The following is a 57,671-nucleotide window of genomic DNA, read 5'->3' as shown; positions in this document are numbered from 1 at the left end:
GCCTACGACCATTGGCTTTAAATTAAAGTAACGTTCACACATTTTCTCTAATGCAAACATAATTGGTGGTACGACAGATGAAATAATAGCAGCATGAAAATCATTAAACGATAACCCGTGATGTTGTAACAATGCTTTCACTTCCATTGCATATTCATCTTCTGTTTTATACCGATCAGTTGCTACGCGCCACTGATAAGTTAATTCACCCTCATCAAAAACGCCCATAACAGTATTTGTATTCCCCACATCAAGTACAAAGATCATAAGTTCACACCATTTCTTTAACCTTTATATTATTTTAAATTTAAACGTAAAATTTACTCACCGTAAATCATATCATAAAAAATATTAAAAATGTCGCCAAACCTACTACACTTAGACATAAAAAACTACCCCCTAATGTTAGGAGGTAGTTCTTGGTGATATTAATTACTCTTTACGACGGTCTTCATCGTCTTTATTTTCTTCAGATGTTTCGTCGTTATGCGTTTCTTGCTCTTCTTGTGATTGAATATTAACTTTTACATCAGAATCAGATTGTTCCTGGTCTGTTTCTGTTGCGTCTTCCTTTTCCTCATCTGAAGTAGGCTGACTTGGACTTTCATCCACATCCTCTTCTATAGGCTCAGGAAGTACACCATCTTCAAACAGACCTTTAATTTGACGTGCGTCTAACGTTTCTACTTCTAGTAACGTCTTCGCGATTAACTCTAACTGCTCCTGATTTTCTGTTAAGATCTCTTTCGCACGTGCATAACAAGATTTAATAATACTTTGAACTTCTTGGTCAATTACATAAGCAATTTGATCACTATAGTTTGGCTCGTTTTGAATATCCTTACCTAAGAATACTTGACCTCCTGTGCTGCCAAACTGTATCGGTCCAAGTTTATCACTCATTCCAAACTCAGTTACCATCTTACGCGCAATACCTGTGGCACGTTGGAAGTCGTTGTGTGCACCTGTACTTGCTTCACCGAAGATAATCTCTTCTGCCACACGTCCACCTAAGAGGCCTGTAATTTTATCAAGCAACTCTGGTTTCGTCTGGAAGTAACGATCTTCTTTAGGTAACATCACGGCATAACCGCCTGCTTGACCTCTTGGTACGATGGTTACTTTGTGAACCATATCAGCTTCGTCTAACACCATGCCAATAACAGTGTGTCCACTCTCGTGGTAAGCCACAATGTTTTTCTCCTTCTCGGAAATGACACGACTCTTCTTAGCCGGACCAGCAATGACACGATCAATTGCTTCATCGACGTGTTCCATTTCAATCTTCTTAACATTGGAACGCGCAGCGACTAATGCTGCTTCGTTTAGTAAGTTTTCTAAGTCTGCACCAGAGAAACCAGGCGTTCTTAAAGCAATCGCTTTAAGGTCTACTGATTCACCTAGTGGCTTGTTTCTAGCATGTACTTGTAATACTTCTTGTCGACCCTTAACATCTGGTGTGTTAACCGGAATTTGACGGTCAAAACGACCAGGACGTAGTAAGGCTGGGTCTAAGATGTCAGGACGGTTCGTTGCTGCCATCATAATGATTCCTTCGTTAACGCCGAAGCCATCCATTTCAACTAGCAGCTGGTTTAACGTTTGTTCACGTTCATCGTGACCGCCACCTACACCAGCACCACGTTGACGACCGACTGCATCGATTTCATCAATGAATATGATACAAGGCGCGTTTTTCTTCGCATTTTCGAATAAGTCACGTACACGTGAAGCACCAACACCAACAAACATTTCTACGAAGTCAGAACCACTAATAGAGAAGAATGGCACTCCCGCTTCACCAGCTACCGCTTTAGCTAGTAATGTCTTACCAGTACCCGGAGGTCCAACTAGTAAAACACCTTTCGGAATACGCGCACCTAATTCAGAGAACTTCCTTGGGTCTTTTAAGAATTCTACAACCTCTACTAACTCTTGTTTCTCTTCATCAGCACCTGCTACTTCATCAAACTTCGTCTTCTTCTTATCTTCTGTATACATCTTCGCCTTACTCTTACCAAAGTTCATCATACGGCCACCGCCGCCTTGCATTTGGCTAAGTAAGAAGAAGAAAAGAATGAAAATAATTAAAAATGGAATTAATGTTGTAAAGAAACGAGCCCAAGCACTTGGCTCTTCCGCTGCTTCTACACTAACTAATCCTTGCTCAGTAGCAAGGTCCATCACATTATTCACTGTATCTTCAGTTGATGGAATTTCTGCTCTAAACTCTTCTAATTGATTCGTTTCAGGCGATCTATACTCACCACGAACATCATACGCAAAATTCGTGTACTGTAATGTCATCTCTTCTATTTGACCAGTTTCTAGAGCTTCTTGAAACTCATTATAATTGAGCTCTTCTGTTTCTGGACTCGGATCATTTAACATACCGATAATTGCGATGACAACTAGAAAAATAATTAAGTAAAATATGGTATTTCGGAAAACCCGATTCATCTCTTACCTCCTCCTAAGCGACAAAACTAAACTAATACTATCACAATTTTTTTTCATGACTCAAACAATAGCTATGTAAATCCTACTAGCTATTTATATTAAAGACTTACGAATATATTTCTTCTTTTAAAACTCCAATATATGGCAAGTTACGATACTTCTCTTCATAATCCAAACCATAACCGACAACAAAAGCATCAGGTACTTCAAAACCTACAATATCAGCAAAAATATCGCCTTTGCGACCTGAAGGCTTGTCTAAAAGTGTAACGATCGTAATTGACCTCGCTTGACGGTACTTAAATAAATCAACTAAGTAACTTAACGTCAAACCACTGTCGATAATATCTTCAATAATTAACAAATCGCGCCCTTTAACTTGAGTGTCAAGGTCTTTTACAATTCTTACTTCACCTGATGACTCCATACCGCCACCATAGCTAGAGACATCCATAAAATCAATCTCAACATGTGTTTCAACTCGCTTTAGCAAATCGTTCATAAATGGCATAGCACCTTTAAGAACACCGACAGCAAGCGGGAACTTTCCATTAAACTCTCTCGTAATCTGAGCCCCAAGTTCTTCAGCTTTTTTCTGAATTTCTTCTTCAGAAATTAGAACTTCTTTAATTTCGTTATGCACTATGAATCCCCCTAATCCTGTTCACCTTCTATGGTCAGTTTTAATTTCAAAGCGCCAGATCGACTGACAAATTCACTCTTCACTATAAAAGGAACCCAAATGATTTCCCCTTGTTTACTTTCGACTATAGGCCAAGAATCCCTTTTCATTTTCGGGATTTTTTCATCAATAAATATATCTTTTACCTTTTTACTTCCTTTTAACCCTAAAGGTTTCACTCGATCTCCAGGATTCCGAGTCCTAACAGTTAGTGGTAAGTCTGATTCTTCTACATTAATCAACAGTTGATGGTTTAAATCATCTAGCTGTTCATAACGATCGTGTAATCTTACAGATAAAGTCCATCCATTAGGTAATGTAGCCTTTTCATCTAAATTTAGTACGATGTTATACGGCTTTAAAACTTCAAAACTCTCCACTGTAATCGTGCATTCATCATATGACTTTATTGCACGCCACTCTTCGTTAGGAGACCATGTACTGTTTGGTTGGTTAGATGATAGCCAATCTAAAAAGGAAGGGTAAAAATCTTGATACCTATTCGTGTTTACACTAAGATAGTTTAATATTAGATGAAAGCCTCTCCTTTGTAAAGGTTGAGGCAAGCTCACAAAAGATTTAATTGAAAAGGTCACTTTTTGTTCACAAAATTGGCTGAACAATCCCAATTCATTTTCAGCTAACTTAGTTAACAATTCCTCGTCCTCACTTAACTGTTCATGTACACGTCTAACACTTCTATGTATATTATTATTTTCTTGTTTTATAAATGGTAATAAATGATGTCTGAATCGGTTACGGGTGTATTGATCCTCTTTATTTGTAGGATCTTCTCTATGAGATAACCCTCGTTCAGCCATATACGTTGTTATATCTTTTTTCGCGATAGATAAAAAAGGCCTAATAACGTTCATCGAATACAAAGAACGTGAAGCTTTCATCCCAGTCGGTACTAACCCTTTAGTCAATTGCATATACATCGTTTCAACTTGGTCATCACCATGATGAGCTAATACTAGTTTCCCTCTAGGATCTACGTACTTTCTGAAAGCATCATACCGTAACACTCTAGCCGCTTCTTGAACACCAACTTGATACTTCTTTTGATAACCTTTTACATCAACGGAAATAACTTCACACGGAATCCCTAACGCTTCAGATTGTTCTTTCACAAACCGAGTGTCCGCTTCTGACTCACTTTGGCGTAGCTGGTGGTCAATTGTTAATGTTGTTAAGTTCAAATCCCAATGTTGCTTAATTTCAGCAAAAAAATGTAGCATCGCCATTGAGTCGATACCACCTGAGACAGCTAAAAACAAATGGTCCCCTTGATTGAATAAATTATATTGTTCACTAAAGCTTAGAACATCTTCTTTCATGTAACTAAAGCCGCCTTTTACCTACAATTTGATTACTTGTTTATCGTACCATTATGACAACACACTATTCAATCAACAGAACTATAATGCTTGCAAAATTAAATAAAGAACAGATAAGTGTATACCGACAAGCGATGAAATGCTAATAACTTCAGCACGGTCTATATCGCCTTTTCCTTTCCTAAGCAAAGTCTTTACGTTGTTTTGTGCTTGAGTAGCTACTGGTAACCGTTTAGTTACATAGTCGATTTCTCTTTTCATCGCTAGTGCGTTTGCATGTTTCCCCAACAAAGCTTTCTTTATAACAGATTGGAATGGTGTGACCATTTGACTAGCTGCTAACACTTTTAGCACATCTCGATTCTGACTCGCTACTTTTAAACGGTTTGAAGGGTCTGCTTGAATCATACAAATTGCTAAGGAGAACAAATCGTATTTAGGATCTGCTTTACGGCTCCCTAAACGCCAATAGCCTCGATCATAAAAGGTCGTATATTCTCTAATTCCTCTTCCTATTTGAGTTACACCACCGACATCGACTAATCTCACTTGCTTTGTTTGTTGCTCAATTATAATGTTATCGGGTTTCAAATCTCCAAATACAAACCCAAGTAGATGAAGCTGATGCAATGCTTTTAGTAACTCTGAAGTAATTTGACCTAACCATTTTAACCCTATAGAGGAGAAATGTTCACTCAGTGTACGTCCTTGAACATATTCCATGACGTAAAAACTATACTTCTCACCTTGTCTTATATAACTGTCATCTACATCTAACAAAGAAGGCCCAAGCTTCACGCCCTGGGCCTTCCTAAATTTCCTTAGTACATTGGATTCTGCTGTAATAACAGCTGGGTCTTTACTAATTTTTAAAGCCACTAAGCTTTGATTAATAGAAGCTAGATAAGTCGACCCTCTAGCTCCCTCACCTAGCAAGCGTTCTATTCGATATTGCTTGTGGTTCCAAACACCTTGAATGCGATCACCTTTATAAAGACTGACGGTAGGATGAATCGACGACATCGTATGCCGCTCCTCTCATAACTTCATCGCCCATACTGATATGGAAGGCTTTAGCTGCTTCTTTCAAAGCCGTTCCTGTTGGCGTAATACCTCCAACTGCGAACTTAGGAAACACTTTAGCCAAACGGTCCCCATCATTTGTCCAATCTAGCAATTCTTTTACGACTTTCTTTCTCGTCGGGAATTGGTAGATCGAGAAGTAATGTGAGCCAGCACGAGCATCCAAGCTTAAAATTAAATCATCTAACGATTCTTTAACAGAAGACATTTTATTTTGCATACTGGCACTCGTATCGACTAATACGAGTACTTTTAAGTCACATGTTTCACCTAGTTCTTCCATCACCTCTTGTACTTCGCCTCTCGTTTCTGGAGGTAAAGACTCTTCATCGGTTTCCTTACCGAAGATCTGTTGTAGTTCTTTATTTACATATCCTTGAATCGTTTGGTTCATCGCTTGCTTCGTTACCATTTGTACTGTTTCAGATAAATCATCAGCATAAACAATTCGGCTAATGCCACCACCTGCTTCTGCAATATCATTAACTTCTTGTAAACCAGTTGGATCTTCTGTTTGATCATCTTCTAGTACACCTATGACATTGACGGTAATTCCCTCTTGTGCAATTTGCTGACTAACAGATACCGGGTCTTCACCTTGGTTTGAACACCCGTCTGTAATTAATAGAATTTGACTAACCGTACCTTTATTCATACAAACGCCTCCTCTTTTTTGCTATAACCATTGTTGACATGAAATGAGGAGAATATACGTCAGCTAGACAGATGCGACAGAAGAGAAAGAAGCCCATTTCGGTCTGCTTTTCTCGACCTTCGTAACTAGTACTGTCATATCATCAATGATATGACCATGATTATTTCGAATCGTCTCTTCTAATACTAAATCTGCTACTGCTTGTGGGTCGTCCGTTTCAAGTTCTCGGATTTTACGCTTTAACCACGCTTCCCGATTTTCGCTAAAGTTCATCGATTCTAATATGCCGTCACTGACCATAATTAATAGGTCACCATCTTTTAACTCTTCACGGACGGGTTCTACATCAAACTCTTCTAAAATACCGATTGGTAAGTTACCGGACTCTACAGGGTACACTGAACTTCCTCGTTTTATATAACTAACCATCGCGCCAATCTTTAAAAAGTTGGCGTGCGGTTCTTGTAAATCAATGAATGCTAAATCTAATGTCGCGTAAATCTCATCTGAAGTTCTTAACGATAAGATAGAATTAATGGATTGTAGCGCGACTTGCTCATTTATACCTGATTGTAAAATTTGTTTAAGTAACTTCAATGTCTCAGAGCTTTCTAAATAAGCACGTTCACCATTACCCATTCCATCACTGATCGCTAAAGCGAAACGACTTTTTCCTAGCTCTAGCATTAAATAACTATCACCTGATAAAAAGTTCCCTTTTTTCGCTGCATGTGCTACACCTGAGCTAAGCTGATAATTTTTCACCGAACTAAATGTAAAGGTACGATCTCCATTCCGTTCATTTACTGATTGTTCATCTTCTACGACAACTGTTTCCTCTAACAAATCCGATAAGAGAGGCGCAATTAACTTCTCGCCTTCACCTCGGTAATCGTTAAAATAAACCGTCATCTCAATATCAACATTTCCTTTCTCAATAGAAAACAACTCTAAATGTTCCAGAGAAAAATGGTGAGCTTCTAGTATTCTACGAATTTCTTGCTCATGCCAAAAATACTCTTCTCGTTCTTTCACCATTTCTTTCGCAAAATTGTTCATCACTTCTGACACACCATTTAATTGTTCAGAAACAAACTTCCTACTTTCTTTCACTTGTTGCTTTAATCGTTTATTCGCTTTGTAGTAAGACAACTCATAACGCATTTGATCGACAACTTGATCACTTTTAACGCAGAAGTTTTTAAGCTTGCCGACATTAAAGTTAACATTGGACGTATCATTATCTTCAATCGACATAATCGTTTGTTGTAAGACAGGGTAAGTTCGGTCGAAGTTATTCACCCAACATGAGTGCTTTTTTAAACATGTTTGACACGTTTTCTCTGTTACTCGGCTTAAGTATTCGTCCACATCACTATTCGGATCACTCGGCTTACCGTCTGTATCAATATAAGCAAAACTATGGGATAACGCTTCAAACATTTCTGAAAAACGTTCTACACGACTAGCAGTTGCATCACGAACTTTTTGTAAATACTGTTCGTTCTCCTCTTTCTCTTCTTCAGTTCCTGGAACGTATTTCGCAACTTTACTAATTAAACTTTTCGGCGTTAACATAAATAAACCTGCTGCGACAGCCGCTTGTAATAATAGTTGCTCAAATGGAATAACTTCGATGTTGTACATACCGATTAAAAAGGCTGAAACGAAAAGCCCTATTGTAACAGCATACCGATTAACATCTTTCATTAAGCCACCAAGTAAACCTGCGAGGGCTAGCAAACTGACTTGGTATAAATGAAAAGCGCTTACTAGACTTAGCATTAAACCGATCATAACACCAACAGCAGAACCAACAGTCGCTCCGGCAATAAAAGCAGCCATAACAACTAAGTACATCGCTCCTATTTGTTCTAACGACAATTCATATATTGAGAGGCCGACAAACCCTGTTAAGACAGCCGTTGATAAAATAACAATACACACCATTTCTTCGACCTTTAGTTTAAGGCGAGGCGCTTTAAGTTTTAAAAAAGGATAAGACTGAATAAAGACCATAACAAGAAAACCAGCTAAAGCTGCCTCTAACACAAAGGTTGCAACATCGTATATAACCACTGTTCCTGCAACAGCTTGTACAATTAAACGACCAACTACAACACTAACGAACGTAGACACTGCCATCCATTTAATTCGCTTCTCTACTTTGTGGACCCATTTCTTATAAAGTATCATTAAAATTAACCCTGAAAGTAAAATATAAGAAGCGTGTGAAAAGCTAACAGTAATCGCCCCGGCTACCGCAAAAAGAAATGTCGGAAAAGCAAATTGCCTTTTTGCAATGATTGCAGTTGCTAAAAATGCTAAAGCAAATGGAGAGATCGATGTTAATACAATAGCTCGTCCTAAAAAGAAGCTTAATATATAAAGTAAAACCCCACGGGCAAAAAGTAGTTGGCTAACAGAGCTTTTTAATGATGCGATCCACTGACTAATTTTCTGGATCTTTGAACCATCAGCTAAGACTGCCATTTTAAGTAATCGTTCCATTTTGTCACCACCCCTTTATATGAAAATTCAAACATATTTATGACTAAAACTTTGTCAAAATAAAGGATAGTGGTAAAAAAAGTATTCGACTTATAAGCTTCATGAAATAACTTTATTCTACACTTTTCATGCTGAAGGATCGCGCGGTTTAAAACAGTTTTTAGCTTCTGTTAGCTTTTTTCGTATAACTCAATCGAATTTTTATTAAAGAAAAGATGAAAATATTGTTGACATGTGAAATAACGTGTTGTACTATAATTTTTGTGCTCAACAAGAGAAATAACACATGGCGGTGTAGCTCAGCTGGCGAGAGCGTACGGTTCATACCCGTGAGGTCGGGGGTTCGATCCCCTCCGCCGCTACCATTTTAATATGAAGGCCCATTGGTCAAGTGGTTAAGACACCGCCCTTTCACGGCGGTAACAGGGGTTCGAATCCCCTATGGGTCACTACTTAAAACACGTCATAGATTTATGACGTGTTTTTTATTTTGATAACCTCGGAACTGCAACACCTTTTTTGTATCGTTTGAAAGGTTGCGTCAAAAGATTCTATTAGTATTAATAACAGAATAATAAGGGGGCTTGATAATGCAGTTAAAACATGAACATATAGCAAGTTGTGCTTTAGGTGAGCTGTGCTACACGGAATCCACACTCCCAACGGGAACAGCAACAATGGGTGTTGCTTTTTTGTTATCCTGTTAAAGCATAGAGTTGGTTTCAGGTGAGGAGCGAAGGTGGCGACGCCTGCGGGAACAGCACGTGTCTCGAGACCCCACAGGCCCCGCTTTTGGACCGAGGAGGCTCGAGCCGTGCCCGCGGCAAGCGTCCACCGAAAGCGGATCACCTGATACCAACGGTTCAGGTAAGAGGTAACGACCTTTTCGGTAGTAAAAAAATTATACAGCTACCTAAAAAATATATTAGAACCAAAAAACACGTAACCCTAAAAAGAGTTACGTGCTATATTATCAACATTAACTATATATACTGCTACTTTCATAGACAGCAAGATTATCCTCTTTTAGCACCTCGACCTCCACGACGAGATTCTGTGTGCTTCTTAAGTGAGGCCAACCTATCTTCACTTTCTTTTAGAAACTGATTCATTTTTGATTCAAAGTTTTCAGTTCGCTTTTTCTGCTCTTGCTTTTCGAACTTTTCATCCGCCTTTTTAATTGAAAGGCCGATCTTTCCGTTGTCCTCTACATTTAAAACTCTAACATCAACTTCATCCCCTACTGCTAAATGCTCATTGATGTCTTTTACGTACTTATTAGCTACCTCACTAATGTGAACCAGGCCTGTTGAGCCCCCTGGTAATTCCACAAATGCTCCAAAGTTAGTAATGCGGGTAACTTTACCGCGCACCTTGCTGCCTACTTCAACTGACATAAAGAAAATGCTCCTCCTTAGATTTATTAAAAGATCTATTCCTTACTATTATATATAAGCTTTTTTAAAAGTGTCAATAAGAAGGCTCTTCCTCTTCCTCTGGTAAAGTGAAAATAATTTCTCCTTCTTTAGAAAAAAAGTAATCTTTTCTTGCTATTTGCAATAAATAATCAACATCATTTAACAACTCGACTTCTCGCTCTAACTCCTCTTGTTCCTCTAATTGAGCTTGAAGTTCGCTTTGAAGTTGCTCGTACTCACTTTCCTTCTCACTATGAATAGTCTGCTGTTGAAAAAAATATAGTGAAAGGGTTCCAACTATAATTGAAAAGAGAACGCCAAAAGCTACAAGGCGACGAATCAGCAGTTTTTTTTCGCGCTGCTTGCGCTCTAAATGTTGTTCTTGTTGTTTAACATAGGCTGAATTTATTTTTTTTACGTTATTCGTCTTCGTTCCCTTTCTTTTCAACACTTGTCTTCCTCCTATTTCCCCACCAAGACCTTAACATTTTCCACCATCTTCTAATTTCATTATCGCAAGTATGGGCAAGACTATTAAGGTGCTTTTTTACTATTCTCGGAATGAAAGGTGAGATTAATGCGAACAAGACCTTAATGATTAATTGTAGCAATTTTAGTAAAAACCTTCCAATTGCCACAATTATACTAAAAACCAGAAGTAAAATCCATACTATTGGCTGAACAAGTAATAGATTTATTAAGTTTGTTATAGTATTGTACAAGTGCACAACGATTCGAATGGTTACGTCTAACACTTTTAAAAATACATTTTGAAATAAAGCATAATAAGCTGAGATCCCTAGCAAAAATGCAATGACTAAGTAGAATCGTAAAATGCCACCATTAGCTAAGAACAACAAGTAGTAAACGAAAGACCCCATTGTTAGAAAAAATAATAGATCTATTGCGTACTGTTGCCAATAAACATGTGGTCTTAACAATCTTTTATAAGTATCAAATGATCCGACAGAGAGGACGCCTGCAAAGACCATTGTTAACATAGTAATAAATTGCGTACTTAGCGTCATTTAAACAACTTGCTAAAGATTCCTTTAGCTTGGTTTTGTTTATTTTCATCAATGTAGTCAAAAGAATGAATTTTACCTTGAATGGTTAAGAAACCTTCATCAACGTTTAAGTTTTTCATATGCAAATTTTGACCACGAATTAACAAATAGCCCATCGATGTTTTTAATAGAAACTCTTCTGTATCAAAACTATCTACATCTAATACACCAGTCACTTCTAACTTGCGACGATCCTTCAACTTCAGGTCATGTTCACGTTTTGTTTCACGTTCCCCTTGATATAACTGTTTTTCGTATGGCATGTCCTTCCCTCCTATTTACTACTACCGTATGATAGAGGGATTAGAAACATGCTATTAAATTGAGTTGGACTCTATTTTTTCTTCATTAATAACAGAATATAGTCGAGACGTTTGATCTTTTTTCACATGTTCTTGTAACGCCTCTACTTTAATCGTTAGTTTTTTATGTCCATATTGAATCATCACTTCATCACCGACTTTTAAGTCAGTCGAAGCTTTGGCTGACTGTCCATTGACTTGAATTCTACCTTGGCTTGCTACGTCTTTTGCGACAGTTCTTCTTTTAATTAACCTCGATAGTTTCAAAAATTTATCTAAACGCATGTTAACACCTCTTTCATGCTTGTGATGATTTTACTTGTTCCCAATACTGATCCAACTGGTCTAAAGATAAGTCAGTTAAGTTCTCATTATTTTCTTGCACCAATATTTCCACTTCTTTAAATCGACTGATAAACTTCTCACACGTTCTATTTAAAGCTATTTCAGGATCAATTTTATAAAAGCGACCTAAATTGACAATGGAGAATAAAACATCACCTAACTCCATTTCTGCTTCATCTATTGACTTATTCGCGATAGCGTCTTGGAATTCCTCTATTTCTTCTTTAACTTTATGAATTACCGGGCTTTCTTCTTGCCAATCAAATCCTACTTTAGCCACCTTCTTTTGGATCTCTTTTGCATACAATAGACGCGGCAGAGCAATATTTAAACCATCAAGTACTGATTGTGGCTTTGGCTTGTCTTTCTGTTTAATTGCTTCCCAGTTGTTCGTTACTTCTTCAACTGAGTTGACTGAAACATCACTAAAAACATGTGGGTGACGTTCAACCATTTTATCTGTAATTCCTTTTATAACATCATCGACGGTAAAAAATCCATTCTCCTCACCAATCTGGCTATGTAACATAATTTGCAGCAAGACATCACCTAATTCTTCAGCAAGGTGGTCATCATCTTGGGCATCAATCGCTTCGATTACTTCATAAGCTTCCTCAATTAAGTATGGTCGTAACGATTCATGCGTTTGTTTTTGATCCCACGGGCAACCATTTGGTCCTCTAAGTGTTGCAATGACATCCCTTAATGCTGTAAATGTATGGTGTAACTCACTTCGCTCTTGCGGTCTTACATACAACGTAATTAAATTACTCACTTGAAAGTCACGATCTAACTCATGTAAAGAGACAGTTTTAACGGACTGATTATGATTTCCCGCTTCTTCAACAATTGTAATTGGGTAGTCGTACGGTAAATCTTCCATCAGCGTCAGTTTTACTTCTGATGCTGTTAAGGAATCGTACACTTGGCTAATGAGTAAGTGATTTTCATATTGTATCTTACTTCTGTCTAGATGCGTCCCATCTAACAGTTGAAAGCCTTCGATTGGGTCAATTTGGACAGCAGTAAATAGAGGATCAAGGAAGCTTTGTCCGCCTTCTATTTCTACTTTTACGTTAGTTTCATTTGTATTTAGTAGAAGTTGAACCGTTCTTTCAGCAACCATTGGATGTCCTGGAACCGTGTAAATAATGTCTTCTTTCTTCGCTTGATTAATTAAATCATTGGCGATGACGTCGTACACACTTTCAAATTGATCATTATTTTCATAGATTTCATCATAACTTTGAAATTGAACCCCTTCAGCAATTAACGCGTCTATTACTGGGTGATCTATAGTTCTCGTTAAAACTTGGCTACTGTTAATCAATTCACGATATACACCTAACGGTAGCTGTTCAATAGTACCAGCCCCTAAACCAATTACTTTAATTCGCCCCATTCTTACCCAACTTTCTTAGCTTTTTTATCAGTGGTATTGTATTTAAAGCTTCTTGTTCTTCTTTTGTAAATAATTTTATTCGGTCAATACAATATAAAACGATTAAAGCACCTACAAAACAAAGCACAATTACTATTAATAGTAATTGTAATCTTTCATCTAGTGCAACAAAGTTTGTCGCTAACAAGTTCAAGATATACACCATCATAGTCATAATAAATACAATGGCAGAAGATTTAAGCATAAATCGATTAATACCTTTATTTTCCACTCTTGATGACCATAAACGGTAAAATACGACTACGATCAATCCAGTCGCTATAACTGAAGCAAGACTTGCTCCAATTATGCCATATTGTTGTATTAATAAAACGTTTAAAGCCCATTTCACAACTAGAAGTAAAGCGAGCCATTTTACTTGTGCTATACGAATGCCATGTCCTTGTAAAAGTACTGACAACGTCATAATCATCGAAAATAAGAAAACTAAAACCATCATAATTTGAATGGCTACTGTGCCATCACTAGACAAGTAAAATAGTGGATTTAATACAGGCATAATTGCCACTAAACCAAAGGAAGCACTTAGAGAAAATAAAAAGGTTAATTTAAAAGCAAAAACTTGATTCCACACTGTAACCCTTTGTTTACTCGGTTCATTCATTTGGATTGCCGGAACGATCGATAAGGCTAAAGCTGAACCAAAAACAAGCCCTAGCTGCACTAATGGATTACCTCGATCGTAAACACCTTTTGAGACTATCGCTTCTGTAAAAGTAGCACCTAATTCCTTTAAGCTGTTAACCATCGTCAAAACATCAACTAACTGAACAATGAGATGTAAGACGTGAGTTATACTATAGACAACCATACCTGTTATTAACGGAATTAAAACTTTTTTAAGCTTTAACGAAACTGCTTCCTCCGTCGTCTTTCTATATTTAAAATAACATAATACTAAAATTAAAATAGCAAAGGCAACACCTATTAATGTTGCAACTGTGGCAAGCCAACCAATGTTATAAACCGATAGTCCATAATTCACGATGACAACTGTTGAGACAACGATTAATAACACACGTATTAATTGTTCAGTCACTTGTGATAAAGCAATGATCGATTCTTGTTGTTTAAACTGAAAATACCCTCTAAAAAAAGCCGTGATCGGGATGAGCAAAAATAGAAGGCTTGTCATTTTAAACGGCCACAATAATTGGTCATCGCCCATTAAATAAACGAAAAAAGGAGCCGTAAAGTATAACGTTAAAGCGACAACAAAACCTAGAGTCGTTAATAAATAAAACACCGCAGATACGTTTTTAAAACGAATCTGGGCGTTTTGTCGTGTGTAATATGTTAAAACATGCGAAAAAGCGCTCGGCAAACTATAAATGGACAACATAAGAGCTAATGAAATGACAGGGTAAACCTGCTGATAAACATAGAGCCCTTCATCCCCTGCTAAATTTTGCAGCGGGATGCGATAAACCATACCTAGCACTTTTCCAATTAATGCTGCAATCGTTAATATAACCGTACCTTTAATCCATACACTTGAGTTCGACATGTCTTTCCTCACTTGTCTAATAAAGTATTGGTTATATTATATCACATACATTTATAAAGATATTATTTTAATTATTCCATCTGTCTAGCTAAGAAGTTAGCCGCCGTTTCACACACTTTAGTTTCAACATCAGTAAGAGAACCTTTATCTGCATACATGATAATACTACCTACTGGATCACCATTTGTAACAATCGGTTGAATAAGAAACGATGCGACCGTCTCTTCTTGCCCTTGAACCAGTTCTAACGTATATTCATTTCGTTCAACAATTGTTTCTCGCTTTTCCATTGCCTTTTCAATAGCTTCGCCAATACTTTTATTCAAGTATTCTTTCTTCGATGCACCCGCGCAAGATATGAACTCATCCCGATCCGAAATTAATACTTTATGTCCCGTGGCATCGAAAAGTGAATGAGCGTACTCTTGCGCAAATTCACTTAATTCGTTAATAGGTGAGTACTTTTTTAAAATGACTTCACCTTCACGATCAACAAAGATCTCTAATGGGTCTCCTTCTCGAATGCGTAGCGTGCGTCTTATTTCTTTAGGGACAACAACTCTTCCTAGGTCATCAATACGACGTACTATTCCTGTTGCTTTCATACTCTGCAATCCCCGCTTTCTGTGATGTACTCATATAGATGAGTGTTTAATGATTTACTCGTGTTTGTAGTATGAAGCAACAGGAGAAAACTATTCATGATTTGGTTGTTTTTTCACGTTTTCTAATTTTGATAGCAAATCTTCCAATACATCGTAACGCTCTTGTTTGTTTTTATGGTTGTATTGAATCATGATTTTTAATTTTTGACCTTCAGTACCTAGCTGGACCATTCGACCATATTCATTAGCTAGCATAAATAACTCTGAACCATCGATTTTCAAGCTTTCTTCCTCTTGCATAAGCATTTCAATTTTATTGTTTTTCTCATGCACTGTCTCCACTTTTTCTTTTTGAGCTAGCAACCTAATGCGCGCTACCTGCATAAGCTCTTCAACTTCTTGTGGATATGACCCAAAGCGATCGATGAGTTCATCTTTAATCTCAAATATTTCACTAACTTCTTTAACCGCATGAATTCGTTTATACATATGAATCTTCTGTGTTTCATCTTCAATGTATTCACTTGGAATATACGCATCTAATGATAACGTCATTTCGACTTCGAACGGTTTCGTTTCTTCATAAGTTTTGCCTTCTTGTTTCGCTTGAATCGCTTCATTAAGCATTTGTGAGTATAAATCAAAACCGACTGAATCAATGAATCCATGTTGTTCAGTACCTAATAAATTACCAGCACCTCTAATCGATAAATCCCGCATTGCAATTTTAAAACCAGAGCCTAACTCAGTAAATTCTTTAATCGCTTCTAACCTTTTTTCAGCTACTTCAGTTAACACCTTATCTTTTTGATGTGTGAAATAAGCGTAAGCTAAACGGTTAGAACGTCCAACTCGACCTCGCAATTGATAGAGCTGACTTAATCCCATCTTATCAGCATCATTAACAATTAATGTATTAACATTAGGTATGTCAACACCGGTCTCAATAATCGTTGTACTAACTAAAACATCATAATTGCCTTCAAGGAAATCCAAAATAATATTCTCTAGCTGTCTTTCGTTCATTTGTCCATGAGCATGCGCAACCCGTGCATCTTCCACTAGCTCATCAATTTCAGCTGCAACACGATCAATCATATCGACTCGATTATATAAGAAGAAAACTTGCCCATCGCGCGACATCTCCCTTTCAATCGCTTCCTTAATAAATGGTGGATTGTACTCCACTACGTATGTTTGAATTGGGAAACGATTTTCAGGTGGTGTTTCTATGACTGAAAGGTCTCTTACACCAACCATTGACATGTGCAGTGTTCTAGGAATTGGAGTGGCTGTTAACGTTAGTACATCAACATTCGACCTTAACTGCTTAATCTTCTCTTTATGTTTAACACCGAACCGTTGCTCTTCATCAATAATTAATAACCCTAAATCTTTAAATTTAATATCTTTTGAAAGAAGTCGATGGGTTCCGATTACAACATCAACTAAGCCCTTTTCTAGTTGATCTAACGTCTCCTTTTGTTGTTTAGCTGTTTGGAAACGACTGAGTACACCTACGTTTAATCCAAAATCTTGAAACCTCTCTTGAAACGTTTCAAAATGTTGTTGTGCTAAAATAGTCGTTGGCACTAATAAAGCAACTTGTTTATTGTCGATCACAGCTTTAAAAGCTGCACGAATGGCGACTTCTGTTTTACCATAACCAACGTCACCACAAAGAAGGCGGTCCATTGGGCGCTCTCTTTCCATGTCACCTTTAACTTCTTCAATACAACGCAACTGATCTTCTGTCTCTTCATAAGGAAAAGACGCTTCAAAGTCTTTTTGCATTTCACTATCTTTTGAGAAAGCATATCCTTTTGAAGCTTCCCGTTCTGCATAAAGTTGTATTAAATCATCGGCGATATCCTCAACTGAAGATTGTACACGCGATTTAACTTTCTTCCACTCAGTGCCACCTAAGCGATAAAGTTTAGGTTCTTTACCTTCTGAGCCAACGTACTTTTGTACTTGATCAATTTGTTCGACAGGGACAAACAGTTTATCATTACCTGAATATCGTAACACCATATAATCTTTGTGCACGTCATTAACTTGTAATGTTTCAATTCCTAAATACTTACCAATACCATGGTTCGTATGTACAACATAGTCTCCTGTTTCAAGCTCCTGGTAACTTTTAATGCGTTCGGCGTTTGAAATCTTTTGCTTCTTCCGCTTCTTCGGCATTTTCTTTCTGAACAATTCTTCCTCGGTTAGTACCGCCAGTTTGTAACTTGGCATTTCAAACCCTTCACTAATATTACCTTGGATAATAATTGGCTCATTGACTGGTAGGTCGGTTAACTGATGCGGTTGATGAGCAACCATGTCATAATCGTCTAATACACGTTCGACCCTTTTAGCCCTTTCATCATCTGCAGCGATTATGACAACAGAATATTGCGCTTGCATCCACCGGTCCATTTCATTTTTTAATAAGTTCATTTGACCATGGAATTGCTGCATTTGACGACTTGATATGTTAACGATATTTTCCGGCTTCGTGTTAGGGATATGTCTTAAAAATAATGACATATAGACTTTAGGGAATACCATCTGATCCCAAACTTGATACCAATCAAATGACAATTTTAAGCCATTTACAATATCTTGTTGCTCAAGCATTTCGGTATACCAATTAGCTTCTTCACGGTCCAATTGTTCTGCTGTCTCCGAAATACGGCTCATCTCATCTAGTAATACAACACTATTTTTAGGTAAATAATCTAGTAAACTACTCGTTTCTTCATAAAGCAACGTTAAATACTGATATATCCCAGTAAAAATCTCTCCTTGTTCAAGGCGCTCTATGTCGTAGTTTGCTTTTTCATACAAACGTTCCTTTTGCTGATCTTCCTTTAACTGGTCGACCGATGACTTCAATAATATTTTAAGTTTCTCAGCAGCTTGTTCCATTTGTTCATGTGTTAGTACGAATTCCTCTGCTGGCGAGATATCAAATTGTTCCATCTCACCTTGTGAGCGCTGAGTTTCGGCATCAAAATATCGAATTGATTCAACTTCATCATCAAACCATTCGATTCGAACAGGATAGGCTTCAGTTAAAGGATAAACATCAACTATTCCACCACGACGACTCATTTCACCAGGTGCGTTAACTAAATCAACCATCTTATAACCTAATCGTTGTATATCTTTAATCGCTTCTTCAAGTGGTTTTTCTTCACCAACTTTAAAAGAGACTTGAAACTGCTCGACTAACTCTTTAGGAGGTAGTAAACGTTTCAATGCTGATACAGGTACGACCATAATCCCTTTTTCATGTTTTTTCCAGTTCTTTAATGCTTCAAGTCTTTGAGCTTTTAATTCAGGTGATGATGACACAATCTCAGCTGCTAACAATTCATTTGCAGGATATAAGTGGATCTTACTTTCATCTTCTGCAATTGATAATAACTCTTCGTACACTTTTTGTGCTTGTGATAATTGATGGGTCACATACAAGATTGGTTGTTTAGCTGATTCATGAATAAGTGAAGCTAATACAGCTCTTGTTGAGTTCGTTAACCCAGATACGAGTTGTTCATTCATGCCAGTTTCTATTCCATCAATTATATGAGAAAAATCATCTTGAGTTACTAAATAGTCTTTTATGTTCTTCATTTTATGCTCCCCCTTCAAATCACAAGACGGGTATTTCTCAACAGAAAAATGCTTTGGCTTTCACCAAAGCGGGTTAGTGGATAAAGTTTTCTAGCTCAAATAAACTTGGATTTTGCGAAAGTATTTCCTCACATTCTTCGCATACGAGAAGAACATTTAACTCACCCTGTTCTCCTTCTTGTAATATATCATTTAATTCTTCTTGCGTTAGCGACTGTTGTTGAACCAATTGTTGCACCTGTTTTGTGTCATCAATCTCACCGAGGTTTCGACTACAATGACGACATTTCACTTTTGCTGACACAAAGGAACCTCCTTAAACTTCCACATATCAACTAATTCATGTTATGCAAAATGACACAAATTAGTTTATGTGAAGTGAAAACTAGTTATAGGTTTTCCAATTAAAAGGTTCCTTATTCAACTAATAAGATTGATTGAAATCGTTCATCACTTGTAAAAAAGGTTTCTCACACCAAGCTTCACAAGCTTCTTTCGACTTTTCAATAGACGGTGTAATATCAGCCTGTTCTGCTTTTGAGAATTTGTCTAATACATAATCTGTTACACTTTCATCACCTTCAGGTCGGCCAATCCCAAAGCGAATTCGATTAAATTCTTTAGTGTCTAAATGAGCAATTATATCTCTAATTCCGTTATGCCCACCATGTCCACCCTTTTGTCGCAGTCTTATTTTCCCTGTTGGTAAGTCTAAATCATCATAGATCACTAATACATCATCTGCATCGATATTAAAGTAATCAGTTGCTTCTTTTACTGATTGACCTGAACGATTCATATAGGTTTGCGGCTTTAATAACAATACTTTCTCTCCATTGACTACTTCTTGAATGTAATGGGCATTAAACTTATCTTTCTTAAACTTCCAACCATTCTCTTTCGCTATATGGTCGATCACTTGAAAACCAATATTATGTCGTGTTTTTTTGTATCTTAAGCCTGGATTGCCTAACCCAACAATGCACTTCATTATATGTAACTCCTTTAGTTCGATATGCTGTTAAAATTAGATTCTACAAAATCATCACTTTTATCACTAAAATTAGAAAACAGACCGAAGCTCACAACTGAGTATGACTTCGATCTGTTCACTTCAAGTAAATATCAAATTATTCTTCGTTTTCGCCTTCGCCTTCAGATTTATCATTAATTAATTCAGGCTCAGCTTGTTCATCTGCAGCTGCTCCTTCTTCGCCTACTTCAGGAACATCTGCTTGTTGTGGTGGTAAAACCGTCACAATCGTCGACTCATCATCATCTAGGATTTCATAGTCTTGAGTTGTCTTCAGGTCGCCAACTGTAACACTGTCACCAATATCTAATTCAGCTGAAGCTATAGTAATTTCATCTGGGATCTTATTAGGTGTTGTTCTAATATTTAATGTATGCAACGTTTGCTGCAGTACGCCACCTTCTTTTTCACCCTTAGACTCACCATCAATATTAATTGTCACTTCAACATCTACTTCAGTAGACATATCCACTAGGTAGAAATCAATATGAGTTAAGTCTTGTTTAATTGAATCTTTTTGGTAATCATATAGCATAGCGTCTAAAGACTTACCGCCTTCAATTTGTAATGAGAATACCGCATTACGGCCTTCATCTCTTACTTTCTTAACTAAATCCATGCTTTCTACTGAAATGGTTACTGGTTCTTTACCTTTGCCGTATACGACTGCAGGTACAAAACCTTCTGCACGAATTGTTTTAGTGACAGAATTTCTTGTGTCTGGTCTTTCCTTCGCTTGAATTACTGCTGCCATGTGTTACAACCTCCATTTTAAGAAATCTCTGATATTTACTCTTACCCTTTATTATACCTTTTTAAACGCAAAAGTAAAATTTAAAAGAAGAAAATCTTAACAAGATTAAGCAGTGAAATAAACTTGAATAACTAACTCTTAGTCAAATAGACTACTGATTGAACGATGCTCATGAACACGTTTGATTGACTCACCAACCATCTTACCAACTGATAGCGTAACAATTTTATCCGTATCTAAGTCATCCGATAGTTTGATTGTATTTGTTACAACACATTCTTTAATGGCTGAGTTTTCAATTCGTTCAATGGCTGGACCTGATAACACTGGATGTGTACAACAAGCATATACTTCTTTTGCACCATTTTCGATCATCGCATTGGCAGCTAATGAAATGGTACCCGCAGTATCGATAATATCATCAACTAAAATTGCTGTTTTACCTTCGATATTACCAACAATATTCATCACCTCTGCCACATTTGGCTGAGGACGACGTTTATCAATAATCGCAATTGGAGCCTTTAATCGGTCCGCCATATGTCTAGCACGCGTTACACCACCATGATCAGGGGAAACAATAACAACATCTTCTAACCCTTTGTCTAAGAAGTAGTCAGATAGTGTCGGAACCCCAATTAAGTGGTCGATTGGAATGTTAAAGAAACCTTGAATTTGAGCTGCGTGTAAGTCTACTGTAACGACACGATCAGCGCCCGCTGTTTCTAATAGGTCCGCCACAAGCTTCGACGTAATTGGCTCTCTTGAGCGAGCTTTACGGTCCTGTCTTGCATAACCATAGTAAGGCATTACAATATTTATTGTCCGAGCTGAAGCTCTCTTTAAAGCATCAATCATAATGAGCAATTCCATTAAATGCTCGTTTACCGGATTACTTGTTGATTGAACAACGAATACGTCACAACCACGAATGCTTTCTTCAATATTAATTTGTACTTCTCCATCTTTAAAGCGTTTAACAGAACATTTCCCTAATTCAACACCAACAGAATCTGCAATTTCTTGCGCTAATTCAGGGTTAGAGTTTAATGTAAACACTTTAAAATAAGGGTCTTTGTAATGATTAGCCATAGAACAGGAACCTCCACAGTAAAATTATGTTATATTTTCAGGCTAGTTTCAGCCTTAAATTATGAACGTTTATTTAATCGTTCCACATATCCTTCTTTGTTTTCTTGACGAGATCGAGCAATAGATAATGCTTTTTCGGGCACATTTTTTGTAATAGTTGAGCCTGCTGCAACATATGCACCCTTCTCTACTTTAACCGGGGCTACTAAATTAGAATTACAGCCAATAAAAGCGCCATCTTCAATAACGGTCTTATGCTTTGAACGACCATCGTAGTTCACTGTAATACTACCACAACCAACATTAACATCTGATCCAATCTCTGCATCACCTAAGTAAGATAAGTGAGAAGCTTTACTACCCGCTTGCATGCTCGTCTTCTTCACTTCTACAAAGTTGCCTATTTTCACGTCGTCTTCTAAATGACTTTCTGGTCTAATATGGGCAAATGGACCAATTTGTACATTGGCCCCGACATAACTGTCTGTTACAACGCTATGTTTAATCGTTGTACCTTCACCGATTTCACAGTTTTCAACTTCTGTGTTTGGACCGATTGTCGTATTGTTACCAATTTGAGTCTGACCTTTAATGTGTGTACCAGGCTCTATTGTAACGTCTGTACCAATTATAACATCCGCTCCAATATACGTGTTGTCAGGGTCTACGATTGAGACACCGTTTCGCATATGGTGTTCGTTAATGCGATCTTTCAACAATTTTTCTGCTTTAGAAAGGGCTATACGATCATTTACACCTACTGTTTCATTCACATTATTCGTTTGAAAAGCAGCCACTTTTTCTCCACGATTGTTAGCAATTTCTAAAACATCCGGTAAATAATATTCACCTTGTGCATTGTTATTAGACACTTGTTTTAGTGCATCAAACAACAACTCATTGTCAAAACAATACGTTCCTGTATTAATTTCTCGTACGGCTTGTTCCGTTTCATTTGCATCTTTTTCTTCAACGATTTTTTCGACATGGCCTTGTTCATTACGAATAATTCGACCATATCCAGTTGGATTCTCGACCGTAGTTGTAAGAACCGTTACTTTAGCTTGTTCTTGTTCATGTTGATTCATTAACTGACTAATTGTTTCAGAAGTTAAAAGTGGTGTGTCTCCACAAACAACAACTGTTGTCCCTTGCTTTCCTTCTAACTGGCTACTTGCCATTTGTACAGCATGGCCTGTACCTAACTGTTCCCCCTGAACGGCATAAGCTGTTTGATCACCTAGCTGCTCTTGTACAGATTCAGCTCCATGACCAACAATTGTTACAATTTCATCTAATTGAGATTTATGTAGTTGGTCGACAACATGTTGAACCATTGGCTTACCACATACAGGATGTAACACTTTATAGAGGCTTGATTTCATTCTCGAGCCTACTCCTGCAGCCAATACGACCGCAAAACGTTTTGACATCATTTTCCCTCCAACTAATCATGCGAAATTTATCAAAAAAGGTTATCTTAATCCTTATAATCATCCATTATGAATATATCTTAAATAGATAGCACATGCAACTTAATCCTACTTAATAGTTGTGGTATTTTTTACTTTAATTAATAAAAGGTATTAAACCTTTTTATTTCGGCTAATTGGAGGTTTAGTTCTCTTAAAAATAGGTAAAACATAAAAAAGAAGTTCAATCATGGGCGATTGAACTTCTCTCAAAATTTTAAGAAGCACCTGCTTCTTCATATTCAACTTCTTCACCGACACGGTGGTATTCTTCTAAAACGGCATCTTGAATTTTACCACGTGTACCCGAATTAATTGGATGAGCAATGTCTCTAAACTCTCCATCTGGAGTTCGTTTACTTGGCATCGCTACAAATAATCCATTGTTACCATCAATGACACGAATATCATGCACTACGAATTCATCATCCAATGTAATCGAAGCGATTGCTCGCATACGACCATCCGTATTCACGCGACGAAGCCTTACGTCAGTTACTTGCATTATGTCTCACCACCTTTTAGATAAATAACTGCAAAACATGTCGTAAATCTCAAAAGCTCATAACTAAGCTTTTAAGACCCTCTCTATTACCTTTCAACAATGGAATCAAAAATCCTTCTAAAAAATTCATTTTTTTATAATTTTGTGACAAAAATTATTTATAAAAAAAGAGAGGTTTCCCCCTTCTTTTATTAACTATTAAAATAATTACCTGTTACAACTTTTATAGCACCAGATCTTTCATTTACTTCTTGAATTTTTAATAGCGACACGTAATCTTCTACACGCCGTTCTTCGTCTTCATCTTCAGCTTCAGCTAAAACAGCAATGCCTTTAACAGTAGCATTAAACTCTTGCATTAAATTTTCCATCCCTTTAATGGTGCCACCAGCTTTCATAAAGTCATCAATTAAAAGTACGTTAGAGTCTTCTTGAATACTTCTCTTGGCTAAAGCCATTGTTTGGATCTTTCTAGAAGAACCTGAGACGTAATTAATACTCACTGTTGAGCCTTCCGTCACTTTAGGGTCTCTTCTAATAATGACGACTGGTACATTTAACACCTCAGCAACCGCATAAGCTAAGGGTATTCCTTTAGTCGCTACTGTAACAATATAATCAAGGTCTACGTCTTTAAAAGCAGCTCCAAACACTTTACCTATTTCTCTAATATAGTTGTAATCGCCTAATACATCACTCATGTAAACATAACCGCCGGGTAAAATGCGCTTCGAATCTTCTAATACATGAATTAACCGGTCAATAAACTGACGACTTTGGTTATGGTTAAAATCAGGAATATAGCGAACACCACCAGAAGCCCCTGCTGTCGTTTCAATTCTACCGATACCTAATGATTGGAACATTTCATCAATAATATCTATATCCTCACTTACCGATGACTTTGCCGCTTGAAAAGAATCAACAAAATAAGGAAGCGAGATTAATTTCCTCGGATTTTCTTTAAAGTGATGCGTCATCGCTACTATTCTCTCACTACGTTTCATTCACTACACCTCAAAACACGAATATTGAACTATAATATACCATGTATTATTTGTAATTTCCAACTTACCGTAAAGAATGGACGACATAAACTTCTTCACAAAACCCTTTTAAGCTGTTATAAATTCTTTCAGCCTTAGATTGTTGCTTTACTAATGCATATACAGTTGGCCCGCTTCCACTCATCAAAACCCCGTCAGCATCTGCGTTCTCCATTTGCTCTTTAATTGGACTAATTTCTTTATGCATGTTCATTGTTATAGGCTCCAAAACATTTCCCATTTGCTCACACACTGCTTGAAAGTCTTGATTTTCCAATGCTTTAATAGCTTGTTCATTGTTAGGGTGAATCATATTATTTAAATCAACTCGTCCGTAAACCTCTTTCGTTGATACTCCGATTTTCGGCTTAGCTAATACGACGTAACAAGCAGGTAACGGTGAAAGTGGTGTCAACACTTCACCACGTCCTTTTGCCAGTTGAGTACCACCTTGAATACAATACGGCACATCAGAGCCAATTTGCTCAGCCATCTTTTCCATCTGTGCGTTTGAAAGGCCAGTTGCAAACAAACGGTTTAACCCTCTAATAGTTGCTGCTGCATCACTACTGCCCCCGGCTAAACCTGCAGCTACAGGAATGTTTTTATCAATATCAACTTTAACTCCTGATCGAATTCCACATTGTTTCTTAAAAACTTTAGCAGCTTGATACGCTAAGTTTCGATGATCATTAGGAACGTACCGATTTTCTGAATCAATAACAATTTCATCTCTAGTCAATTCTTCAAAGAATAATCGGTCTGACAAATCAATCGACGTCATAATCATTTCAACTTCATGGAATCCATCTTCTCGTTTATGTAATATATCTAAAGTTAAATTAATTTTTGCTGGCGCTTTTTCATAAATCATATTTTCACCTACTGTAATTGTTATCACCGTGATTGTATCATAATCATCATGTGTCCGCTCAACTAAATTAATGTAATGTAACTCTTTAAAGTGTAAAAAAAGTAGGCCTTTAAAAAAAGACCTACTTTTTACTATGTCCAACGTTAACGTTGGCCCTTTTCCATTTGTTCTTGTGCCATCTCAACTGCTCTTTTTACCATGTTACCTGCATCGCGAGATTTAATCCCGCCCCAACCTTCTCTTTGTACCGTGTCGTAAATTCCTAACTCCTTTGCGATCTCCTCTTTAAAACGATCAGACATAATGCCTTTACGTCTACTCAACGGACCACAACTCCTTTTGTCGTTTTTTACGACACACTTATTATATGTACTTTTGAGAAACTAAAACATGGAAAGTGTTGAGGATGTTAGCAAAAAGAAGTAATGCAGTAGATACTACAGGATTATGCCATCTTGGTGATTTCATCTGTGAAGGTAATTTTGACCGTTTCAGTCAATACGTCCGCGTAACTATAAGATACGCGCTCAAACGAATGCTCGTCTTGGTCGAGTTCAACAACAAAAACTGATGGATATGTTTCCGCTAAGACTCCGCAACGCTCAATGGTTTTACGACGTCCGCCATTAGCTTCTAGCGTTAAACGTTGACCAATCTTTACATCTAATGCTTGTTTAATTTCACCCAATGTCTTGCCCACTAGACTCCACCTCACTGTCAATAATATACCATATTTAAGCCGTAAAGTCAAAAATTTTTCATTATAACAATTTAACAGTTACAATGTCAATAAAATATCCATTCCTTTTCTTAACATTACCTAAAAAGACGTTATCATACATAAATATACAATTTTCAACAATGTTATTTTGACAAATAAAAAACACCGCATGTATACGGTGTTTAATTTTAATCACTTTCTTTTGATTTCTCATTTGTAACTGGTAGACCTTTCATGTATGGCAAACCAATTCTAAATAAGCCTCGAGTTTCAATTCCGCCTATTCCCTTCTCTCTTGTAATGGTTTTATTAATGACATCATGCAAGTTAACCTTTTCCATAAAAGATGTATAACCAATTTTAGCAATTACATAAACTGGATCTAACGCATGAATATTAATTCTCGTTGGAGAACTCGCAAAATTGGCTCCAGCTTTAATAAGTGACTCAAAGTGAGACTGGCATGCACCTGCGAAGATCACTAATTGATCAAGACTTGGTTCGACCCTTCTAGCTTCTCTAACAGACTCAACGAAATACTTACTATTACGATAAGCTCTAATATCATGTTCTTCACCTTTTTGCTTAGAGTATGAGTCATGACCTGTAATAACCAAAATATCTGGTTGTACTTTTTCCATCAGTTCTCTAACTTTTAAAGGCATTTCTGACTCTTCCACATGAATTCCATGCACCTGTAAACCAAGTCTTTTATAAAGCATGACACATTTTTTCAAAAACAAAGCATCTCCATCAATATGAAGCACTTTTGGACATAACTGAAATTGCGCTACGTCCTCTTCTTTGACAGAAGTTGGTTGCGCATAATCACGGAATGAACGTAAATAATAATCCTGTCTAAACATACGATAGGACGTTGCTTCTTTTTGGCGTACTTGTCGTTCAATTTCGTGTCTCTCATCATTTTGTACACGTTTTAGATCATCTAACGGAGCATCTGCTTCTAAGCGAAAATTCTCCCCATAGATGATTGCTTGGTTGTTATGGACTTTTTGTATTCGAAATAACAAGTCATGACCATAAGAGTGTCTTGTCACAATTTCTCCTCTATGCCAATTCATCTCGTTCTCCCTTTCACTAATAACCTTCTCTTATAACGTATTGTGAAAGTGAACAAATTGTGCATAAGCCTTAATAAAAGAAAACTCACCGAATAAAGGCGAGTTAAGAACGAGTTACATAATGATTAAACACATTAGCCAGCTCTGCAAACTCTTCTAAGCTTAACGACTCTCCTCGACGTGATGGATCAATACTCGCCTCTTTAAATAATCCATCTAACGTTTCACCATCTATTTCATCGCTAAAAGCTCTCTTTAAGTTGTTCTTTAACGTTTTACGTCTTTGACCAAAACTAGCTTGAACAATCTCAAAATAAAGGCCCTCATGCTCAACATGAACTTTAGGTTGTGAACGAACATTTAACTGCAAAATGGCCGAATCAACATTGGGCTGAGGCATAAAACACGTTTTAGGAACATTCATTACAACTTTTGAAGTTGTATAATATTGAACAGCAATCGATAATGAACCGTAATCTTTACTATTTGGATCTGCTGACATCCTTGCTGCTACTTCTTTTTGCATCATGACAGTAATTGAGTCAACTGGTAAATGGCTTGTTAACAACTTCATCAAAATAGGTGTTGTAATATAATAAGGCAAGTTGGCTACAACTTTAACTTTCTCACCTTGCTTCACATGTTCTTCAATGAAGCTTTGTAAATCCACTTCTAAAATATCTTGCTGATAGACTGTAACATTATGATAAGGCGATAACGTGTCCTCTAAAACATCAATTAGACGTCCATCAATTTCAAAAGCATAAACGTGTTTAGCTTTCTTCGCTATTTGTTCTGTTAATGCACCAATTCCTGGTCCAACCTCAATGACAATACAATCTTCATCAACGTCTGCTTTTGATACAATGTTTTCTAGTATATTTACATCAATTAAGAAATTTTGACCTAAGCTTTTCTTAAAGGATAAGTTATGCCTTTCCATGATTGCTTTCGTTCTTGTAATTGTTGCAATCGGCTTCATTCACTCGTTCGCTCCTCTTCATAGATCTTTTCCATAGCTTGCTCTAGAGTTGATATTTCAATTTGAAACATGTTTAATCTTTTTTCTAATTGTTTGGCATTAGCGTATCCAATTTTTAGTAAGTGTCCTAGTTGTTCACGCCTTTGTTTAGCTTTATTTCCACCAATTAAGCCGTATTGGACTAAATATGGCTTCCATATGATATTAGTATGTTTCGTCTCTTTAACTTCATATACTGCTTCTAGCGCTCGTTTAAGGTCTTCAACCTTAGCATGTTCTACACCTAACCCTTTTTTACCTTTAGCTTGTCCTCGAGGTAAGAAGGCATGTTTACAGCCTGGCACGTGTTCATCAATCATTCTTCTTATCCTCTCTCCAGGATAGTCAGGGTCAGTAAATACAATCACACCGCGTTTTTCTTTTGCGTGCTTAATTTGTTCTATCGTTGCTTCATTTATCGCTGAACCGTTTGTTTCAATTGTATCAGCATCGACAGCTAGTTTAATTCGAACTGTATCGTCTTTACCTTCAACGACAATTACTTCATTTATTTTCAAACAGATGCTTCCTTTCTTAATTTAAGTCTAATTCATTTATGTAAATAACTATAGTTAACCAAAATAAAAAGATAACCCTTACTATACGTTATTATAGTATAGCAGGATTATCTATAAATCGAAAAAATTATCTTAATCAATTACTCGAACTTGAACTGTTCGACGACCCCAATTCATCGCTTCACTACGCGAATCAACCAAAATATCAATCTTGTTTCCGACAATGGCGCCACCTGTATCAAGTGCAATAGCCGTAAATGTTTCGCTAGGTGTTTTCACTTCAACAATAGAATAAAGTGGAATAACACTAGGATCAACTGCAATGACGCGCATGCCGTTGTAATAAATTGAGTTGCGCACATCTACACCAGTTGCTGTAACGCCAGTACAACCTGATGGACAGTTAGCCGTATACTTCGTTGACGTAAACTGTTGAAATTCACCAGATGATGAAGATGCCAGTTGAACTTCTTCTTTCGTTCCTTCCATTACAACACGGTTAACACTTTCTTCTACAATCTCTTCATCCACAAGTTCTCGAGATACGACTTCACCGTTTTCTTTTACGACTTCGTACTCTTGAACTTTTTTACCTTCTTCACCTAATTGAACAACTTCACTTTTACCTTGTAACATTGAATCGTCTTCACGTGTCTCCGTTGTATATGGAACACTTTCTTCAACTGTTTCATAGTCTATAGACACACGCACGATTTCAATATCACGTTTGTCTCTAACCATTTGTGACGGTTCAACGTTTAACTGATCATGTTCACTTAACTCAATTCCTTCTTGATTAAGTAAATTTTGGACCGTCTGGTTTGTGACAACCTTCGTCTCTTCTTCGCCACCATCTACAATTTTTACTTCAAAAGCTGTGTTAATAGCTATGTGCATCTGATCATGAACCGAATCGTTTAAAGAAACTGACATTTGATCATGCTCTGATAATTCAATATTTTTATTATTTAAAAAGTCTTCTACTGTATTTTCTGTTGTATAGTAATGTTCTGTACGTTGGTCCACTGTTACAATAACTTCTCTTGCCTGTTCATAAGTAATGTCCATACCATCTTCTAATTCAGCATCGACATTTACAGATAGATGATCATGTTTACCGACTTTAACATCAAGTTCATCTAACAACTCATCTACTGTATTTGCTGTAGTCACAACTGTTTGTTCTTCATCGTCTAACACAACAGTTACTTCAGCCCTCATAGAGTCATAGACAAAGAAAGTAATTGAGGCTAAAACTAAAATTGTTGCGAACAAGGTTAGGGCTATTTGCTTAAAACCAAAACGACTCAAACCCTTTTTCGCCTGTTCTGTACCTACCATAAAAATGCCTCCTCTGTACGCATCTGATTATAGGCACCGTATAGACATAAGTCAAATAATATTTGTTTAAGAGAATATTACATATTTATTACAGACTAGTTCTTTAGCCATAGAATAATAGACTAAAGCAGGTGCCTACATGCCATCATAACCAAAACAGGCCTCTACTATACGTACGTAGTTCATATATTTTTATGACTGCACTTGAACTAGATTTTAAATAATTGTCTAGCATTTTCATTCGTTTGCTTTGCTACTTCTTCTACTGATAAATCTTTTAATTCTGCAATTTTTTCAGCGACTAGCTTTACGTACGCCGGCTCATTTCGTTTGCCACGGTTTGGATGCGGTGCTAAAAATGGACAATCCGTTTCAATTAATAATTTCTCAAGCGGCACTTCTTGCGCCACGACTTTAGGATCTTTTGCATTCTTAAAAGTAACTGGACCACCTAAAGAAATATGAAAGCCCATATCTAAACACTTCTTCGCGTATTCAACATTGTCGTTATAACAATGCATAATACCGCCAACTTCTTCCGCATTTTCTTCTTGTAAAATTTCAACGATATCTTCGGTTGCTTCCCTATTATGAATAATGATCGGCATGTTAACACGTTTGGCTAGTGCAATTTGTTTGCGAAATGCATCTTTTTGTATATCTTTAGGTGATTTATCCCAATGATAGTCTAGACCCATTTCACCAATTGCGACGACTTTTTCATGACGACTAAGTTTTTCAATCCAGTTCAAATCTTCATCAGTCATATCAATTGCGTCGACTGGGTGCCATCCTACCGCTGCATAGATGAAATCATAGTTTTCAGCAATCTCAATAGCTAATGGGATCGTTTTGCGGTCGAATCCTACAACAACCATTTGTGTAACACCTTCATCTTGCGCACGTCGGATTACTTCGTCACGATCTTCATTAAATTGATCAGCATTTAAGTGTACATGTGTATCAAATAACATTATATCCACTCCTCTAGTTATACAAGACAAAAGGGAACGTAAAACTCCGTCCCCCTTTTTGTTCATATTATTTTATTGGTGTTCCATTCGGTAAAGTTTGATCAACTGTCGCTAACGATAAATGACCTTCGTCGTCTTCCCCAGCTAAGATCATTCCTTCTGATAATTCGCCTCTCAACTTAGCAGGCTTTAAGTTCGTTACACAAATCACTTTACGACCTACTAAATCTTCTTCTGTATAGTGTTCAGCTATACCAGAAATCACTTGTCTTTTTTCTGAACCTAAATCAATTTGAATCTTTAATAACTTGTTTGTTTTCTTAACTTTCTCAACATGAACTACTTCAGCTACTTTGAAATCAACTTTGAAGAAATCATCAATTGTAATTTCATCTTTTTGTTTTTCTTCTTCTTCAGCCGTTTGCTTCGGTGTATTTTTAGTCATCATATCTTTAATCGCTTGCACTTCATCTTCTGTTTCTAAGCGAGGGAAGATCGGTTTACCTTTTTTGACGACTTGAGCATCATTAACTAAGTCATGCTGTGAAATGCTATCCCAAGCTTTAAGCGATTCGTCTTCAATACCTAACTGGTTGAAAATTTTCTCAGGTGTAGAGGTTAAGAATGGCTGCAACATAACAGCTGTCTTACGTAACGACTCGACTAAGTGCGCCATCACATTACCTAAACGATCCTTCTGTGACTCATCTTTAGCTAACACCCAAGGTTCATTTTCATCGATATACTTATTTGTACGACTGACAAACTGCCACAACGTTGACAAAGCAACGGAAAACTCCATCTCATCCATCGCATTTTCGACTTCTTGCTTTGTTTGTTCAGCTTGTTCGATTAAACTTTGATCATGTTCAGTTTCATTTAACGTAATGGATGGAATATCTCCACCAAAATATTTATTAACCATCGCCACTGTACGGTTTAGTAAGTTACCTAAATCGTTCGCTAAGTCATAATTTGAACGTTCAACAAATGCCTCTGGTGTAAAGACACCGTCAGAACCGAACGGCACTTCGCGTAATAAATAGTAACGTAAAGCATCTAATCCGTAACGGTCAATTAAATCAACTGGGTCAACGACATTCCCTTTGGACTTAGACATTTTACCATCTTTCATTAATAACCAACCATGTGCGAATACCTTTTTCGGAAGTGGTAAATCAAGTGCCATTAACATAATCGGCCAATAAATCGTATGGAAACGAACAATTTCTTTCCCAACTAAATGAACATCAGCTGGCCAATATTTCTGATAGCGTTCGTCTTGGTCCGTTCCGTAGCCTAATGCTGTAATGTAGTTCGTTAAAGCATCGATCCAGACGTAAATGACGTGTTTAGGGTCGCCAGGAACTTTAACACCCCAATCAAATGTTGTACGTGAGACTGCTAGATCTTCTAAACCTGGTTTAATGAAATTGTTTAACATTTCATTTTTACGACTTTCAGGCTGAATGAATTCTGGATTATCTTCATAAAACTGAACGAGACGATCAACGTACTTACTCATTTTGAAGAAATACGACTCTTCTTTAACCTTCTCAACAGGACGACCACAATCAGGACAGTTTCCTTCTTCTAACTGACGGTCCGTAAAGAAAGATTCACAAGGTGTACAATACCAACCTTCATACTCATCAAGATAGATATCACCTTGTTGGACAAGTTGATCGAAAATCTTTTCAACGATATCTTTGTGGCGCTTTTCAGTCGTACGAATAAAGTCATCATGAGTGATCTCTAACTTATCCCAAAGTTTTTCAATACCACTTACAATCTCATCAACATATTCTTTAGGCGTTACACCATTTTCTTCAGCTTTTTGTTGAATCTTTTGCCCATGTTCGTCAGTACCGGTTAAGTACATCACATCATAACCTCTTAAACGCTTATAACGCGCCATGGCATCACCAGCAACTGTCGTGTAAGCATGGCCAATATGTAAATTGCCGCTCGGATAATAAATTGGTGTTGTAATATAAAACGTATTACGTTCTTCTGGCATGGTTTGACCTCCTATATTAAATACTATTTCTTTATTATATAATTAAATTTATATACAACTAGGTACTATATATTGTAACGATTAAACTGAACAATTTCCATTGTTATTCATAGTTTCTCTCATATAACTCTGACAACTTATGTCAATCATCTATGTTGTTTCAAAATGAAACAATTTACAATTATTTATATTTTAATTAATTGACTATACATACAAAGAGTGGTAAATTTAGTTGCGAAAGATAGCGAAATTATGATCGAGAGGGGAGAAAAATAATGAAATCAACAGGTATCGTAAGAAAAGTAGACGAATTAGGAAGAGTTGTAATTCCTATTGAGTTGCGTCGCACACTAGATATAAATGTAAAAGACGCACTAGAGATCTACGTAGATGACGATCAAATCGTCCTAAAGAAATACCAGCCAAACATGGCTTGCCAAATTACTGGCGAAATCTCTAACGACAACATCTCTGTTGGAGACAACATCGTCCTTAGCAAAGAAGGCGCAGAGCAGCTAATCGACGAGATTCAAAAGAAAATGAGCTAATCCGAACGGGGCTATTATAAGCCCCGTTTTTTATTTTACTGATGAAATTCATTATAAACTTCACGGCTTGAAAGCCCTCTGTCTTGAGCGACTAATTTAACGGCGGCTTTTGTCTTTAAATGTTCGTTTTCCATATAGTATTCTACATGTTCAACTAACGATAAATCTTCCCACCAGATATCACTTTCCATATCTTTTTCATCAATTGGCTCAACAATGATGCAAAATTCACCACGTATTGTAGAGTCGTTGGATATAGACCAATCATAAACGTCATTTATAGAACCACTAATATACTCTTCGAACTTCTTCGTTAACTCTCTAGCCAGTGTAACCCTTCGACCACTACTGTATACTTCTTTCATGACTTCTAATGTCTTCGTCACTCGATAGGGCGATTCATAGAATATAAGCGTATGTTGTTGTTGGTCCAGTGACTCCAAAATATTGACGATCTCTTTCTTTTTCTTAGGTAGGAAACCTGCAAATGTAAAGGAATTAGTCGGTAATCCTGAGCCGACTAAAGCACATAACGCTGCGTTTGCTCCAGGTAATACGACAACATCAACCCCTTGTTCTCGAGCTCGACTAACTAAAGTATACCCTGGGTCTGATATTAAAGGCATGCCAGCATCACTAACTAATGCAATGGAATCACCGTTATGAATACGTTGTAAGAGGTCCTCAGTGCGTTTGTCGTGACTGTGCTCATGGAAACTAATTAATGATTTTTTTAAGTCAAAAAAGTTAAGTAACTTTTGCGTTTGTCTCGTATCTTCACACGCAATAAGATCAACATTTTCTAACACTTTCAACGCTCTAAATGTTAAATCTTCAAGATTTCCTATAGGTGTCGGAACAACGTATAATTTAGGTCCTTCTTGTTCAAAGCTCTTTTGAACGTTAATCATGAGCGGAACTCCCTTCTTCACCGTACAAAATTTTCGTCATCTCTTTAGTATAATCCCCATTTTCCTCATGGATATATAATGGTGGTTCTACTTTTAAATCAGGTTGTCCATCTTTTGCAAATTCGACTAATACAATATTAGCTTGTTTGTTTCGTTTTGGATAAACAAACTTCAAACGTTTCACTTCTAACTTATAACTTTTAGCGATTGTAATCATCTCTGAAAGTCTATTGGGCCGATGAACCATCGATACTTTCCCGCCTGATTTCACTGAACGGCTACACGCTTTTATAACATCATTTAAATCACAATAAACCTCATGGCGAGCGATCGTTAAGTGCTCATTTTGATTACGTTTATTAGGTTCATCTGTTTTAAAGTATGGTGGGTTACATGTGACAACATCAAACGTTTGGTTAAACCGTTTCGTTTCTTCTTTCAAATCACCTTGAATCATATCTATTTGATCTGTTAGTTTGTTTAATTGAACATTTCGTACAGCCATATCGTAAAGGCGTTCTTGTATTTCAACCCCGATTATTTTGGCTTGCGAACGTTTAGTTAAAAAAAGTGGTATCACACCATTGCCAGTACATAAATCTAAAACACGACCTCGCTTAATCGGCAAATATGTAAAATGAGCTAATAGTACAGCATCCACCGAAAAAGCAAACACCGTTGGGCTTTGGATAATTTGCCTTTGTTGGTCATTTAATAAATAGTCTATTCTTTCATCACCTTTTAACTCTACCATATAGCTCATCCTTCTTATGTCCTTTTTAACCTGTTACAAGTAAGTTTCCCTACATAAAACAACCTTTACTACAATGTTTGCAGTAAAGGATGTTACAACATGTATATTTAATTAAAAAACTTTAAACAAAACATACAATCTTCTTCTTCTCGAGGTGTTCCGAAATAAACGTGACAAATATGGAAGCCTTCCTCGTAAATTCTAGCTAAATTATCATAACCTTCACCGACGCTTTTTGAAGGATTTTGATCATCGTTTGACGAGTCCTCTTGTGTTAAATCATCTAAACGCTGACGTAAATGATGATTTTCATGCGCCAGTTGATGGTTCTCTTCCATTAACTGTACGAGGTCGTTTTTCAATAATGAAAAGTCTTTCTGTAAGTCTTCAAACTGTTTTTCTAAATGAGAAAAACGGTCTAAAACTTCTTTTTTGTTCACAACATCCACCTCATTACTCTGCTGCTGGAACGGAGATTGCTCCTTCATCAATTAACTCATCAAGTGTATATTCGACAACACGTTCCATCTCTGATAATTCAACCTGTACTAATCTTTCTAGCATGTTTAAACCGACAACCTTACCTGAACCATTTGATGTTGTTAAGCTTTCTCCGATATCTGGAAGTTCTTGTTTAGCATCTTCATACATATCATTTTCATACTTTAAACAACACATTAAACGGCCACATAAGCCCGAGATTTTAGCTGGATTTAATGATAAGTTTTGGTCTTTTGCCATTTTAATTGATACAGGTTCAAAATCACCTAAAAACGTAGAACAACACAGCATTCTTCCACATGGTCCAATTCCACCTAACATTTTAGCCTCATCACGAACCCCAATTTGTCTAAGTTCGATTCGTGTTTTAAACACTGCAGCTAAATCTTTAACTAAATGACGGAAATCAACACGGCCATCTGCTGTAAAGTAAAAGATTATTTTGTTACGGTCGAATGTAAACTCAGCATCAACTAAATTCATATCAAGTTGATGTTCTTTAATTTTATCTGAACAAGTACGGACTGCTTCATCGGTCATCTCGTTGTTCTCGCTTATAGTTAGCTTGTCCTTATCATCTGCAATTCGAATAACTTTCTTAAGTGGAAGAACGACATCTTCTTCATCAACTTGTTTATTCGAGATTACAACTTTACCAAATTCGACACCGCGTACTGTTTCAACAATGACATAATCATCCGTTGTTAAGTCAGCATCACCAGGGTCGAAATAATATATTTTACCCGCTTTCTTGAAGCGAACTCCAATTACTTCTAACAATCTATATCACCTCTGCAATTGAAGGACTAAATGTTCCATTGCAAGTGTATTGTGAACGTTATATGCTAACTTACGCTTTGTCTGTAAGAGTTCATAAACACATGTTTTTGCATCATTTAACGAAATTGTGTACTGATATTGTTGTAGTCTATCTAGTTGATCTGTTAGCACGACCATATCTTCTCTATTTAAATGATAGGATATAAGGTCTTGGTACCATAACAACAGCAAATCTATACCTAACTCCTGTTGGTGGCGCTCTTGAAAATGATTTAACCACACTTGATGGAGAAACAAGTAACCTTCTTCTTTAGGATTCATTACTTTATCTATTAATTGTATCACTATTCTTCTTGCTTCGGCAAACCAACCATCCTGACTAAGCTCTTTCGCTTCATCTAACCCTATATTTAAAGCCGCACAAATTTTTGCTGTCGACTCTGGAATCCCTTCACCAACAAATTGTTCGTACATACCTTCGCTTTTCAAAGGGTGAAATTGAATTCTTTGGCAACGAGACAAAATCGTATTTAAAACAGAACCAATATTTTCTGTTAATAAGACGGCCATAGTTTGTCTACTCGGTTCTTCTAGAAATTTTAACAAACGATTCGCTGCATTTGTCGTCATTTTCTCTGCTTGATGTAAAATATATACTTTTTGGTTCGATTCTAACCCTGTATATGTAAACTCTTTTTGTAAATATTCAATTTGGTCCTTTTTAATCGACTGACCATCTGGTTCAATAAAATGCACATCAGGATGGTTGCCTGTTTGAATTCTTTTACACGAGCTACACTCATAGCAAGGCTCGCTATACTGATCTTCAGCTTGCTCACAAAAGTATCGCATCGCAAACAAAAGACTGGCCTTTTGTTTGCCAGTCCCTTTAGGTCCGTGGAATAAATACGCATGAGCAATTCTATCTTTAACAATACTGTTTTGTAACATACGTGTTGCTACAGGTTGTACTTCACGCATCGTTGACCAAGTTGTTGTCATTTCATTCATCCTGTTCCTTTAAGCATATAAGTTAAGTAACATACCTTTAATTTCCCCAATGACATCTAAAACATCAATTGAACTTTTCTCTTGATCTAATACATCATCTGTTAAATCAATTAACTTATCATCAATTTGCTTAACTAAAGAAAGAGTTTGGCTGCCACCTTCTAAATCCCATTTACGGGACTGCTCAAGATCTAACCCATAGTTAACCGCTTCTTGAATAAACTGTCTGACCATCTTTTTATATTTCCCTAAATCCTGAAACGAGCGAAATTTCGCTACCTTATCACCTTGTTTAGTTAAATCAGCCAGAAGACGGTTTAATTCTGCTTCTTTCAGCTTTTGTGTCTCCTGTCCAACGACGCCTTGAAAAGATGATTTAGCATTAGTCTGTTTCTGATTATTTTGTTTAGATGTTTCCATTTGCGTACGTACTTCTTGGCTAACTTTCACTACTTGTCACTCCTATTAAAATTGGTGAAAAGCATCTACTGGAAGAACAAAAACTGTCGCTCCACCAACTTCTACTTTAACTGGCTTTGGAATGTACGAGTCTGCATTCCCACCCATCGGTGAAATTGGTGCTACCATTTGCTCGCGGTAACTACAATTATCTTTAATAATTTCTAATGCTTGATCGACATCATCGTCATCACAACCAATCATTAATGTCGTGTTACCTTCCTTTAAGAAACCACCACTTGATGATAATTTAGTCGACTTAAAATTCTCTTCAGACAACGCATCTGAAAGACGGTTTGAATCTTTATCTTGAACAATCGCAAGGACTAATTTCATCCTTTTCCTCCTCATAATTTGTACTTACTTATATTATAACAAGTTTTCTGATTATTTAGCACATGATATGATTATTTTTCACAAAACGTGTGCATAACAAACATTACTTACTAGATAAGAAAGAACGTATAACTGTTTCACATTCAACTTGAACATTTTCTAAAGACTTGTGAGCATCAATACTTTTAATTCGATCCGAGAAACGCTCTTTTAAATGACGGTAAGCTTCTTCTACTTTTTTATGAAAATCTAGCTTTTCTAAATCAAGTCGGTTTTTTTCTCTTTGTTCATTGTCACTAATTCGCTCTAAACCAACTTTAGGATCTAGTTCAAATAAAATGGTCAAATCCGGCATACAGTCCTCAATCGCAAACTCGTTAACTTGATAAACTTCTTCCATACCTAATCCTCTTGCATAGCCCTGATATGCTAAACTGCTATCAACGAACCGATCACACAAAACAATTTGTCCACGGTTTAATGCAGGCATGACTCGTTCAACTAAATGTTGCCTACGGGCCGCCGCATACAATAAAGCTTCTGTGCGACTGTCCATAGAAGTATGGTCCTTACTTAAAATAACTTCACGAATTTTTTCAGCAATTTCAATGCCTCCAGGTTCACGTGTTGTTACAACTTCATAACCGTCAGCTCTTAATTGATTTGAAATATATTGAATTACTGTTGACTTTCCCGCACCTTCTACACCTTCAAACGTTATAAATAATCCGCTCACGAAGATAACTCCCTTTATACTAAATTTGATAAACTTTTATTTTATTATGATCACCATTACTGATTCGTTGAATATGTTGCTTGCGTTTTTCAGCTTTTTCAATCGTGTTTAAAGCTTGTTGAGAAATAAACTCACCATTTAATATAACGGGTATTCCAGGTGGATAAGGTGTAATCGACTCAGCAGCAATTCGCCCGCTCGCCTCACGAACATCTACCCACTCTGTATTAAACGACTTTAACTCACGATAGGAATATGGAAAACGTTGAATTGTACTTACATCAAATTGACTGTCTACCATTTTATCATGATAAGCGTTGTCTTCCACTGTTTTTATACAATTAATTAATGCCGTACACTGCTTTTGTCGTAATTCTTCATCTAACTCGATCCCATGGATGAGTAACAACTGATTTTGGTCAACTAATTCCGCATCGATCCCGTAATCGTGTAAACGCTTGTATACTACATTCATGTCTAACGTCTCTGAAGTTAAAACCGTTTTTAAAGGGTCATCTATTTGTTCACGAACAGGTAAAACTTCACAGTTAGTCAACGTATTTAACTGGTTGTTAAGCTCAGTAATTTCTTTAACTAACTGAACTTGATCATCTTTATTAAAGTTAGCTATGTACTGCCTAGCTAAATCCAAGCTCGCCATAATTAAATAAGATGGACTGCTCGATTGGACAACTTCTAAATAATACTCTAATTTACTGCGATCGATTCGGTTAGAATTCACATGCAGAAAAGAACCCATCGTTAAAGCCGGTAATGTTTTATGAGCTGATTGAACGACTAGGTCAGCACCACATTGTTTCGCTGATTTAGGGAAGGGTGCATCGAAGGAAAAGTGAGCACCGTGCGCTTCGTCGACTAAAACTGGAACATTAAAAGAATGTGCTACTTGTACAACCGACGATAAATCAAAAGTCGTTCCGAAATAATCTGGATAAGTAAGTACAACTGCTTTAAGACTTGAATCATTCGTTAAAGCTTGCTTAATAACGTCGGGAGATATATGACAATACCGACGTGCAATGGAGTCATATTCAGGTGAAATGAAAACAGGCTTCGCTCCGACTAATTCTAAGGCATGCATCACAGATTTATGGCAATTCCGTTGAACTAACACGTGATCATCTGCATTCAAACTGGCTAGAATCATCGCCAAGTTACCAGAAGTCGTCCCATTTACTAAGAAATAAGTCTGTTCCACACCATAGTATTGAGCAGCTAACTTTTGCGCTTCTAATATAGGCCCTTCTGGTTCATGCAAGTCATCAAGACCTGGCAATTCCGTTAAGTCATAGCGAAACAGTTCATTAATGGGCTTTAATTGATTATGTACAATGGCTCCACTTTTATGTCCCGGGACATGAAAGGAGTATCGCTTTTGCTTTAAATGCTGTTGAATGGCCTCATACAAAGGCGCTCGTTGTTGATTCATATAAACACCTAACTTAAACTCGTTTTAATTCATATTGTACACGAAAATAAAACACGTAACATAAACGTTATACACTCCTAAACTAACTTTTATAAATTTTCATGTTACAATAATACAATAATACACTAAATAAAAGAGAGACCTTTGACACACCGTGCGTTAAATTCTCTATGATAAATATTAGAGGTGAATAATTAATGTTAGATGATCAATCAATTAAACATAAACTACGTGAGATCCTTTCTGATGAAAATATTTTAATTAATGAACCGTTAAATAATCATACTTATACGAAGTTAGGAGGAGAAGCTGATTTCTTCGTCACGCCTACTTCTTATGAAGCAGTCCAAAACGTTGTAAAGCTTGCTAATCAAGAACAGCTACCTTTTACACTACTTGGCAACGGCTCTAACTTAATCGTAAAAGATGGCGGTGTTCGCGGCGTCGTTCTAAGTCTTAAAAAGTTAGATGATATTAATGTAGATGGCTATGAGATGATTGCTCAAAGCGGTGCTCGTATTATCGATGCTTCACGTGAAGCTTTAACCGAACATTTAACAGGACTCGAGTTCGCTTGTGGTATACCAGGAACAGTCGGCGGTGCTTTGTTTATGAATGCAGGTGCCTATGGGGGGGAAATTAAAGATGTATTAAAGGAAGCCGTCGTCGTTGACCGTGAAGGCAACCTTCTGACACTACCAGCAGATGCATTTGATTTACAATACCGTCATAGTAATATACCAGAAAAAGGTTATATCGTTTTAGAGGCATTGTTCGAATTAAAGCCTGGTAAATATGACGAGATTAAAGCCGTCATGGATGATCTCACATATAAACGTGAGTCAAAACAGCCATTGGAATACCCATCTTGTGGCAGTGTGTTCAAACGTCCTCCAGGTTACTTTGCAGGAAAACTAATTCAAGATAGTGGCCTTCAAGGAAAAGGTATCGGTGGGGCTGAAGTATCTAAAAAACATGCTGGGTTTATCATTAATAAAAATAACGCTACAGCAACTGAATACATTCAATCGATCGAAATGGTTCAAAAGACAGTTAGTGAAAAATTCGGCGTAAATTTAGAACGTGAGGTACGTATAATTGGAGAAGACCTTGAATAAATGCAAAGAAGCGGCTTATGATTAGCCGCTTCTTTTTATATAAAATTAGGGGAGGTATCTATTAAGTTATGACGTCGTTTGATTTAGTAAACGGCGGAATTTCATTCGATCAACAAAATATTGATAACTTTCATCATCAGGACTAGTATTAACAATCTCTCTTTCGCAACTCTTACAAATAAAAGAAGACAATACGTGAATCCCGTCTTGCTTCCATTCTCCACAAATTTGACAACAATTAATTGATTGACCTTTCATCGTCTCCCACCTCCATTAACTAGAGTGGACAAATTACTAGATTTTTATACGTATCTATTAAACTTTTTTATTTTTTAAAAATAACCGTAAAAAAGAGAGGCGCATTTGCACCCCTCCTTAAGTGACGGTTATAAAATAAATACATGGATCGCAACTAATGCACCAACACCAAAGATCCCTAAAAAGCCTGCTATCGCTGATGTAAACAAATTGATCGGTATATGCAGACCGAACATCGAGCCAAATACATTAGCGAAAAATATAAACAGTGCACCAACTATGACCTTCAAAACCCCTTTTGAAGCCCATTGCATAAACTTCATTGGTGGTCCAAAAAACAGCAATAAAATAACAACCGCTAAAAATGCTAATGTCACAACTATTGGATCCATATTTGATCTCCTTTCGCTTGTCCTACTAATACGCTATGTCGCTTAGACTATTAATAGAACTAAAAAAGGAAAATCTTTATTATAGGTCTCTTCTTCCTTCTAACGCTTTGGATAACGTCACTTCATCGGCATATTCTAAGTCGCCCCCAACCGGTAATCCGTGAGCGATTCTAGTTAACCGTAGGCCTGAAGGCTTCACTAGTCTTGAAATATACATTGCCGTTGCTTCACCTTCAACATTGGGATTAGTCGCTAGAATGAGTTCTTCTACTTTTTCATCCTTTAATCGCTCAATTAAAGTTGAAACATTTATATCCTCAGGACCAATGCCTTCCATTGGAGAGATCGTACCATGTAGCACATGATACTTCCCTTGAAAGTCTTTCATTTTCTCCATAGCAATCACATCTTTTGGATCTTGAACGACACAAATGACGGAGTTATCACGACTTGGATCGCTACAAATACTACACGGGTCTTGGTCTGTAATATGACCACAAACTGTACAATGCGTTAATTCGCGTTTAGCATTAACTAACGACTTCGCGAAGTCCAACACGTCATCTTCTTTCATTTCTAACACAAAAAATGCCAGGCGTGCGGCAGTTTTGGGACCTATACCTGGCAATTTTGTAAAGCTGTCAATTAACTTTGTAATTGGTTCTGGATAATACATGATCGCATGCCTCCTAGAACATTCCCGGCATATTCATACCTTTCGTGAACTGTCCCATTTTTTCATTTGTTGTATCATCTACTTGCTTTAACACATCGTTAGTCGCAGCAATCATTAAATCTTGTAACATATCTACATCATCTGGGTCGACAACTTCTTCATTTATTTCAATGTCTGTAATTTCTTTCTTACCGTTAGCGACGACTTTAACCATGCCACCGCCAGCAGTTGCTTCAAAACTCATTTCATGAAGCTCTTCTTGCGCTTTCATCATTTTCTTTTGCATTTTTTGCATTTGTTTCATCATGTTATTCATATTTCCCATTCCTTTCATATTTGTAAGTTCTTCTTATGAATCCTTAATCTCTATTAAATCATCGCCAACTAATTTTTGTGCCTCAGAAATTAAATGATCTTCCCCGCTGCTCGTGTGCTGGTGGTGACTTTCTTCATCTTCATCACCTTCACCTTGCTCAGATTGTTGGCTTAAGAAGTCTTCTCTTATTGGATTCCAATCTTCTTCTGGAATCGGAATAATAGCTATTCTTTTTCCAATATAATCGCTTAGTACAGTTTCTACCATTTCCTGATTTTCTTGAATAAGTGAGCAATGAATCTCGAACTTGAATGCTAATATTAAGTTTTGAGATGAGGCTGCTTTTGGTTGACTATTAACTAGTTTAGCATGTGCAGGTGGACTTGTCTTTTTCAATCCGTCCATAAAGCTAGCCCAATTTGTTTTAATCGCCTGAATATCCTCTTTCGTTGCTTCTGATAAAGTTTGGCGTACCTTTTCATAAGGCACTTTATATTTATTTTGACGACTAGGTGCTGGGCGTTTGTTCGTCTCATTCTTTGGTTGTTCTGTTGTATTAACCGATACACCTTGTTCTTTTAAAGCTTTTAATTCTTTTTCTAAAGTTGCAATTTGTTGTAACAACTCTGGTGATGTTGTTTGCACTTGTTCGTTATGCGATTGATGACTAATTTCTTGAATGTTTAACAAAGCAACTTCAACTAAAATTTTAGGGCTACTCGTCCATTTCATATCTTGTTGTGTCTGGTTAAGAATTGAAATGGCTTCTTCTAACCAGTCTGAAGTTAAAAGTTCTCTTACTTGATGAAACTGTTCATTCGGAATAGCTCGGACTAACGCTTCTTCAACACCCTCTGCACTGTTGTACATATACAAATCTCTTAAAAAGTGGATAAAATCAAACACGAAGCGACTAGGATCTTTACCTTCTTGCATCATTTGATCAAGCAAGCTTAACGCTTCTTTTCCATCTTGGTTAACAAGGGCATCAATCATTGATAACAACTGCTCTTGGGCGATTGATCCTGTAACAGCTAGCACGTCTTCCATATGAATATGACCATCTTCACTATATGCAATCGCTTGGTCTAATATACTAAGTGCATCACGCATTCCGCCTTCCGCTGTTAGACCAACGTGAACGACAGCGTGATCATCATATTGAATACCACCATCATCTAAAATCAATTTCAACCGATCGACAATAGCTTGTTGTGGTATTCGTTTGAAATCAAACCGTTGACACCTTGAAATGATCGTAAGTGGAATCTTATGTGGTTCTGTCGTTGCTAATATGAAGATGACGTGAGCTGGAGGTTCTTCTAATGTTTTTAATAGTGCGTTAAAAGCTCCAGTTGATAACATATGCACTTCATCAATAATATAAACCTTAGACGAAACTGAGCTTGGTGCATACTTCACTTTATCTCGGATTTCGCGAATATCATCTACACCGTTGTTAGAAGCAGCATCAATTTCAATTATGTCCGAGATCGAACCGTCTTGAATTCCTCGACAAGCATCACATTCTCCACAAGGCTCTTTAACAGGGGAATGTTCACAATTGATAGCTTTTGCGAAAATTTTCGCAGCACTTGTCTTACCAGTCCCACGTGGACCAGTAAAAAGATAAGCATGTGCTACTTTTGATTGTTCAATCGCATTTTGTAGCGTTCTTGTAATATGTACTTGACCAACAACATCTTGAAACTGTTGTGGACGCCAAACTCGGTACAATGCTTGATAGGCCATGGACATAATCTCCTTTAAGTTCTCTCTTCATTATAACTGATTCGAATCAGACATTTCAAAATGTATCGCATGTTTTTACGAAATATATGAAAAAACTCACCTGTTTAATCAGGTGAGTTTCATCGTTTATGTACGCCGTGCACCCATCTTCGATAAAGTAACCCATAAGCGTTACGCAAGATCCTAGCTCGGTTCAGGTAACCCTGCGACACACGAGAGAGACCGCTTACTGCTGCTTCCTTCCGGACCTGACAGGGTTCACGGGTTCTCGTTGCACAGGACCCAAACGTCAACACTATTCACTTACGTCAGACCTTAAGATTACTTTACCTCAGACGGGAATTCAGCCCCACTATAGCGGATTGTGGGTAACAGGGCACCGCTACCTCCCCACCTAGCACGGCAAGTGTTATAAGGTTTGCGCTTTGTTTAGCGCATATACAAGTATATTATCTTTCAAATAAAAATGCAATGATAATAACGAACCAATATTTTCTCCTATTTTGGCTTTCTCTTTTGTCTTAATTGGCGAAAGAAATTTGTTAAAAGGTAAGCACATTCTGCCTCAAGTACACCATGCTCCACTTCAGCACGGTGATTAAAACGTGGTTCTTCTAATAAGTTTGTAATGGACCCAGCACAACCTGCTTTAGGGTCTTTTGCTCCATAAATGACGTGAGGAATTCTTGATTGTACAATCGCTCCTGCACACATGGGGCATGGTTCTAACGTTACATACAACTGACAACCTTCCAAACGCCAGCTCCCCAAGACTTCATTTGCCTTTTCAATAGCAATGAGTTCAGCGTGAGAAGTACTTCTTTGACTAGATTCACGCTTATTATATCCCGTAGCAATGACATTACCATCAAATACAATTACAGCCCCTATAGGCACTTCACCAATAGCTTCTGCTTTTTTCGCTTCTTCAATAGCTAACTGCATATACTGCTCATGCATGACAATTTCACCTCTAGGCTTATGAACATCTATTTCATTTATGCATATCTATAGAAACTGACACATACATTCAAAAAGAATAAATTGGAAAGGAGTGTGCTCATTGCTCATACACGTCGTACAACAAGGTGATTCGGTATACTCTGTTGCTAACCGGTATCAAACACCCATTCAAGATATCATTGAATTAAACCAATTAGATCAACCAGATGACCTTGTCATCGGGCAAGCACTAGTAGTTCCTGTATCTCAATATACAGTCCAAGAAGGTGACAGCTTTTATTCAATTGGTCAAAGGTTAAACATTCCCTATGAGTTATTAGCCTCTTACAATGATTTAGATTTAAATGAACCGTTAATGATTGGTCAGGAGTTAATATTACCAGAGCCTGACCGCCGCACGATCACGACTAACGCCTATATTGAACCATTCGGTGATTCCGTAAGTGACAGTTTAATTGAATCAGCCTGGGCTCGCACACCTTTATTAACATACTTAGGTATGTTTAGTTATGAAGTGAATGAAGATGGAACGCTTTCTCCACCGCCTTTAGATGATCTTCCTATGATTGCACAAACTAATAATACAGCATTAATGATGGTAATTACAAATTTACGGGACGGTGCTTTCGACCAAGAATTAGGGAGAATCATTTTAACTGACGATCAAGTTCAAGATCAACTATTTGATGAAATCATTCGGATCGCTAACGAAGTAGGTTATCGTGATATTCACTTTGATTTTGAATTTCTACCACCAGAAACCCGAGAAGACTATAACAATTTCCTAATAAAAGCGAGAGAAAGACTAAGCCCACAAGGGTTACTCATCTCTACAGCATTAGCACCAAAAACGAGTGACGAACAAACTGGTCCATGGTATGAAGCTCATGACTACCAGGCCCATGGTGAAATTGTTGATTTTGTTATTTTAATGACTTATGAATGGGGTTATGGTGGCGGTCCGGCAATGGCTGTCTCACCGATAGGGCCAGTTCGTGAAGTAGTTGAATACGCTCTATCAGAAATGCCAGCTGAAAAAATTATGCTCGGGCAAAACACTTATGGCTATGATTGGACTTTACCTTATGAAGAAGGTGGGGAAACAGCGCCTGCAATCAGTCCAAATCAAGCTATTCAAATCGCAAGAGAGAATAACCAAGCAATTGAATACGATGAAGAAGCACAAGCACCATACTTTTATTATTGGGATGAACAAGGGAATCAACATGAAGTATGGTTTGAAGATGGTCGTTCTATCCAAGCTAAGTTTGATTTAATTGATGAATTAGGTTTAAAAGGAATTAGTTATTGGAAACTAGGCTTAGCCTTCCCACAAAACTGGGCACTATTAAATTATAACTTTGATATCGATAAAATTGTTTAACGAATATAAACCTCTCTAAGATCGTTTGGTGTTAAGTCATGGGCTTGTTGAAGTCCTCTCGTTTCACAGTCTTCTTTTGATACAGCTTTGTATGGGATCTCGACTTTAAATGGACTTTTAAAAGGGTTAGGCGTAACAGAAACAGTCTGTTCGTCTAGCCACTTTGCTTTAATTGTACCTTCAATGCCTGAAAATTGTTGTCTGAAACCATCTTTAAACATCGGATTTTCATCTTCTTTTGCTGTACCTGGTTCATTTAAGCAAAGGTATAAAGATATGTCATCACAAAACTGTAGTAAACGGAAATGAAAATCGATATACTCTTCTGGCACTTGAATGTTTAAGATCCTTTTAATTTTATCTTGTCGAATCATTTCCTGGGAAATGAAATCGGTAATAGTCGAATTAGATGAATTTTCATCGAAGAATGATAAATAATGTTGGCTACATAACAAAGCAGCATATTCAGACTGATTTTCAACTAAATCTATTCCTTTTCGATAGTGTTGCACTTTAGGTTCCAACGGATAATCCATAAAGGAATGTGGTTGGTCTTTTTCTTCATTCCAAGTGGGCTGTTTGTCTAATGGGATCCAAGCACAATCATGTTGGCTTACGGCATACTCCACTTCCTTACGGTAAAATCCACCTTCAAACAATGAATCTAACCAATGTTTCGCTATTTCCCCACTCACTAAAGCGTGGTCATGTTGCGTGATCATCTTAAAATAAGAATTAGAAGACGTCACAATCATGCGCACTCTCTCCTTTTATATGTATAGTATAAAAGCCAGCTTAACTGTAGCTGGCTTTTAAGTTAATCACTTAATTGTTTTAATGATTCACGGTTAAACGCTGGTAAATCATCTGGTTGTCTACTTGTCACTAAGTTATGACATACAACAACCTCTTCATCCTTATAATTAACACCTGCATACTCTAAATCAACAGCTATTGATTTATACCCCGTTACCGTTCGCCCTTCTAATGCTTTTGCTGTAATAAGCAATTGAGGTCCATGACAAATTGCAAAAACGGGTTTATTTTCGTCCATGAAATGCTTACTAAATTGAACAAACCGTTCATCTGCTCTTAAAATATCTGGAGAAAAACCACCAGGAATAAAGAGAGCATCGTAATCCTCTGCCTTGACTTCATCGATGCTATAATCAATGGCTACTTCCGTTTTACCTTGCTTACCTGTTACAACAACTCCGCTCTCTTTTTCAATCGTTTCAACAGAGTGTCCTGCTTCACGAAAAGCATTAGCTGGCTCAGTATATTCGCTATCTTCGAATAAGTTAGTCATGACACATGCTATTCTTTTTGCCATAATAATGCCTCCTTTTATTATTCAATGATATTTCTATAAACAATATTCCCAATATCAATCGGTTAGAAACTTAAACGTCACATACTTATTGATCTTCATGTTTAAATTGCTGAAAAATCGAATGCCCTTTTGCTTGATAAACTTCTTCACCGAGCATGTCATTAATAATTTCCATATTTCTTTGAATCGCCAAACCTAAATTAGTGGCAGCGGTTCCGTGAGAATGCTCCAAATTGGTTACCATATAAAACTGGTTTTGACGTTCACCTTGAAACTTCAATCGGTAACGACGTGAGATATCAAATAAATAATCTTCTTTCTGCTCCCAATTTATTTTACTCTCGAATCGTTCCATAAACCAATCCGGAATGTTAGGTTTATAACCTGTCGCTAAAACCACTTTTTCTGTTTCATAATTAAATGATTCTTCTTGTTGCCACTGTTCACACTTCAGCTCATACAGTTGACCTTTTGGCTCAATGCCATTAACTTCTGTTAACGGTTGTATCGTTAATTTCGGGTCTTTTTCACCAATCGAATAGTGGTACAACATATCATATATGCCTTCAAGAGTTGATTCATCTACACCATTACGCAAAGGATCTAACGTATCTAATGTTTCTTGACGTTTTTTAAAATTTAATTGGTGGAAGTAATCAACATAGTTAGGTGAGAAAAATTCTTGTCCCAATTTAGCCGACTCCAGTTGGAAAATACCTTTACTACGGGTAAACCAAGTGATATGAAACTCTTTATTTTCACGTTCTTCTAACAAATCATAAAACACTTCAGCTGCACTCTGTCCTGACCCAACGACTGTAATGTGGTTAGAGTTTAACAGTTCATCTTTATGGTACAAATAACGGCTCGTATGCAGTACATCTTCTTCAGGCAACCCTTCTGTAGACTCAAGAACAAAAGGTTCTGAACCTGTAGCCATGACGACATGCTTAGCATAGTAACTAGAAAACTCTTTCGTTTCTTGGTCTTCGACAACGACTTCATAATGGGGTGTTTCAGCATCTTGGTGTTCAATCACGTCCACTACACGATGACCGAAATAAAGTCCGCTAATTTGCTCAGTTGCCCATTGTAAGTAGTCATTATATTCTTGTCTTGGGATCTCTAATTTTTGAAAGAAGAAAAACTTATACAATCGGCCATGTTCATGTAAGTAATTCAAAAAAGTGTAGCGACTTTTCGGGTCTGCAAATGTGATTAAATCCGCTAAAAACGGAACTTGTAAATCTGTTCCTTCAATTAACATACCAGGGTGCCAATCCATCTTTGGTGTTTGATCAAAAAATATGCGTTCAACGTCATCTAGGTCTTCAGTAAGTGCAGCTAATCCTAAGTTATAAGGCCCTATGCCAATTCCGATAAATGTATATAACTTATGTTCCATTACGACCACCCTTTTTCCATTTTTTATTAGTATGTACTTATTTAAGTTTCCTAACTATAAGTGATCTAAACACTTTTTCACACAAAAAAGTGAGCACCTTTTAAAAGGCGCTCACTTACTTTACTTTTTTTTACTCTTCTAAAGTTGATGTATCACCTTCTGGTAAGCCAAGCTCTCTTGACTTCAACAGGCGACGCATAATTTTACCACTACGTGTTTTTGGGATCGCTTTTGCTACTTCAATTTCACGAGGCGCAGCATGAGCAGCAAACCCTGTCTTTACAAACTGGCGAATTTCTTCAAGAAGCTCTTCAGATTCCTCGTAACCTTCATTTAAAGCAATAAAGGCTTTAATAATTTCACCACGTTCAGGGTCTGGTTTACCAATCACCCCTGCTTCTGAAACCGCTTCGTGCTCGATTAATTTACTTTCAACTTCAAACGGACCAACACGTTCACCTGATGTATTAATTACATCATCTAAACGTCCTTGGAACCAGAAATAACCATCTTCATCACGGTAGGCACTATCACCTGATACATACCAACCATTTAAGAAATAACTCTCATACTTTTCAGGACGTTTCCAAATGGCACGCATCATCGATGGCCATCCTTCTTTTATCGCTAAATTACCCATTTGGTTTGGTGGTAACTCCTGACCTTGATCATCGACAATTGATGCAACAACACCTGGAATTGGTTTACCCATAGAACCAGGACGAATATCCATTGTCGGATAGTTACAAATCAACTGTGCACCCGTTTCAGTCATCCACCACGTATCATGAATACGTAAGTCAAAGGCTTTCATTCCCCAGTGAACAACTTCTGGGTTCAACGGTTCACCGACACTTAAAATATGGCGAACTTTAGATAAATCAAACTGCTTAACTGCATCCTCACCTGCACTCATCAATTTTCTAAATGCTGTAGGTGCTGAATACCATACCGTAACCTTATAGTCAGCTAGAGCTTTATACCATGCTTCAGGTGTAAAACGACCACCAACTACAACATTTGTTACACCATTTAGCCAAGGGGCAAAAATACCATAACTCGTACCTGTTACCCACCCTGGGTCAGCTGTACACCAGTAAACATCACCATCTTGAAAGTCTAACACCCACTGACCTGTTTGGTAATGCTGAATCATCGCATTGTGTACGTGATATACACCTTTAGGTTTGCCAGTAGAACCTGACGTATAGTGAATTAACATGCCATCTTCTAGACCAACCCATTCAATGTCGAATTGTTCACTAGCACTACTCATTTCCTTATGATAATCAACATATCCTTCTTGAATATCACTTGCATCACCAACTAAAACTACCTTCTTTAAATTTGGCAATTCATCTTCAGGAACTCGTGATAATAAATCAGGTGTTGTAATAAGCATTATCGCTTCACTATCTTCTAAACGGTCTTGAACTGCTTGCTCCATAAATGCTTCAAATAAAGGTCCAGCAATCGCGCCTACCTTTAAAATTCCTAAAAAGCTTGCGTAAAACTCTGGGGATCTTGGCATAAATAAGAAAACACGATCACCCTTCTCAATACCTTGATCTTTTAATACATTAGCAAATTGGTTACTTTGCTTACTTAATTGTTCAAACGTTAACGATTCATTTCGATCAGGAGAAACATAATGCAATGCTACTTGATCTTTCTTGTCAGGATTTTCAGCGTGACGGTCAACCGCTTCATAAGCAATGTTTACTTTCCCTGTATCATTCCAAGAAAAAGCTTTCTTCGCTTCTTCCCAGTTGAAGTTTTGGTAAGTTTCTTCATAGTTTCCTAAATTGTGTTGATTACTTCTAGCTTTTAAAACGCTTTCACTCAAAACCATCACCTCATGTTTTTGTTTTAATAGAACATTATAAATATTTTAAAAATTCTAGTAATGATATTGTATAGCAAAACACACAATTTTAAAAGTCCTTCACTTCAAATATTAACCACTTTTTTGTCAGATTTATAAAAAGTCCACTCTTATATCTTAATAAGAATGGACTTTAACTACTTAATATAAATAAAAGTAAAGGAAAAACAAAATAACCATCAAAATCATCAATCCAGAAATAAGCCAAACAAGATGAATGGCAGGTTTAAACGTTTGCTCATTAATTTGTGTTCTCTTACGAACATAATGAACCGTTGCAAAAATAATCCCCGTTAATCCTATTAAAACGGACAATATTCCAATCATCTCAGCTAAACGGTCTGAATATGGAGTTAAGCTTGTATTAGTTGAGAAATGGATATTTACAATCAAAAAGCCTATTCCGATAATAGCTAAGGCTGTACGAATCCATGCTAAATACGTTCGTTCATTAGCGAGATGTTGTTGTATATAGTTAGAATCTTTTGTTGGTTCCATTTAAAACAACCCCTTAACGAGAAGCCATACGTAACATTATTTTACACATTGATTAATAGAAAGATACTTAATTCGGTCTTCATACTTATCATACCAACCTGCTTTTTTAACTAAATCTTTGACTGGTCCTTTCATATTCGCAATACTAACCTCTACACCATAATCATCATAAGCCTGGATCAGTTCATCTAACTCATCAATCGCAACAGCATCCATGTCATTAACTGCTGAAAAATCGAGTATAATTCGATTAGTGTCAGGTTTCTTGTCTATTAGCTTTTCTAATTTATTTTCTAACAAGGCAATATTCGCAAAATATAGTGATTCATCAATACGAAAAATAATCGTATTAGGGAATGTTTTCGCTTCAGGGAAACGTTCAATATTACGATAGACACCTTCTTGTTCTAAATACCCTAACTCAGCTACGTGCGGATATGCACTACGCCAAATAAATACGACTAATGAAAAAACAATACCTGTTAAAATACCAGTCTCAATACTCGTCAGTAGTGTTGCAAAAAATGTAACAGCTAAAGTCCATCCGTCAATTCGTTTCACTTTAAATAGATGAACAGCTTCTTTCACATCAATTAATCCATATACAGCTACGATAATAATCGCCGCTAACGCTGCTTGCGGTAGATAGTAAAACCATTCTGTGAAAAACAATAACGTCAAAATGATCATAACGGCAGTAATAATGGTTGCCATTCCTGTTCTTGCCCCAGATTGATAGTTAACCGCTGAACGTGAGAAACCACCTGTCACTGGAAAGGCTGAGAAAAAGGAACCGACTATATTAGCAGCACCTAAACCATTTAACTCTTGGTTCGAATTAATTTTGTAACCTTCTTTAGAAGCTATTTTTTTCGCCACAGCTACAGATTCCATAAACCCGACGAACGCTATCGTTAAAGCGATTGGAAGTAAGGCTGATATGGAATCCCAACTCATTGTCGGTAAAGATAAAGAAGGTAAGCCTGACGGTACATCTCCAACAATCGCAACACCTTGGTGATCAAGATTAAACAAATAAACAGCTAAGCTTGTCGCAACGACCACCACTAATGGTCCTGGTATTTTAGGTACATACTTTTTAAATAAAATTAAAATAATAATGCTTCCAATACCTAAAGTAACTGTTTGTAAGTGGACAGCATTTAAGTTTATAACCGCTTCAGTTAATAGTTCCAACACATTACCTTTACTCGGTAATTCAATTCCAAGTAATCCACTCAACTGCGATAAAGCAATAATAATGGCTGCAGCAGAAGTAAAACCACTGATGACAGCATGTGATAAAAAGTTAACTAAAAAGCCGAGTTTAAATAAGCCCATTACAAGTTGGATGACACCAACCATGAGTGCTAATAGTAAAGCATAGGAAATGAACTGGTCACTCCCTGGCTCAGCTAATGTAGAAACACCGGAATAAACTAATAAAGACACCATAGCAACAGGACCAACAGCTAATTGTCTAGATGATCCTAATAATGCATATATAATAAGTGGAATAGTTGATGCATAAAGTCCCATAACAGGTGGTAAACCAGCAAGCATCGCGTAAGCCATACCTTGAGGAATTAACATAATCGCAACAATAAGACCTGCAATTAAATCACCTTTAAAATCCATCCCGTTATACCGCTTAAGCCAGTCCACCGATGGTACATACTTACTTAACATAATTTCACCTCTCTTACTTTTAACTGCACCCTTGTGCAAAAATTAAGAAGGAGCCTAAACCGCTCCTTCTTAATTCATCATGTTTACCTTACTGCACAACGGTTTGGTCCAACTTCCATTTCACGTTGTTCTTCTTCATCTGGTGTTTCTTTACCCATATTAGTGAAACGGATTTTTTGGTGTGAATTTGGTTGAGGTGGTAAGTTTTCAGTTACCATCTTACGGAATTCATCTTCATCTTCAACTTGCAGACCATCGTTTTTCTCAAATAGTACACCTAACTTCTCTTGTACAGAACCGTCATTGTTTAACTCTTCTTTGAACGAGAAGTGTGCAGGTAATACAACTAAATCATCTGAAAGTTCTTTGTAACGTTCATATAACGTCGTACGTAAATCGCCTACCCAATCTTCTGCTTTACCTGCTAAGTCAGGACGACCAATTGATTGAACGAATAAAATATCACCAGACATTAAATACTTCTCATCTACAATAAATGAAGTGGAGCCGATTGTGTGTCCTGGAGAATATAATGCTTGCACATCAATTTTAGATGATCCAACTTGAATTTCATTTCCATCTTCAATCGGCTCATATTCAAATTGTAATTCTTCAGCATCTTTAGGCGGTAAATAGTAAGTTGCACCTGTTTGCTCCGCGATCTTACGGCCACCAGAAATATGGTCTGCGTGTAAGTGAGTATCTAGTGCATACTTGATTTTTGCACCTTTTTCCTCAGCAAAATTAATAAACGTATCAACCATGCGAGTCGCATCGATTACAGCTGCTTCACCATCTGAAATGACCATATATGATAGGCAACCTTTACCTAGACGTACGAATTGGTATAGTTCTCCGTTTCCTTCTAGATCACCAATTTTTACTGGCTCTAAGTGCTCACTCCAAGCTTTCATACCACCTTCAACAGAATAAACATCGTCAAAACCAGCATCAACTAATTGTTCTGCTACAAACTCAGAAGAGCCACCTTTTGCACAAATAACTGCAACGTCTTGGTCTTCTGGAATTTGATCTTGAATTGGTTCGATTCCATCCATTAAATCAAAGTAAGGTTTGTTTAGATGTTCAAAGCTGTCACTTTCTACTTTCCAATCTTCAAATGCATCTTCATTACGAACATCAAGTAAAAATAGATTTTCCTGGTTAACAACTTTCTTTGCTAATTCGTCTACTGTTAACTTTTTAAAACTCATGAAAAATACCTCCTAATAATAGTATTACTTAAGCTTTTTCTACGTCTCCGTCCCATTCACTCATACCTGGAACTACATTAGTTACGTTTTTATAACCTTTTTCAGATAATTTCTTCGCTGCTAAATCACTTCTATTTCCTGTACGGCATACAACATAAATGTCATCTTCATTATTTAATTCATCAATTTTGCTATCTAATTCACCTAACGGAATCGATTTTGCACCCGGGATATGACCAAATGCATACTCCGCTGATTCACGAACATCAATAACTGTAGCAACTCCATCAGATAGTTTTTGCTTAAGTTCATCGTTGTTTACAACGTTCTCAAATGAAGTTTCACCTTCTGCTTCTTCTTCAGAAGCTTTGCGGATATAGTGCTTTAATGTGTCACCTTCTTCATTTGTCCCTAAATACTGATGGCCAGCTCGTTCTGCCCATGCTTTAATATCAGCTTTTGAACCTGGATCTGTTGCTTCAACTAATAATACTTTTCCTGCCTCGATACTTTCGATTTCTTTTTTTGTCTTTACAATCGGCATAGGACAAGCCATACCTTTTGCATCTAAAATGTGATCGGATTTAATTTCCGCCATGCGAAATCCCTCCAAATTTATTTTTCAACAGGACCTTCCCAGTCCAACATTCCACCGGCCATATTTGTTACATCGTAGCCGCGTTCTTCTAAATATTGTGTTGCTTTACCACTACGACCACCTGAACGGCAAATCATAATGTAGTCTTCATTTTTATTCAGTTCATTTTCACGAAATTCAATTAATCCTAATGGAATATGCTTTGCACCTGGAATGATTCCTTGTTCGACTTCATCTGCTTCTCTAACATCAATTAAATTTAGTTCTTCACCATTTTCTAGGCGCTCTTGTACTTCTTTAGCTGTAACTTCCTTCATTGTATACCCTCACTTTATAAGTTGTTATTAATTTATGGATAATAGGTGGCAATTTTTTAAAATTGCCGCCTATTGGTTCTGCTTAGATAAATAAATTAATTGCACCATCTTCACCGTCAGCAATATAAGCTGCTACACCACCAAGCTCAATTCCTTCTAATAGTTCTTCTTCTTTTAGACCTAAAAGATCCATTGTCATCGTACATGCTAATAGTGTAATATCCTGCTCTTGTGCCATTGAAATTAAATCATCTAATGGCATCGCATTGTGCTTTTTCATAACGTTTTTAATCATTTTAGGTCCCATGCCAGCATATTGCATTTTAGATAATGGTAAGTTTTCAGCACCTTTTGGCATCATTTTGCCAAACATCTTTTCCATAAACGTTTTGCTAGGGCGTAGCTTTTCGTCCTTTCTTAAAGCATTTAACCCCCAAAACGTATGGAAAATCGTTACTTTATGGTCATAGGCTGCCGCACCATTAGCAATAATATAAGCAGCCATCGCTCGATCATAATCTCCACTGAATAAGATAATATTTGTTTTCTTTTGTTCTGACATCTTAAATTCCTCCTCATTTTTATACCCCTAAAGGTATATAATTCAATAAAAAAACTTTAGCCTTTTTGTACGTAAAACGTGTATACGCCATCTTCTTCTTTTGTTTCTAATAGTTCATGACCTGATGATTTCGTCCATGCTGTTAGATCACTTTTGGCTCCTGCGTCTGTTGCTACGACTTCTAGAACATCTCCGCTATTGACTTCTTCAATTGCTTTCTTTGTTCTTACAATTGGCATTGGGCATGCTAAACCTTTTGCGTCTAATGTTTTTGCTACTTCCATTATTATTCCTCCTTAGTTTTT

The 57,671-nt window shown here is 37.0% G+C and carries 61 protein-coding genes, 2 tRNA genes and 1 other RNA gene (1 of these 64 running past the window's edge); 5 read left to right on the top strand and 59 right to left on the bottom strand.

Annotated elements, in window-relative coordinates:
- The 7 genes from J2R98_RS12370 to spoIIE all read right to left on the bottom strand — a co-directional run.
- Positions 1-267: the start of a type III pantothenate kinase gene (locus tag J2R98_RS12370; protein ID WP_307069444.1), read on the bottom strand. It extends 519 nt beyond the left edge of the window; the window shows 267 of its 786 coding nt (coding positions 1-267); it begins with the start codon at positions 265-267; the stop codon falls past the left edge of the window.
- 165 nt (positions 268-432) lie between these two features.
- A complete protein-coding gene (gene ftsH, locus J2R98_RS12365; protein WP_307069442.1) occupies positions 433-2,460 on the bottom strand; it encodes an ATP-dependent zinc metalloprotease FtsH in 2,028 nt (675 codons plus the stop codon).
- A gap of 106 nt (positions 2,461-2,566) precedes the next feature.
- The gene (gene hpt, locus J2R98_RS12360) at positions 2,567-3,103 is read right to left on the bottom strand and encodes a hypoxanthine phosphoribosyltransferase (protein WP_017187036.1); all 537 of its coding nucleotides are present in this window, start codon (positions 3,101-3,103) and stop codon (positions 2,567-2,569) included.
- 11 nt (positions 3,104-3,114) lie between these two features.
- The gene (gene tilS / locus J2R98_RS12355) at positions 3,115-4,482 is read right to left on the bottom strand and encodes a tRNA lysidine(34) synthetase TilS (protein ID WP_307069440.1); all 1,368 of its coding nucleotides are present in this window, start codon (positions 4,480-4,482) and stop codon (positions 3,115-3,117) included.
- Between the two features lie 81 nt (positions 4,483-4,563).
- Complete coding sequence (gene prkT / locus J2R98_RS12350; RefSeq protein ID WP_307069438.1) at positions 4,564-5,505, bottom strand: serine/threonine protein kinase PrkT; 942 nt, start codon at positions 5,503-5,505, stop codon at positions 4,564-4,566.
- On the bottom strand, positions 5,471-6,220 hold the full coding sequence (locus J2R98_RS12345) for a vWA domain-containing protein (protein ID WP_307069436.1): 750 nt from the start codon (positions 6,218-6,220) through the stop codon (positions 5,471-5,473). Before J2R98_RS12345 ends, prkT begins: the two co-directional genes overlap by 35 nt.
- A gap of 63 nt (positions 6,221-6,283) precedes the next feature.
- On the bottom strand, positions 6,284-8,731 hold the full coding sequence (gene spoIIE / locus J2R98_RS12340; RefSeq protein ID WP_307069434.1) for a stage II sporulation protein E: 2,448 nt from the start codon (positions 8,729-8,731) through the stop codon (positions 6,284-6,286).
- A gap of 288 nt (positions 8,732-9,019) precedes the next feature.
- On the opposite strand from spoIIE, the gene J2R98_RS12335 reads away from it, so the two are divergent.
- Positions 9,020-9,096: transfer RNA gene (locus J2R98_RS12335), tRNA-Met, on the top strand.
- A gap of 12 nt (positions 9,097-9,108) precedes the next feature.
- Positions 9,109-9,180: transfer RNA gene (locus tag J2R98_RS12330), tRNA-Glu, on the top strand.
- A gap of 567 nt (positions 9,181-9,747) precedes the next feature.
- Here the strand turns inward: J2R98_RS12330 and J2R98_RS12325 are convergent.
- The 25 genes from J2R98_RS12325 to metG all read right to left on the bottom strand — a co-directional run bounded on the left by J2R98_RS12325 (position 9,748) and on the right by metG (position 33,520).
- Complete coding sequence (locus tag J2R98_RS12325; RefSeq protein ID WP_307069432.1) at positions 9,748-10,128, bottom strand: S1 domain-containing RNA-binding protein; 381 nt, start codon at positions 10,126-10,128, stop codon at positions 9,748-9,750.
- A 73-nt stretch (positions 10,129-10,201) separates the two neighbouring features.
- Complete coding sequence (locus J2R98_RS12320; protein ID WP_307069428.1) at positions 10,202-10,600, bottom strand: septum formation initiator family protein; 399 nt, start codon at positions 10,598-10,600, stop codon at positions 10,202-10,204.
- Positions 10,569-11,177, bottom strand: a complete 609-nt coding sequence (gene yabQ / locus J2R98_RS12315; protein ID WP_307069425.1) for a spore cortex biosynthesis protein YabQ — start codon at positions 11,175-11,177, stop codon at positions 10,569-10,571. Before yabQ ends, J2R98_RS12320 begins: the two co-directional genes overlap by 32 nt.
- On the bottom strand, positions 11,174-11,479 hold the full coding sequence (gene yabP / locus J2R98_RS12310) for a sporulation protein YabP (RefSeq protein ID WP_307069423.1): 306 nt from the start codon (positions 11,477-11,479) through the stop codon (positions 11,174-11,176). Before yabP ends, yabQ begins: the two co-directional genes overlap by 4 nt.
- Before the next feature lie 54 nt (positions 11,480-11,533).
- Complete coding sequence (locus tag J2R98_RS12305; protein ID WP_307069421.1) at positions 11,534-11,803, bottom strand: RNA-binding S4 domain-containing protein; 270 nt, start codon at positions 11,801-11,803, stop codon at positions 11,534-11,536.
- A gap of 13 nt (positions 11,804-11,816) precedes the next feature.
- Positions 11,817-13,265 (bottom strand): bifunctional methyltransferase/pyrophosphohydrolase YabN, encoded by a 1,449-nt coding sequence (gene yabN / locus J2R98_RS12300; RefSeq protein ID WP_307069419.1) that lies wholly within the window; start codon positions 13,263-13,265, stop codon positions 11,817-11,819.
- Complete coding sequence (locus J2R98_RS12295; RefSeq protein ID WP_307069417.1) at positions 13,252-14,832, bottom strand: polysaccharide biosynthesis protein; 1,581 nt, start codon at positions 14,830-14,832, stop codon at positions 13,252-13,254. Before J2R98_RS12295 ends, yabN begins: the two co-directional genes overlap by 14 nt.
- 71 nt (positions 14,833-14,903) lie before the next feature.
- Complete coding sequence (gene spoVT / locus J2R98_RS12290; RefSeq protein ID WP_307069414.1) at positions 14,904-15,437, bottom strand: stage V sporulation protein T; 534 nt, start codon at positions 15,435-15,437, stop codon at positions 14,904-14,906.
- 90 nt (positions 15,438-15,527) lie between these two features.
- Positions 15,528-19,067, bottom strand: a complete 3,540-nt coding sequence (gene mfd, locus J2R98_RS12285) for a transcription-repair coupling factor (protein WP_307069412.1) — start codon at positions 19,065-19,067, stop codon at positions 15,528-15,530.
- A 73-nt stretch (positions 19,068-19,140) separates the two neighbouring features.
- Positions 19,141-19,371, bottom strand: coding sequence for an anti-sigma-F factor Fin (locus J2R98_RS12280; RefSeq protein ID WP_307069410.1), 231 nt, complete (start codon positions 19,369-19,371; stop codon positions 19,141-19,143).
- 120 nt (positions 19,372-19,491) lie between these two features.
- Positions 19,492-20,058, bottom strand: coding sequence for an aminoacyl-tRNA hydrolase (pth, locus tag J2R98_RS12275; protein WP_307069409.1), 567 nt, complete (start codon positions 20,056-20,058; stop codon positions 19,492-19,494).
- 139 nt (positions 20,059-20,197) lie between these two features.
- Positions 20,198-20,854, bottom strand: coding sequence for a 50S ribosomal protein L25/general stress protein Ctc (locus J2R98_RS12270; protein WP_307069407.1), 657 nt, complete (start codon positions 20,852-20,854; stop codon positions 20,198-20,200).
- Positions 20,855-20,992: 138 nt separating this feature from the next.
- The gene (locus J2R98_RS12265) at positions 20,993-21,946 is read right to left on the bottom strand and encodes a ribose-phosphate diphosphokinase (RefSeq protein ID WP_307069405.1); all 954 of its coding nucleotides are present in this window, start codon (positions 21,944-21,946) and stop codon (positions 20,993-20,995) included.
- 59 nt (positions 21,947-22,005) lie between these two features.
- On the bottom strand, positions 22,006-23,379 hold the full coding sequence (gene glmU, locus J2R98_RS12260) for a bifunctional UDP-N-acetylglucosamine diphosphorylase/glucosamine-1-phosphate N-acetyltransferase GlmU (protein ID WP_307069403.1): 1,374 nt from the start codon (positions 23,377-23,379) through the stop codon (positions 22,006-22,008).
- Between the two features lie 256 nt (positions 23,380-23,635).
- Positions 23,636-23,923, bottom strand: coding sequence for a septation regulator SpoVG (gene spoVG / locus J2R98_RS12255; protein WP_017186526.1), 288 nt, complete (start codon positions 23,921-23,923; stop codon positions 23,636-23,638).
- Between the two features lie 191 nt (positions 23,924-24,114).
- Positions 24,115-24,930: a pur operon repressor gene (gene purR, locus J2R98_RS12250; RefSeq protein ID WP_307069400.1), complete on the bottom strand. Its 816-nt coding sequence runs from the start codon at positions 24,928-24,930 to the stop codon at positions 24,115-24,117.
- Positions 24,931-24,994: 64 nt separating this feature from the next.
- Positions 24,995-25,843: a 4-(cytidine 5'-diphospho)-2-C-methyl-D-erythritol kinase gene (gene ispE, locus J2R98_RS12245; protein ID WP_307069398.1), complete on the bottom strand. Its 849-nt coding sequence runs from the start codon at positions 25,841-25,843 to the stop codon at positions 24,995-24,997.
- Positions 25,844-25,986: 143 nt separating this feature from the next.
- On the bottom strand, positions 25,987-26,166 hold the full coding sequence (locus tag J2R98_RS12240) for a small, acid-soluble spore protein, alpha/beta type (protein WP_307069396.1): 180 nt from the start codon (positions 26,164-26,166) through the stop codon (positions 25,987-25,989).
- 122 nt (positions 26,167-26,288) lie between these two features.
- A complete protein-coding gene (gene veg, locus J2R98_RS12235) occupies positions 26,289-26,543 on the bottom strand; it encodes a biofilm formation stimulator Veg (RefSeq protein ID WP_307069395.1) in 255 nt (84 codons plus the stop codon).
- Positions 26,544-26,752: 209 nt separating this feature from the next.
- Positions 26,753-27,646: a sporulation peptidase YabG gene (yabG, locus tag J2R98_RS12230; RefSeq protein ID WP_307069394.1), complete on the bottom strand. Its 894-nt coding sequence runs from the start codon at positions 27,644-27,646 to the stop codon at positions 26,753-26,755.
- A gap of 103 nt (positions 27,647-27,749) precedes the next feature.
- A complete protein-coding gene (rsmA, locus tag J2R98_RS12225) occupies positions 27,750-28,628 on the bottom strand; it encodes a 16S rRNA (adenine(1518)-N(6)/adenine(1519)-N(6))-dimethyltransferase RsmA (protein WP_307069392.1) in 879 nt (292 codons plus the stop codon).
- On the bottom strand, positions 28,625-29,185 hold the full coding sequence (gene rnmV, locus J2R98_RS12220) for a ribonuclease M5 (protein ID WP_307069390.1): 561 nt from the start codon (positions 29,183-29,185) through the stop codon (positions 28,625-28,627). The genes rsmA and rnmV overlap by 4 nt, the downstream gene beginning before the upstream one ends.
- Positions 29,186-29,317: 132 nt before the next feature.
- Positions 29,318-30,526, bottom strand: a complete 1,209-nt coding sequence (locus J2R98_RS12215; RefSeq protein ID WP_307069388.1) for a resuscitation-promoting factor — start codon at positions 30,524-30,526, stop codon at positions 29,318-29,320.
- A gap of 209 nt (positions 30,527-30,735) precedes the next feature.
- Positions 30,736-31,500 carry a TatD family hydrolase gene (locus tag J2R98_RS12210; protein WP_307069385.1) on the bottom strand — a complete coding sequence of 255 codons (765 nt, stop codon included), beginning with the start codon at positions 31,498-31,500 and terminating at the stop codon, positions 30,736-30,738.
- Between the two features lie 67 nt (positions 31,501-31,567).
- The gene (metG, locus tag J2R98_RS12205) at positions 31,568-33,520 is read right to left on the bottom strand and encodes a methionine--tRNA ligase (protein WP_307069384.1); all 1,953 of its coding nucleotides are present in this window, start codon (positions 33,518-33,520) and stop codon (positions 31,568-31,570) included.
- Positions 33,521-33,795: 275 nt separating this feature from the next.
- On the opposite strand from metG, the gene abrB reads away from it, so the two are divergent.
- Positions 33,796-34,068 carry a transition state genes transcriptional regulator AbrB gene (gene abrB, locus J2R98_RS12200; RefSeq protein ID WP_307069382.1) on the top strand — a complete coding sequence of 91 codons (273 nt, stop codon included), beginning with the start codon at positions 33,796-33,798 and terminating at the stop codon, positions 34,066-34,068.
- Between the two features lie 35 nt (positions 34,069-34,103).
- Here abrB and rsmI read toward each other — a convergent pair whose 3' ends face one another.
- The 9 genes from rsmI to J2R98_RS12155 all read right to left on the bottom strand — a co-directional run bounded on the left by rsmI (position 34,104) and on the right by J2R98_RS12155 (position 41,006).
- Positions 34,104-34,979 (bottom strand): 16S rRNA (cytidine(1402)-2'-O)-methyltransferase, encoded by an 876-nt coding sequence (gene rsmI / locus J2R98_RS12195; protein ID WP_307069380.1) that lies wholly within the window; start codon positions 34,977-34,979, stop codon positions 34,104-34,106.
- Positions 34,972-35,733 (bottom strand): tRNA1(Val) (adenine(37)-N6)-methyltransferase, encoded by a 762-nt coding sequence (locus J2R98_RS12190; protein WP_307069378.1) that lies wholly within the window; start codon positions 35,731-35,733, stop codon positions 34,972-34,974. Before J2R98_RS12190 ends, rsmI begins: the two co-directional genes overlap by 8 nt.
- Positions 35,734-35,840: 107 nt before the next feature.
- Entirely contained in the window at positions 35,841-36,173 is a 333-nt protein-coding gene (yabA, locus tag J2R98_RS12185; RefSeq protein WP_307069376.1) for a DNA replication initiation control protein YabA, read from the bottom strand.
- 13 nt (positions 36,174-36,186) lie between these two features.
- Positions 36,187-37,014 carry a PSP1 domain-containing protein gene (locus J2R98_RS12180; RefSeq protein ID WP_307069375.1) on the bottom strand — a complete coding sequence of 276 codons (828 nt, stop codon included), beginning with the start codon at positions 37,012-37,014 and terminating at the stop codon, positions 36,187-36,189.
- 6 nt (positions 37,015-37,020) lie between these two features.
- Entirely contained in the window at positions 37,021-38,016 is a 996-nt protein-coding gene (gene holB / locus J2R98_RS12175; RefSeq protein ID WP_307069374.1) for a DNA polymerase III subunit delta', read from the bottom strand.
- Between the two features lie 18 nt (positions 38,017-38,034).
- On the bottom strand, positions 38,035-38,475 hold the full coding sequence (locus tag J2R98_RS12170) for a YaaR family protein (protein ID WP_307069373.1): 441 nt from the start codon (positions 38,473-38,475) through the stop codon (positions 38,035-38,037).
- A 15-nt stretch (positions 38,476-38,490) separates the two neighbouring features.
- Positions 38,491-38,820, bottom strand: a complete 330-nt coding sequence (gene darA, locus J2R98_RS12165) for a cyclic di-AMP receptor DarA (protein ID WP_307069372.1) — start codon at positions 38,818-38,820, stop codon at positions 38,491-38,493.
- Positions 38,821-38,923: 103 nt separating this feature from the next.
- Positions 38,924-39,556 (bottom strand): dTMP kinase, encoded by a 633-nt coding sequence (gene tmk, locus J2R98_RS12160; protein ID WP_307069371.1) that lies wholly within the window; start codon positions 39,554-39,556, stop codon positions 38,924-38,926.
- A 19-nt stretch (positions 39,557-39,575) separates the two neighbouring features.
- Complete coding sequence (locus J2R98_RS12155) at positions 39,576-41,006, bottom strand: aminotransferase class I/II-fold pyridoxal phosphate-dependent enzyme (protein WP_307069370.1); 1,431 nt, start codon at positions 41,004-41,006, stop codon at positions 39,576-39,578.
- A gap of 197 nt (positions 41,007-41,203) precedes the next feature.
- Between J2R98_RS12155 and murB the strand changes: the two genes are divergently transcribed.
- A complete protein-coding gene (gene murB, locus J2R98_RS12150; RefSeq protein ID WP_307069369.1) occupies positions 41,204-42,124 on the top strand; it encodes a UDP-N-acetylmuramate dehydrogenase in 921 nt (306 codons plus the stop codon).
- Between the two features lie 66 nt (positions 42,125-42,190).
- Here the strand turns inward: murB and J2R98_RS12145 are convergent, their stop codons facing one another.
- The 7 genes from J2R98_RS12145 to tadA form a co-directional block, all read right to left on the bottom strand.
- Positions 42,191-42,382 (bottom strand): sigma factor G inhibitor Gin, encoded by a 192-nt coding sequence (locus tag J2R98_RS12145; protein WP_307069368.1) that lies wholly within the window; start codon positions 42,380-42,382, stop codon positions 42,191-42,193.
- A gap of 128 nt (positions 42,383-42,510) precedes the next feature.
- Positions 42,511-42,774, bottom strand: coding sequence for a pro-sigmaK processing inhibitor BofA family protein (locus J2R98_RS12140; RefSeq protein ID WP_307069367.1), 264 nt, complete (start codon positions 42,772-42,774; stop codon positions 42,511-42,513).
- A gap of 79 nt (positions 42,775-42,853) precedes the next feature.
- On the bottom strand, positions 42,854-43,450 hold the full coding sequence (gene recR, locus J2R98_RS12135; protein WP_307069366.1) for a recombination mediator RecR: 597 nt from the start codon (positions 43,448-43,450) through the stop codon (positions 42,854-42,856).
- A gap of 13 nt (positions 43,451-43,463) precedes the next feature.
- Positions 43,464-43,784, bottom strand: a complete 321-nt coding sequence (locus J2R98_RS12130) for a YbaB/EbfC family nucleoid-associated protein (protein ID WP_307069365.1) — start codon at positions 43,782-43,784, stop codon at positions 43,464-43,466.
- Positions 43,785-43,799: 15 nt separating this feature from the next.
- Entirely contained in the window at positions 43,800-45,518 is a 1,719-nt protein-coding gene (gene dnaX / locus J2R98_RS12125; RefSeq protein ID WP_307069364.1) for a DNA polymerase III subunit gamma/tau, read from the bottom strand.
- 135 nt (positions 45,519-45,653) lie between these two features.
- An RNA gene (ffs, locus tag J2R98_RS12120) (signal recognition particle sRNA large type) lies at positions 45,654-45,921 on the bottom strand.
- Positions 45,922-46,016: 95 nt separating this feature from the next.
- The gene (gene tadA / locus J2R98_RS12115; protein WP_307069362.1) at positions 46,017-46,478 is read right to left on the bottom strand and encodes a tRNA adenosine(34) deaminase TadA; all 462 of its coding nucleotides are present in this window, start codon (positions 46,476-46,478) and stop codon (positions 46,017-46,019) included.
- Positions 46,479-46,581: 103 nt separating this feature from the next.
- On the opposite strand from tadA, the gene J2R98_RS12110 reads away from it, so the two are divergent.
- The gene (locus J2R98_RS12110) at positions 46,582-47,865 is read left to right on the top strand and encodes a glycoside hydrolase family 18 protein (protein ID WP_307069359.1); all 1,284 of its coding nucleotides are present in this window, start codon (positions 46,582-46,584) and stop codon (positions 47,863-47,865) included.
- Here the strand turns inward: J2R98_RS12110 and J2R98_RS12105 are convergent.
- The 11 genes from J2R98_RS12105 to J2R98_RS12055 form a co-directional block, all read right to left on the bottom strand.
- Complete coding sequence (locus J2R98_RS12105; RefSeq protein ID WP_307069356.1) at positions 47,862-48,620, bottom strand: DUF3891 family protein; 759 nt, start codon at positions 48,618-48,620, stop codon at positions 47,862-47,864. The two genes, J2R98_RS12110 and J2R98_RS12105, sit on opposite strands and share 4 nt — an antisense overlap.
- A 62-nt stretch (positions 48,621-48,682) precedes the next feature.
- On the bottom strand, positions 48,683-49,198 hold the full coding sequence (locus tag J2R98_RS12100; RefSeq protein WP_307069355.1) for a type 1 glutamine amidotransferase domain-containing protein: 516 nt from the start codon (positions 49,196-49,198) through the stop codon (positions 48,683-48,685).
- A gap of 85 nt (positions 49,199-49,283) precedes the next feature.
- Positions 49,284-50,603 carry a lysine N(6)-hydroxylase/L-ornithine N(5)-oxygenase family protein gene (locus J2R98_RS12095; RefSeq protein ID WP_307069353.1) on the bottom strand — a complete coding sequence of 440 codons (1,320 nt, stop codon included), beginning with the start codon at positions 50,601-50,603 and terminating at the stop codon, positions 49,284-49,286.
- Positions 50,604-50,733: 130 nt separating this feature from the next.
- The gene (acsA, locus tag J2R98_RS12090) at positions 50,734-52,455 is read right to left on the bottom strand and encodes an acetate--CoA ligase (RefSeq protein WP_307069351.1); all 1,722 of its coding nucleotides are present in this window, start codon (positions 52,453-52,455) and stop codon (positions 50,734-50,736) included.
- 174 nt (positions 52,456-52,629) lie between these two features.
- Positions 52,630-52,986 (bottom strand): YidH family protein, encoded by a 357-nt coding sequence (locus J2R98_RS12085; RefSeq protein WP_307069349.1) that lies wholly within the window; start codon positions 52,984-52,986, stop codon positions 52,630-52,632.
- A 36-nt stretch (positions 52,987-53,022) separates the two neighbouring features.
- Positions 53,023-54,675 (bottom strand): SulP family inorganic anion transporter, encoded by a 1,653-nt coding sequence (locus J2R98_RS12080; protein WP_307069347.1) that lies wholly within the window; start codon positions 54,673-54,675, stop codon positions 53,023-53,025.
- 83 nt (positions 54,676-54,758) lie between these two features.
- Entirely contained in the window at positions 54,759-55,889 is a 1,131-nt protein-coding gene (locus J2R98_RS12075; protein ID WP_307069345.1) for an MBL fold metallo-hydrolase, read from the bottom strand.
- Between the two features lie 28 nt (positions 55,890-55,917).
- The gene (locus J2R98_RS12070; protein WP_307069343.1) at positions 55,918-56,487 is read right to left on the bottom strand and encodes a sulfurtransferase TusA family protein; all 570 of its coding nucleotides are present in this window, start codon (positions 56,485-56,487) and stop codon (positions 55,918-55,920) included.
- A gap of 17 nt (positions 56,488-56,504) precedes the next feature.
- Positions 56,505-56,804 carry a rhodanese-like domain-containing protein gene (locus tag J2R98_RS12065; protein WP_307069341.1) on the bottom strand — a complete coding sequence of 100 codons (300 nt, stop codon included), beginning with the start codon at positions 56,802-56,804 and terminating at the stop codon, positions 56,505-56,507.
- Positions 56,805-56,886: 82 nt separating this feature from the next.
- A complete protein-coding gene (locus J2R98_RS12060) occupies positions 56,887-57,366 on the bottom strand; it encodes a DsrE/DsrF/DrsH-like family protein (protein ID WP_307069339.1) in 480 nt (159 codons plus the stop codon).
- Positions 57,367-57,422: 56 nt separating this feature from the next.
- Positions 57,423-57,650 carry a sulfurtransferase TusA family protein gene (locus tag J2R98_RS12055; protein ID WP_307067387.1) on the bottom strand — a complete coding sequence of 76 codons (228 nt, stop codon included), beginning with the start codon at positions 57,648-57,650 and terminating at the stop codon, positions 57,423-57,425.
- Positions 57,651-57,671: the final 21 nt, after the last annotated feature.

The organism is Alkalibacillus filiformis, assembly GCF_030814115.1.
GTDB classification, from domain to species: domain Bacteria; phylum Bacillota; class Bacilli; order Bacillales; family Alkalibacillaceae; genus Alkalibacillus; species Alkalibacillus filiformis.
The sequence above is the reverse complement of the archived record's forward strand: the minus strand, read 5'-3'. Positions and strand labels throughout refer to the sequence as shown.

What these genes read in the sequence shown, in the direction of transcription:
- ftsH (WP_307069442.1), bottom strand. Translation starts at nt 2,460, where the DNA reads ATGAATCGGGTTTTCCGAAATACCATATTTTACTTAATTATTTTTCTA.
- tilS (WP_307069440.1), bottom strand. Translation starts at nt 4,482, where the DNA reads ATGAAAGAAGATGTTCTAAGCTTTAGTGAACAATATAATTTATTCAAT.
- prkT (WP_307069438.1), bottom strand. Translation starts at nt 5,505, where the DNA reads ATGTCGTCGATTCATCCTACCGTCAGTCTTTATAAAGGTGATCGCATT.
- J2R98_RS12345 (WP_307069436.1), bottom strand. Translation starts at nt 6,220, where the DNA reads ATGAATAAAGGTACGGTTAGTCAAATTCTATTAATTACAGACGGGTGT.
- spoIIE (WP_307069434.1), bottom strand. Translation starts at nt 8,731, where the DNA reads ATGGAACGATTACTTAAAATGGCAGTCTTAGCTGATGGTTCAAAGATC.
- J2R98_RS12325 (WP_307069432.1), bottom strand. Translation starts at nt 10,128, where the DNA reads ATGTCAGTTGAAGTAGGCAGCAAGGTGCGCGGTAAAGTTACCCGCATT.
- yabQ (WP_307069425.1), bottom strand. Translation starts at nt 11,177, where the DNA reads ATGACGCTAAGTACGCAATTTATTACTATGTTAACAATGGTCTTTGCA.
- yabP (WP_307069423.1), bottom strand. Translation starts at nt 11,479, where the DNA reads ATGCCATACGAAAAACAGTTATATCAAGGGGAACGTGAAACAAAACGT.
- J2R98_RS12305 (WP_307069421.1), bottom strand. Translation starts at nt 11,803, where the DNA reads ATGCGTTTAGATAAATTTTTGAAACTATCGAGGTTAATTAAAAGAAGA.
- yabN (WP_307069419.1), bottom strand. Translation starts at nt 13,265, where the DNA reads ATGGGGCGAATTAAAGTAATTGGTTTAGGGGCTGGTACTATTGAACAG.
- J2R98_RS12295 (WP_307069417.1), bottom strand. Translation starts at nt 14,832, where the DNA reads ATGTCGAACTCAAGTGTATGGATTAAAGGTACGGTTATATTAACGATT.
- spoVT (WP_307069414.1), bottom strand. Translation starts at nt 15,437, where the DNA reads ATGAAAGCAACAGGAATAGTACGTCGTATTGATGACCTAGGAAGAGTT.
- mfd (WP_307069412.1), bottom strand. Translation starts at nt 19,067, where the DNA reads ATGAAGAACATAAAAGACTATTTAGTAACTCAAGATGATTTTTCTCAT.
- pth (WP_307069409.1), bottom strand. Translation starts at nt 20,058, where the DNA reads ATGAAGTGCATTGTTGGGTTAGGCAATCCAGGCTTAAGATACAAAAAA.
- J2R98_RS12270 (WP_307069407.1), bottom strand. Translation starts at nt 20,854, where the DNA reads ATGGCAGCAGTAATTCAAGCGAAGGAAAGACCAGACACAAGAAATTCT.
- J2R98_RS12265 (WP_307069405.1), bottom strand. Translation starts at nt 21,946, where the DNA reads ATGGCTAATCATTACAAAGACCCTTATTTTAAAGTGTTTACATTAAAC.
- glmU (WP_307069403.1), bottom strand. Translation starts at nt 23,379, where the DNA reads ATGTCAAAACGTTTTGCGGTCGTATTGGCTGCAGGAGTAGGCTCGAGA.
- spoVG (WP_017186526.1), bottom strand. Translation starts at nt 23,923, where the DNA reads ATGCAAGTAACTGACGTAAGGCTTCGTCGCGTGAATACGGATGGTCGT.
- purR (WP_307069400.1), bottom strand. Translation starts at nt 24,930, where the DNA reads ATGAAACGTAGTGAGAGAATAGTAGCGATGACGCATCACTTTAAAGAA.
- ispE (WP_307069398.1), bottom strand. Translation starts at nt 25,843, where the DNA reads ATGATTTATGAAAAAGCGCCAGCAAAAATTAATTTAACTTTAGATATA.
- yabG (WP_307069394.1), bottom strand. Translation starts at nt 27,646, where the DNA reads ATGAATTGGCATAGAGGAGAAATTGTGACAAGACACTCTTATGGTCAT.
- rsmA (WP_307069392.1), bottom strand. Translation starts at nt 28,628, where the DNA reads ATGAAGCCGATTGCAACAATTACAAGAACGAAAGCAATCATGGAAAGG.
- J2R98_RS12215 (WP_307069388.1), bottom strand. Translation starts at nt 30,526, where the DNA reads ATGGTAGGTACAGAACAGGCGAAAAAGGGTTTGAGTCGTTTTGGTTTT.
- J2R98_RS12210 (WP_307069385.1), bottom strand. Translation starts at nt 31,500, where the DNA reads ATGTTATTTGATACACATGTACACTTAAATGCTGATCAATTTAATGAA.
- metG (WP_307069384.1), bottom strand. Translation starts at nt 33,520, where the DNA reads ATGCCAGAAGAACGTAATACGTTTTATATTACAACACCAATTTATTAT.
- abrB (WP_307069382.1), top strand. Translation starts at nt 33,796, where the DNA reads ATGAAATCAACAGGTATCGTAAGAAAAGTAGACGAATTAGGAAGAGTT.
- rsmI (WP_307069380.1), bottom strand. Translation starts at nt 34,979, where the DNA reads ATGATTAACGTTCAAAAGAGCTTTGAACAAGAAGGACCTAAATTATAC.
- J2R98_RS12190 (WP_307069378.1), bottom strand. Translation starts at nt 35,733, where the DNA reads ATGGTAGAGTTAAAAGGTGATGAAAGAATAGACTATTTATTAAATGAC.
- holB (WP_307069374.1), bottom strand. Translation starts at nt 38,016, where the DNA reads ATGACAACAACTTGGTCAACGATGCGTGAAGTACAACCTGTAGCAACA.
- darA (WP_307069372.1), bottom strand. Translation starts at nt 38,820, where the DNA reads ATGAAATTAGTCCTTGCGATTGTTCAAGATAAAGATTCAAACCGTCTT.
- J2R98_RS12155 (WP_307069370.1), bottom strand. Translation starts at nt 41,006, where the DNA reads ATGAATCAACAACGAGCGCCTTTGTATGAGGCCATTCAACAGCATTTA.
- murB (WP_307069369.1), top strand. Translation starts at nt 41,204, where the DNA reads ATGTTAGATGATCAATCAATTAAACATAAACTACGTGAGATCCTTTCT.
- J2R98_RS12145 (WP_307069368.1), bottom strand. Translation starts at nt 42,382, where the DNA reads ATGAAAGGTCAATCAATTAATTGTTGTCAAATTTGTGGAGAATGGAAG.
- J2R98_RS12140 (WP_307069367.1), bottom strand. Translation starts at nt 42,774, where the DNA reads ATGGATCCAATAGTTGTGACATTAGCATTTTTAGCGGTTGTTATTTTA.
- recR (WP_307069366.1), bottom strand. Translation starts at nt 43,450, where the DNA reads ATGTATTATCCAGAACCAATTACAAAGTTAATTGACAGCTTTACAAAA.
- J2R98_RS12130 (WP_307069365.1), bottom strand. Translation starts at nt 43,784, where the DNA reads ATGAAAGGAATGGGAAATATGAATAACATGATGAAACAAATGCAAAAA.
- dnaX (WP_307069364.1), bottom strand. Translation starts at nt 45,518, where the DNA reads ATGGCCTATCAAGCATTGTACCGAGTTTGGCGTCCACAACAGTTTCAA.
- tadA (WP_307069362.1), bottom strand. Translation starts at nt 46,478, where the DNA reads ATGCATGAGCAGTATATGCAGTTAGCTATTGAAGAAGCGAAAAAAGCA.
- J2R98_RS12105 (WP_307069356.1), bottom strand. Translation starts at nt 48,620, where the DNA reads ATGATTGTGACGTCTTCTAATTCTTATTTTAAGATGATCACGCAACAT.
- J2R98_RS12100 (WP_307069355.1), bottom strand. Translation starts at nt 49,198, where the DNA reads ATGGCAAAAAGAATAGCATGTGTCATGACTAACTTATTCGAAGATAGC.
- J2R98_RS12095 (WP_307069353.1), bottom strand. Translation starts at nt 50,603, where the DNA reads ATGGAACATAAGTTATATACATTTATCGGAATTGGCATAGGGCCTTAT.
- acsA (WP_307069351.1), bottom strand. Translation starts at nt 52,455, where the DNA reads ATGGTTTTGAGTGAAAGCGTTTTAAAAGCTAGAAGTAATCAACACAAT.
- J2R98_RS12085 (WP_307069349.1), bottom strand. Translation starts at nt 52,986, where the DNA reads ATGGAACCAACAAAAGATTCTAACTATATACAACAACATCTCGCTAAT.
- J2R98_RS12080 (WP_307069347.1), bottom strand. Translation starts at nt 54,675, where the DNA reads ATGTTAAGTAAGTATGTACCATCGGTGGACTGGCTTAAGCGGTATAAC.
- J2R98_RS12075 (WP_307069345.1), bottom strand. Translation starts at nt 55,889, where the DNA reads ATGAGTTTTAAAAAGTTAACAGTAGACGAATTAGCAAAGAAAGTTGTT.
- J2R98_RS12070 (WP_307069343.1), bottom strand. Translation starts at nt 56,487, where the DNA reads ATGGCGGAAATTAAATCCGATCACATTTTAGATGCAAAAGGTATGGCT.
- J2R98_RS12065 (WP_307069341.1), bottom strand. Translation starts at nt 56,804, where the DNA reads ATGAAGGAAGTTACAGCTAAAGAAGTACAAGAGCGCCTAGAAAATGGT.
- J2R98_RS12060 (WP_307069339.1), bottom strand. Translation starts at nt 57,366, where the DNA reads ATGTCAGAACAAAAGAAAACAAATATTATCTTATTCAGTGGAGATTAT.
- J2R98_RS12055 (WP_307067387.1), bottom strand. Translation starts at nt 57,650, where the DNA reads ATGGAAGTAGCAAAAACATTAGACGCAAAAGGTTTAGCATGCCCAATG.